The 57,139-nt window shown below is 72.1% G+C and carries 49 protein-coding genes; 27 read left to right on the top strand and 22 right to left on the bottom strand.

What is annotated here, in order from left to right; all coding sequences use genetic code 11:
- Positions 1-669: DMT family transporter (locus ABD296_RS14255; protein WP_344266296.1), on the top strand; the 669-nt coding region annotated here is incomplete at its 5' end.
- Positions 644-1,669 (top strand): hypothetical protein, encoded by a 1,026-nt coding sequence (locus ABD296_RS14260; RefSeq protein ID WP_344266299.1) that lies wholly within the window; start codon positions 644-646, stop codon positions 1,667-1,669. The genes ABD296_RS14255 and ABD296_RS14260, both read left to right, overlap by 26 nt.
- A 71-nt stretch (positions 1,670-1,740) precedes the next feature.
- On the opposite strand, the gene ABD296_RS14265 is transcribed toward ABD296_RS14260, so the two are convergent.
- Positions 1,741-1,917 carry a hypothetical protein gene (locus tag ABD296_RS14265; RefSeq protein ID WP_344266302.1) on the bottom strand — a complete coding sequence of 59 codons (177 nt, stop codon included), beginning with the start codon at positions 1,915-1,917 and terminating at the stop codon, positions 1,741-1,743.
- Positions 1,918-2,261: 344 nt separating this feature from the next.
- Between ABD296_RS14265 and ABD296_RS14270 the strand changes: the two genes are divergently transcribed.
- The 8 genes from ABD296_RS14270 (at position 2,262) to ABD296_RS14305 (ending at position 12,313) form a co-directional block, all read left to right on the top strand.
- On the top strand, positions 2,262-3,341 hold the full coding sequence (locus tag ABD296_RS14270) for a glycoside hydrolase family 18 protein (protein ID WP_344266305.1): 1,080 nt from the start codon (positions 2,262-2,264) through the stop codon (positions 3,339-3,341).
- A 114-nt stretch (positions 3,342-3,455) separates the two neighbouring features.
- Complete coding sequence (locus tag ABD296_RS14275; protein ID WP_344266308.1) at positions 3,456-3,677, top strand: hypothetical protein; 222 nt, start codon at positions 3,456-3,458, stop codon at positions 3,675-3,677.
- Positions 3,678-3,842: 165 nt separating this feature from the next.
- Positions 3,843-4,781 carry a 4-hydroxy-tetrahydrodipicolinate synthase gene (gene dapA, locus ABD296_RS14280; RefSeq protein ID WP_344266311.1) on the top strand — a complete coding sequence of 313 codons (939 nt, stop codon included), beginning with the start codon at positions 3,843-3,845 and terminating at the stop codon, positions 4,779-4,781.
- Complete coding sequence (locus ABD296_RS14285; RefSeq protein WP_344266314.1) at positions 4,778-6,463, top strand: ribonuclease J; 1,686 nt, start codon at positions 4,778-4,780, stop codon at positions 6,461-6,463. Before dapA ends, ABD296_RS14285 begins: the two co-directional genes overlap by 4 nt.
- A gap of 108 nt (positions 6,464-6,571) precedes the next feature.
- Positions 6,572-9,244, top strand: a complete 2,673-nt coding sequence (locus ABD296_RS14290) for an FtsK/SpoIIIE family DNA translocase (protein ID WP_344266317.1) — start codon at positions 6,572-6,574, stop codon at positions 9,242-9,244.
- A gap of 218 nt (positions 9,245-9,462) precedes the next feature.
- The gene (locus tag ABD296_RS14295) at positions 9,463-10,218 is read left to right on the top strand and encodes a helix-turn-helix domain-containing protein (RefSeq protein ID WP_344266320.1); all 756 of its coding nucleotides are present in this window, start codon (positions 9,463-9,465) and stop codon (positions 10,216-10,218) included.
- Between the two features lie 95 nt (positions 10,219-10,313).
- Positions 10,314-11,729: a 30S ribosomal protein S12 methylthiotransferase RimO gene (gene rimO / locus ABD296_RS14300; RefSeq protein ID WP_344266323.1), complete on the top strand. Its 1,416-nt coding sequence runs from the start codon at positions 10,314-10,316 to the stop codon at positions 11,727-11,729.
- 8 nt (positions 11,730-11,737) lie between these two features.
- The gene (locus ABD296_RS14305) at positions 11,738-12,313 is read left to right on the top strand and encodes a CDP-alcohol phosphatidyltransferase family protein (RefSeq protein ID WP_344266326.1); all 576 of its coding nucleotides are present in this window, start codon (positions 11,738-11,740) and stop codon (positions 12,311-12,313) included.
- A 13-nt stretch (positions 12,314-12,326) separates the two neighbouring features.
- Here the strand turns inward: ABD296_RS14305 and ABD296_RS14310 are convergent, their stop codons facing one another.
- Positions 12,327-13,109 (bottom strand): MOSC domain-containing protein, encoded by a 783-nt coding sequence (locus ABD296_RS14310; protein ID WP_344266329.1) that lies wholly within the window; start codon positions 13,107-13,109, stop codon positions 12,327-12,329.
- A gap of 87 nt (positions 13,110-13,196) precedes the next feature.
- Here ABD296_RS14310 and ABD296_RS14315 point away from each other — a divergent pair, with 87 nt between their 5' ends.
- From ABD296_RS14315 to ABD296_RS14330, 4 genes are all read left to right on the top strand, one after another.
- Positions 13,197-13,709, top strand: coding sequence for a DUF1990 family protein (locus ABD296_RS14315; RefSeq protein ID WP_344266332.1), 513 nt, complete (start codon positions 13,197-13,199; stop codon positions 13,707-13,709).
- A 557-nt stretch (positions 13,710-14,266) separates the two neighbouring features.
- On the top strand, positions 14,267-15,562 hold the full coding sequence (locus ABD296_RS14320) for a CinA family nicotinamide mononucleotide deamidase-related protein (protein WP_344266335.1): 1,296 nt from the start codon (positions 14,267-14,269) through the stop codon (positions 15,560-15,562).
- 111 nt (positions 15,563-15,673) lie between these two features.
- Entirely contained in the window at positions 15,674-16,027 is a 354-nt protein-coding gene (locus ABD296_RS14325; RefSeq protein ID WP_151538353.1) for a helix-turn-helix domain-containing protein, read from the top strand.
- Between the two features lie 167 nt (positions 16,028-16,194).
- Positions 16,195-16,662: a Dps family protein gene (locus ABD296_RS14330; protein ID WP_344266342.1), complete on the top strand. Its 468-nt coding sequence runs from the start codon at positions 16,195-16,197 to the stop codon at positions 16,660-16,662.
- A gap of 126 nt (positions 16,663-16,788) precedes the next feature.
- On the opposite strand, the gene ABD296_RS14335 is transcribed toward ABD296_RS14330, so the two are convergent.
- From ABD296_RS14335 to ABD296_RS14365, 7 genes are all read right to left on the bottom strand, one after another.
- The gene (locus ABD296_RS14335) at positions 16,789-17,673 is read right to left on the bottom strand and encodes a LysR family transcriptional regulator (RefSeq protein WP_344266345.1); all 885 of its coding nucleotides are present in this window, start codon (positions 17,671-17,673) and stop codon (positions 16,789-16,791) included.
- Between the two features lie 164 nt (positions 17,674-17,837).
- Positions 17,838-18,626, bottom strand: a complete 789-nt coding sequence (locus ABD296_RS14340) for a DNA-formamidopyrimidine glycosylase family protein (protein WP_344266348.1) — start codon at positions 18,624-18,626, stop codon at positions 17,838-17,840.
- A 16-nt stretch (positions 18,627-18,642) separates the two neighbouring features.
- The gene (locus ABD296_RS14345) at positions 18,643-19,107 is read right to left on the bottom strand and encodes an RrF2 family transcriptional regulator (protein ID WP_344266351.1); all 465 of its coding nucleotides are present in this window, start codon (positions 19,105-19,107) and stop codon (positions 18,643-18,645) included.
- A gap of 339 nt (positions 19,108-19,446) precedes the next feature.
- Entirely contained in the window at positions 19,447-20,913 is a 1,467-nt protein-coding gene (locus ABD296_RS14350) for a glycoside hydrolase family 3 protein (RefSeq protein WP_344266354.1), read from the bottom strand.
- On the bottom strand, positions 20,910-21,800 hold the full coding sequence (locus tag ABD296_RS14355; protein ID WP_344266357.1) for a carbohydrate ABC transporter permease: 891 nt from the start codon (positions 21,798-21,800) through the stop codon (positions 20,910-20,912). Before ABD296_RS14355 ends, ABD296_RS14350 begins: the two co-directional genes overlap by 4 nt.
- A complete protein-coding gene (locus ABD296_RS14360) occupies positions 21,797-22,768 on the bottom strand; it encodes a carbohydrate ABC transporter permease (RefSeq protein ID WP_344266360.1) in 972 nt (323 codons plus the stop codon). Before ABD296_RS14360 ends, ABD296_RS14355 begins: the two co-directional genes overlap by 4 nt.
- Positions 22,769-22,856: 88 nt before the next feature.
- Complete coding sequence (locus ABD296_RS14365) at positions 22,857-24,131, bottom strand: extracellular solute-binding protein (RefSeq protein ID WP_344266363.1); 1,275 nt, start codon at positions 24,129-24,131, stop codon at positions 22,857-22,859.
- A gap of 252 nt (positions 24,132-24,383) precedes the next feature.
- On the opposite strand from ABD296_RS14365, the gene ABD296_RS14370 reads away from it, so the two are divergent.
- The gene (locus ABD296_RS14370; RefSeq protein ID WP_344266366.1) at positions 24,384-25,607 is read left to right on the top strand and encodes an ROK family transcriptional regulator; all 1,224 of its coding nucleotides are present in this window, start codon (positions 24,384-24,386) and stop codon (positions 25,605-25,607) included.
- Between the two features lie 119 nt (positions 25,608-25,726).
- On the opposite strand, the gene ABD296_RS14375 is transcribed toward ABD296_RS14370, so the two are convergent.
- Positions 25,727-25,861, bottom strand: a complete 135-nt coding sequence (locus tag ABD296_RS14375; RefSeq protein WP_344266369.1) for a hypothetical protein — start codon at positions 25,859-25,861, stop codon at positions 25,727-25,729.
- Between the two features lie 232 nt (positions 25,862-26,093).
- Between ABD296_RS14375 and secA2 the strand changes: the two genes are divergently transcribed.
- Complete coding sequence (gene secA2 / locus ABD296_RS14380) at positions 26,094-28,424, top strand: accessory Sec system translocase SecA2 (protein ID WP_344266372.1); 2,331 nt, start codon at positions 26,094-26,096, stop codon at positions 28,422-28,424.
- Between the two features lies 1 nt (position 28,425).
- Here the strand turns inward: secA2 and ABD296_RS14385 are convergent, their stop codons facing one another.
- Positions 28,426-29,046, bottom strand: coding sequence for a TetR/AcrR family transcriptional regulator (locus ABD296_RS14385; RefSeq protein WP_344266375.1), 621 nt, complete (start codon positions 29,044-29,046; stop codon positions 28,426-28,428).
- Between the two features lie 96 nt (positions 29,047-29,142).
- On the opposite strand from ABD296_RS14385, the gene ABD296_RS14390 reads away from it, so the two are divergent.
- Positions 29,143-30,150 (top strand): DMT family transporter, encoded by a 1,008-nt coding sequence (locus ABD296_RS14390; protein ID WP_344266378.1) that lies wholly within the window; start codon positions 29,143-29,145, stop codon positions 30,148-30,150.
- Here the strand turns inward: ABD296_RS14390 and ABD296_RS14395 are convergent.
- Positions 30,071-34,708: an ATP-dependent helicase gene (locus ABD296_RS14395; RefSeq protein ID WP_344266381.1), complete on the bottom strand. Its 4,638-nt coding sequence runs from the start codon at positions 34,706-34,708 to the stop codon at positions 30,071-30,073. The genes ABD296_RS14390 and ABD296_RS14395 overlap by 80 nt on opposite strands.
- 119 nt (positions 34,709-34,827) lie before the next feature.
- Between ABD296_RS14395 and ABD296_RS14400 the strand changes: the two genes are divergently transcribed.
- A complete protein-coding gene (locus ABD296_RS14400) occupies positions 34,828-36,105 on the top strand; it encodes an alpha/beta hydrolase (protein ID WP_344266384.1) in 1,278 nt (425 codons plus the stop codon).
- Between the two features lie 9 nt (positions 36,106-36,114).
- The gene (locus ABD296_RS14405) at positions 36,115-36,309 is read left to right on the top strand and encodes a DUF3046 domain-containing protein (RefSeq protein ID WP_344266387.1); all 195 of its coding nucleotides are present in this window, start codon (positions 36,115-36,117) and stop codon (positions 36,307-36,309) included.
- Between the two features lie 30 nt (positions 36,310-36,339).
- On the opposite strand, the gene ABD296_RS14410 is transcribed toward ABD296_RS14405, so the two are convergent.
- From ABD296_RS14410 to ABD296_RS14420, 3 genes are all read right to left on the bottom strand, one after another.
- Entirely contained in the window at positions 36,340-37,497 is a 1,158-nt protein-coding gene (locus ABD296_RS14410) for a glutathionylspermidine synthase family protein (RefSeq protein ID WP_344266390.1), read from the bottom strand.
- Between the two features lie 3 nt (positions 37,498-37,500).
- Entirely contained in the window at positions 37,501-37,818 is a 318-nt protein-coding gene (locus ABD296_RS14415; RefSeq protein WP_344266392.1) for a hypothetical protein, read from the bottom strand.
- A gap of 193 nt (positions 37,819-38,011) precedes the next feature.
- Positions 38,012-38,881 carry an ATP-grasp domain-containing protein gene (locus ABD296_RS14420; RefSeq protein WP_344266395.1) on the bottom strand — a complete coding sequence of 290 codons (870 nt, stop codon included), beginning with the start codon at positions 38,879-38,881 and terminating at the stop codon, positions 38,012-38,014.
- A 253-nt stretch (positions 38,882-39,134) separates the two neighbouring features.
- Here ABD296_RS14420 and recA point away from each other — a divergent pair, with 253 nt between their 5' ends.
- The 4 genes from recA to ABD296_RS14440 all read left to right on the top strand — a co-directional run bounded on the left by recA (position 39,135) and on the right by ABD296_RS14440 (position 44,476).
- Positions 39,135-40,304 (top strand): recombinase RecA, encoded by a 1,170-nt coding sequence (gene recA / locus ABD296_RS14425; RefSeq protein ID WP_344266398.1) that lies wholly within the window; start codon positions 39,135-39,137, stop codon positions 40,302-40,304.
- A 684-nt stretch (positions 40,305-40,988) separates the two neighbouring features.
- A complete protein-coding gene (locus ABD296_RS14430; RefSeq protein WP_407061476.1) occupies positions 40,989-41,471 on the top strand; it encodes a regulatory protein RecX in 483 nt (160 codons plus the stop codon).
- A 439-nt stretch (positions 41,472-41,910) separates the two neighbouring features.
- A complete protein-coding gene (gene rny, locus ABD296_RS14435) occupies positions 41,911-43,482 on the top strand; it encodes a ribonuclease Y (RefSeq protein ID WP_344266404.1) in 1,572 nt (523 codons plus the stop codon).
- A gap of 55 nt (positions 43,483-43,537) precedes the next feature.
- Positions 43,538-44,476, top strand: a complete 939-nt coding sequence (locus tag ABD296_RS14440) for a trypsin-like serine peptidase (protein WP_344266407.1) — start codon at positions 43,538-43,540, stop codon at positions 44,474-44,476.
- Between the two features lie 113 nt (positions 44,477-44,589).
- On the opposite strand, the gene ABD296_RS14445 is transcribed toward ABD296_RS14440, so the two are convergent.
- The 5 genes from ABD296_RS14445 to ABD296_RS14465 form a co-directional block, all read right to left on the bottom strand.
- A complete protein-coding gene (locus tag ABD296_RS14445) occupies positions 44,590-46,581 on the bottom strand; it encodes a S9 family peptidase (RefSeq protein ID WP_344266410.1) in 1,992 nt (663 codons plus the stop codon).
- Positions 46,582-46,757: 176 nt separating this feature from the next.
- The gene (locus ABD296_RS14450) at positions 46,758-47,768 is read right to left on the bottom strand and encodes an amino acid ABC transporter permease (protein WP_344266413.1); all 1,011 of its coding nucleotides are present in this window, start codon (positions 47,766-47,768) and stop codon (positions 46,758-46,760) included.
- A complete protein-coding gene (locus ABD296_RS14455) occupies positions 47,765-48,448 on the bottom strand; it encodes an amino acid ABC transporter permease (protein ID WP_344266416.1) in 684 nt (227 codons plus the stop codon). The genes ABD296_RS14450 and ABD296_RS14455 overlap by 4 nt, the downstream gene beginning before the upstream one ends.
- Positions 48,449-48,553: 105 nt before the next feature.
- Entirely contained in the window at positions 48,554-49,423 is an 870-nt protein-coding gene (locus ABD296_RS14460) for a glutamate ABC transporter substrate-binding protein (RefSeq protein ID WP_344266419.1), read from the bottom strand.
- A 40-nt stretch (positions 49,424-49,463) separates the two neighbouring features.
- Positions 49,464-50,282 carry an amino acid ABC transporter ATP-binding protein gene (locus ABD296_RS14465; protein ID WP_344266422.1) on the bottom strand — a complete coding sequence of 273 codons (819 nt, stop codon included), beginning with the start codon at positions 50,280-50,282 and terminating at the stop codon, positions 49,464-49,466.
- 153 nt (positions 50,283-50,435) lie between these two features.
- Here ABD296_RS14465 and miaB point away from each other — a divergent pair, with 153 nt between their 5' ends.
- Positions 50,436-51,983: a tRNA (N6-isopentenyl adenosine(37)-C2)-methylthiotransferase MiaB gene (gene miaB, locus ABD296_RS14470; protein WP_344266425.1), complete on the top strand. Its 1,548-nt coding sequence runs from the start codon at positions 50,436-50,438 to the stop codon at positions 51,981-51,983.
- Between the two features lie 43 nt (positions 51,984-52,026).
- Positions 52,027-52,770: a class III extradiol ring-cleavage dioxygenase family protein gene (locus tag ABD296_RS14475; RefSeq protein WP_344266428.1), complete on the top strand. Its 744-nt coding sequence runs from the start codon at positions 52,027-52,029 to the stop codon at positions 52,768-52,770.
- On the opposite strand, the gene ABD296_RS14480 is transcribed toward ABD296_RS14475, so the two are convergent.
- Positions 52,767-52,994 carry an antitoxin gene (locus tag ABD296_RS14480; RefSeq protein ID WP_344266431.1) on the bottom strand — a complete coding sequence of 76 codons (228 nt, stop codon included), beginning with the start codon at positions 52,992-52,994 and terminating at the stop codon, positions 52,767-52,769. The genes ABD296_RS14475 and ABD296_RS14480 overlap by 4 nt on opposite strands.
- Before the next feature lie 123 nt (positions 52,995-53,117).
- Between ABD296_RS14480 and miaA the strand changes: the two genes are divergently transcribed.
- Positions 53,118-54,008 (top strand): tRNA (adenosine(37)-N6)-dimethylallyltransferase MiaA, encoded by an 891-nt coding sequence (gene miaA / locus ABD296_RS14485; RefSeq protein WP_344266548.1) that lies wholly within the window; start codon positions 53,118-53,120, stop codon positions 54,006-54,008.
- Between the two features lie 30 nt (positions 54,009-54,038).
- On the top strand, positions 54,039-54,872 hold the full coding sequence (dapF, locus tag ABD296_RS14490) for a diaminopimelate epimerase (RefSeq protein ID WP_344266434.1): 834 nt from the start codon (positions 54,039-54,041) through the stop codon (positions 54,870-54,872).
- 273 nt (positions 54,873-55,145) lie between these two features.
- Here the strand turns inward: dapF and ABD296_RS14495 are convergent, their stop codons facing one another.
- Positions 55,146-57,110: a sensor histidine kinase gene (locus ABD296_RS14495; RefSeq protein ID WP_344266437.1), complete on the bottom strand. Its 1,965-nt coding sequence runs from the start codon at positions 57,108-57,110 to the stop codon at positions 55,146-55,148.
- Positions 57,111-57,139 lie beyond the last annotated feature (29 nt).

Below are 57,139 nucleotides of genomic sequence, written 5' to 3' on the forward strand. Positions count from 1 at the left end.
CGCGCGCCCCCCGCCTCCCCGGGCGTGCTGCGGGGGGGCGAGCGGCCGTCCCGCGTCGTCTGGCTCGCCGGCGCCGCCGGGGCCGCCTGCGTCACCGGCTTCGCGCTGGTCCGCGGCGCCGGCCGGTTCAGCGCCGCCGACCTGCTGCTGTTCGGCGCGCTGCTGGCCGCCGCCGCGGGCTACGCCGAGGGCGGCCGGCTCGCCCGCGACATGCCCGGCTGGCGGGTGATCTCGTGGGCGCTCGTGCTCGCCGCGCCCATCACCGTCCCGGTCACCGGTTGGCTGCTCGCCACGACGCACCCGCACTGGACGGGCCACACCGTGCTCGGCTTCGGGTACGTGACGGTGTTCTCCGCCTACCTCGGCTTCTTCGCCTGGTACGAGGGTCTGGCGCGCGCCGGGATCGCCCGCGCCAGCCAGGTGCAGCTCGCCCAGCCGGTGCTGACGCTGGCCTGGTCGTGGCTCCTGCTCGACGAGTCGGTCGACGCGGTGACCGTGCTCGCCGCCGTTGGGGTTCTCGTCTGCGTGGCCCTGACCCAGCGGACGCGGGTCCGCCGCACCCCCGGCGCCTTCCGGGCCGTGACGGGGTCGCCCACAATGGACGGTAGGGCGTCACAGAACGGTGACCATCGAGGAGCCTTCCATGGCCGACAAGCCGATCGTTCCTGAGGGCGGGTTCTGGCCCGCCCCGGAGATCCCGCAGCCGAACATCTACCCGATGGAGTGGCGCGTCGAGACCGACAAGCTCGCCGCCATCTACGAAAAGTCGAAGCGGACGGTGTGGAACCCCGCCGACCTGCCCTGGGACGAGCTGCGCCCGGAGGGGTTCACGCCGGAGCAGCGGCTCGGGATCATGTACTGGTTCGCGGTGCTGGCCAACTTCGACGCCTCCGGTCCCGCGGTGTTCGCCCGCGCCACCATCCACGCGTTTGAGCAGCACGAGGAGGACCCGGTCCGCAAGTGCTTCTTCTCGATCACGCGCGACGAGATGAACCACGAGGAGTGCTGCCAGCGGTCGATCGCGCGGATCTGGCCGGGCGGCCCGCTCGGCTGGCGGCCGGAGACGGACCTGGAGAAGGCCGCGCACAACAACATCGGCTGGCTCTACCACAATGGCGGCCGCTATTGGCACGGCTACAGCAGCGCCGTCCGCAAGTACTCGCTCGCCGTGCTGTTCACCAGCTTCATGATGGGGGAGATGGCCGCGTCGACCCTGTTCCGCGGTATGGCGTCGGGGACCCGCCATCCGCTGTTCGGTGAAATGTTCAAGCGGATCGGTAGGGACGAGTCGCGGCATCTGCAGATCTGCATGACGATCCTCGAGAACGAATGGCCCGGACTCACCGAGGACGTCAAGGGCCAGATCACCAAGCAGCTGCGGGCCGGGTTCGTGTTCCTGTCGATGATCCTCTGGGAGCCGCCGGACGGCTTCTGGGACCTGCCGCCCTACTTCCTGGCCAACCACCGCGTCCTGATGGACCACGCCCGCGACGCCGGGCTCGGCGTCCTGTCGTTCGGCGAGCAGGCGGAGAACTGGCGGGTCGCCATCGCCCGCGTCCGCGCGATCGTGGAGCGCTGGGGCATCGAGTTCCCGGCCATTCCCGAGCTGGACATCTCCGGCGTCGACGTCACCGGCATCGAGGCTGAGGACATCATTCCCGTCTTCTGACCCTTCGTTGAGTTGCGGCGAGTCGTCGTTACGGATCGGTCCGTAACGACGACTCGCCGCAACTCAAGGGCTCAGTCTTTGACGATCTGGGCCAGCAGGGTGACGACGCCGACGCCGACGCCGATGGGGATCGCGGCCTGCGGGGCCAGCGCGGTCAGCGCGGCGGCTCCGGCCGCCACGAGGACGATCAGGAGAGCGCGGGTGCTGATCAGGGGTTTCGGTTCGGCCTGGTTCGGTCGTGCTCGCATGTCGGTTCGACCTCCATCCCGGTACTTCGGAACAGGATCGGGGCGGCCCCCCATCGCGACCTCCGATTCGAACCAATGTTCGAATCGGAGGTCGCGGCGCCGCTGAACCGCCTCGTCACCACAGGCTTCCCCCGGTGCGGGCGCTCGGCGCACGCGCCACGCGGGCCCGGCGCAATCATGATCGACTGATGGCCGTCGCATGCCCTCGGCCATGCCCGGCGCCGACCCGGCCGGCCCGGGTGCGCCCGATGTGGCACGGCACTCCCGATATGCCCGATGCGTCGAGCTATACCCGGTCAGCGCTGGATGTCCGATGCGCTGGCCCTGTAGGCGATCATTGCCGGATGGCGGGGACGAGGCGGTCGGGCGGGGTCCGGCGCGGGGTACTGCGGTGGGCGGGCTGGACGGCGGCGTACGCCCTCGGCCTGGTGGCGATCGCCTTCGCCGGGGCATGGGTGTGGTGGCAGCCCGAGCCCAAGGCGCGCGGCACCGAGGTGAACGCGCTGTGGGCGCGCCACCAGTGGGTGGGGGAGCCGCACACGGACGCCGAATACCGGGCCCTTGCCGCGCTCCTCCAGGAGAACCGGATCACCGACGTGTTCTTCCACGCCGGGCCGTTCGAGGCGGACGGGACGGTGCCCGCGTCCAAGTACCGGTACGCGAAGCGCCTGGTCGCCGCCGTCCACAAGTACGCGCCGGGCGTGCACGCCCAGGCGTACCTGGGGCAGATCCGCACGGTGGAAGGCAAGGGCGTCATCGACCTGGACGTCCCGGCGGTCCGGGAGCAGGTGCTCAAGACCGACGCGGCCTTCCTCGACCTCGGCTTCGACGGCATCCACTACGACTTCGAGCCGATCTATCCCGACGACCGGGCGTTCCTGGCGCTGCTGGACGGCACCCGCGAGCTGACCCGCTCGCGCGGTCGCCTGCTGTCGGTCGCACTGGAACAGCCGACGCTCTTTGACGCGGCCCAATCCGTCTACAAGGCCCTGCTCCCGCGCACCGGGCCGTGGCACTACCCGCCCCGTCCGACCGACGACTTCCTGCGAAAGGTCGCCCGCCGGGTCGACCAGGTGGCGATCATGACCTATGACGTGTCGCTGCCGACGCGGTCGCTCGCGGGCTGGCACTTCGCCCGGCACACCCGGCACACCCTCGAACTCATCGGCGATCAGGTGACGGTATTCGTCGGCGTCCCCACTTACCGACCCAAGATGGACTGGGCTGAGAATCTCACCGTCGCACTCCGTGGTGTAAGGCGCGGAATCGACGAGCTGAAACGGCCGCCGAAGCGCCCGTACGGCGTCGGCGTGTACGCCGACTGGACCACCGGACCGGCCGAATGGGCCCGTTATCGCGCGACATGGCTGCCTCCCGCGACAGAAAAAGTTGGCCCCCGGGAAACCCGGCCGACTACGTACTGATTTCTTCGTATGCCCAGGTAGAAAGGGGTGTATAGCGACGCCCCGGTGGGGTAGGGACGGGTGCGGAAGACCGGGCCGTACCAGCGGATGGCAAAGGGAAGTGGGGACGAGGCCGTGCGCATTCAGCAGACGGTGTGGCATGACGCCGACCGGCTCAGCGAGCTGTCAGCCGAGTTCACCGGCTGGCGGATCGGGCGGGGCGGGTCAGGGCAGTGGTGGGCCGTCCGGGGCAATGATCTCGTGCGCACGCCGGACGTCGAGGAACTGCGCGGCCGGCTGCGCGAACTGACCGGAGGGTCATGTTATCCAACCGAGTCCGGGAAGTGGCCGGACTGACCCCGTAACGAGGCATTTGCGTGCCACGATGTCGGGTGTGGGAGCCGCCGCCACGCGTACCCCCGAGCGTGTGGCGGCGGCTTCTTCCATGCCCGTCCGGGCCCGGCCGCGAAACCCCTCCACCTGCGGGTCCAAGCCGGCGGCCGGAACGGTACCGTTCGATGCATGGCACCCAGCACATCGACCGACGCCCCGTTCGGGCGGATGCTGACCGCGATGGTCACGCCGTTCCTGCCGGACGGCGGAGTCGACTACGACGGCGCCGCGCGCCTCGCGACCCACCTGGTCGACGAGCGGCGCCACGACGGCCTGGTCGTCAACGGGACGACCGGCGAGTCGCCGACGACGAGCGACGACGAGAAGAGCACGCTTCTGCGCGCGGTCATCGAGGCGGTCGGCGACCGCGCCGTGATCGTCGCCGGTGCCGGAACCAACCACACCGAGCACACCCTGAAACTCGCGCGGCAGGCCGAGGCCGCCGGCGCGCACGGTCTGCTCGTGGTCACCCCGTACTACAACAAGCCCCCGCAGGAGGGCCTGCTCCGCCACTTCACGGCGGTGGCCGACGCGACGGGCCTGCCGAACATGCTCTACGACATCCCGGGGCGCGCCGGGGTGCCGATCCAGAACGACACGCTGATGAAACTCGCCGAGCACCCGCGGATCATCGCGGTCAAGGACGCCAAGGGCGACCTGTTCGGGGCGTCCCGGGTGATGGCGGAGACCGACCTGGTCTGGTACTCCGGCGACGACGTGCTGAACCTGCCGTGGCTGTCGGTCGGCGCCGCCGGGTTCGTCAGTGTGGTCGGCCATGTCGTGGGCACCGAGCTCCATGAGATGATCGACGCATACCGCGCCGGTGAGCATGGGCGGGCGCTGGAGATCCACCGGCGCCTGCTGCCCGTGGTCACCGCGATCATGACCCGCACGCAGGGCGCCATCGCCGTGAAGGCAGCGCTGAACCTGCTGGGCCTTCCCGGGGGCGGCCCGCTGCGCGCCCCGCTGGTGGAGGCCACGGCCGAGTTCGCGGTGCACCTGCGCGAAGACCTCACGATAGGGGGAGTGAAAGTGCCGGAGGCAACCATTCCGGAGGTCGCCCGGTGAGCCATCCTCACCCGGAGCTCTCGGACCCGCCCGCCCCGCCCGAGGGCGGGCTGCGCATCGTCGCGCTCGGCGGGCTCGGGGAGATCGGCCGCAACATGACGGTCTACGAGCTCGGCGGACGCCTGCTCGTCGTCGACTGCGGCGTGCTCTTCCCCGAGACCGAGCAGCCCGGCGTCGACCTGATCCTGCCGGATTTCGAGTACATCAGGGAACGCCTCGACGACATCGAGGCCGTCGTCCTCACGCACGGGCACGAAGACCACATCGGCGCGGTCCCGTACCTGCTGCGCGAGCGCCGCGACATCCCGCTGATCGGCTCGAGGCTCACCCTGGCCCTGCTGGAGGCCAAGCTCACCGAGCACCGCATCAAACCGGTCACCGACGTGGTGGCCGAGGGCGACCGGCGCACGTTCGGGCCGTTCGACTGCGAGTTCTTCGCCGTCAACCACTCGATCCCGGACGCCCTCGCCCTCGCCGTCCGCACGACCGCCGGGCTCGTCCTGCACACCGGCGACTTCAAGATGGACCAACTGCCGCTGGACGGCCGGCTCACCGACCTGCCCGGGTTCGCCCGGCTCGGCGCCGAGGGCATCGACCTGCTGCTCTCGGACTCCACCAACGCCGAGGTCCCCGGCTTCGTCACCAGCGAGCGCAACATCGGGCCGGTCGTCGACGAGGTGTTCCGCACCGCGCAGGAGCGGCTCATCGTCGCGTGCTTCGCCTCGCACATCCACCGCGTCCAGCAGGTCCTGGACGCCGCGGTCGCCAACGGCCGCAAGGTGTGCTTCGTGGGCCGCTCGATGGTCCGCAACATGGGCGTCGCCCGCGAGCTGGGCTACCTGAACGTCCCCGAGGACATCATGGTCGACCAGAAGGAGCTGGACGACATCCCCGGCGACCGGCTGGTGCTGGTGTGCACCGGCTCGCAGGGCGAGCCGATGTCGGCGCTGTCGCGGATGGCCAACCGGGACCACTCGATCCGCATCACCGACCGCGACACGGTGATGCTGGCGTCCTCGCTCATCCCCGGCAACGAGAACGCGGTGAACCGCGTCATCAACGGCCTCACCCGGTGGGGCGCGCGGATCGTGCACAAGGGCAACGCGCTCGTGCACGTGTCGGGGCACGCGTCGGCGGGCGAGCTGCTGTACGTGCTGAACGTGACCAAGCCCGGCAACTTCATGCCGATCCACGGCGAGTGGCGGCACCTGCGGGCGCACGCCAAGCTCGCCGCGCTCACCGGCGTCCCCGACGACAACATCGTCATCGCCGAGGACGGCGTGGTCGTCGACCTGGTGGACGGCCACGCCAAGATCGTCGGTGCCGTCCCGGCCGGGTACGTGTACGTGGACGGCCTGTCGGTCGGCGAGGTCACCGAGACCTCGCTGAAGGACCGGCGGATCCTCGGCGAGGAGGGCTTCGTCTCCATCGTCGTCGGGATCGACTCCACCTCCGGCAAGCTGGTGGCCGGGCCCGAGGTGCACGCCCGCGGCGCCGGCATCGTCAACGAGGACTTCAACGAGATCATCGAGCGGATCGAGGGGGTCCTCGCCGGCGCGGCCGGCGACGCCGTCAACGACCAGCACCAGATCAACCAGCTGATCCGCCGCACGGTCGGCAAGTGGGTGAGCGACAACTACCGCCGCCGCCCGATGATCATCCCGGTGGTCGTCGAGGTCTAGCCGCCGTCCGGGACGGCCGCGGCGCACGGTCGCGGCCGTCCCGGTATGGGGCAACACGCCCGTTCGCCGTCCCGGGAACCCCGAGCGTCCTTGGCTACTCTCATAACCATGGCCACACGTGCGTCCGGGGGAGCGAAGACCACCTCCTCGCGTACCGGGGGCAGCGCGGCTCGCAAACCCGCAGGGCCGTCCCCCCGGAAGCGAACGAGCGGCAGTGCGAAGGGCGGTGGCGCGAAGGGCGGCGGAGCCAGGAGCGGCGCGGCCAAGGGCGGCGCCGGCCGGGGCTCCGGCTGCGGGCGCCCGCAGCAGCAGAAGCCCGACCCGATCTCGCAGGCCGTCCTCGGGTTCTTCAAGCTGCTGTTCAAGCTGTACCTGCTCGCGGCGGTCGCCGTCGGCTCCATCTTCCGCGCCTACGGCGACGGCGCCCGCAACCTCGACCCCGAGCACCGGCGCGACGGGCTCGGGCTCGCGCTGCTCGGCTCGTCGATCGTGCTGGCGTCGGTCACCTGGTTCCGGCCCGACGGCGTCGTCACGATCGCGCTGGAGAAGGTCGTGCGCGGCGGCATCGGCATCGTCGCGATGGCGCTGCCGGTGGTGCTGGCGCTGCTGGCGTGGCGGACGCTGCGCCACCCCGAGCAGAACGAGGAGACCGGGCGCGTCGTCATCGGGCTGACCGCGCTCACCGTCGGCGTGCTCGGCGTCCTGCACATCGCCGCGGGCATCCCGTCCCCGTCGAAGGACATGCCCGGGGTGCGCGACGCGGGGGGCGTCGTCGGCTGGCTGGTGTCGGCGCCGCTCGACGCCGCGCTCAGCGGCTGGGTGGCGGTGCCGCTGCTGCTCCTGCTGTCGGGGTTCGGGCTGCTGGTCATCACCGCGACCCCGATCGCGAAGGTGCCCGAGCGCGTCGGCGACCTGTGGGCCGTCGCGACGCTGCAGGGCCGCCCGGAGCGCCCGTCCGACACGGTGGAGGGCGAGCCGGAGGCGCCGAAGAAGCGCCGCCGCAAGAAGAAGGCGGACGAGGCCGGCGACGAGCTGGAGGTCGGCGAGCACTCCAAGCCGTACGACACGCCGCTGCTGGAGGACGAGCCGAAGCGTCCCGACCGGCCGGCGCGCGACCTCGCCGACGAGCTGTTCGAGCCGGACCCGTTCGGCGGCGACGTCCCGCCGCCGGCGCCGCCCGCCGACGACGGGCCGCCGATGGACGACGCGCCGCCGGAGGAGTTCGCCCCGGCCGAGCAGCCCGAGCGCGCCGAGGTCCGCGACCCGACGCCGGCGCCGCGCAGCTCCGAGCAGCTGCCGCTGTCGTCGTCCGGCGAGGTCTACGTCTTGCCCGACACCTCGTCGCTGCGGCCGGGCACCGTGACCAAGGCGCGCACGAAGGCCAACGACACGGTGGTGAACGCCCTCACCGGGGTGCTGGAGCAGTTCGACATCGACGCGCAGGTCACCGGGTTCACCCGGGGGCCGACGATCACCCGGTACGAGATCGAACTGGGCCCGGCGGTCAAGGTCGAGAAGGTCATCGCGCTGACCAAGAACATCGCTTACGCGGTGAAGAGCGCGGACGTGCGGATCATCTCGCCGATCCCCGGCAAGTCGGCGATCGGCGTGGAGATTCCGAACACCGACAAGGACATCGTCAGCCTCGGCGACGTGCTGCGCTCACCCGCGGCGACCAACGAGCACCACCCGATGATCGTGGGCCTCGGCAAGGACGTCGAGGGCCGCACGGTGGTGGCGAACCTGGCGAAGATGCCGCACATCCTCATCGCGGGCGCGACCGGCGCCGGCAAGTCGACGTGCATCAACGGGCTCATCACCTCGATCCTGATGCGCGCGACGCCGGACGAGGTGCGGATGATCCTCGTCGACCCGAAACGGGTCGAGTTGACCATGTATCAGGGCATTCCCCACCTGATCACCCCGATCATCACAAATCCCAAAAAAGCGGCCGAAGCGCTCGAATGGGTCGTCGGCGAAATGGACCGCCGTTACGACGACCTGGCCGCGTCCGGCTTCCGGCACATCGACGACTTCAACAAGGCGGTGAAGGCGGGCAGGCTCACCGCGCCGCCCGGCAGCGAGCGCGTCTACACCCCCTACCCGTACATGCTGGTGATCGTGGACGAGCTCGCCGACCTGATGATGGTCGCACCGCGCGACGTCGAGGACTCCGTCGTCCGCATCACCCAGCTCGCCCGCGCCGCCGGCATCCACCTGGTGCTGGCGACGCAGCGCCCGTCGGTGGACGTCGTCACCGGGCTCATCAAGGCCAACGTGCCGTCCCGGCTGGCGTTCGCGACGTCGTCGCTGTCGGACAGCCGCGTCATCCTCGACCAGCCGGGCGCGGAGAAGCTGGTCGGGCAGGGCGACGCCCTGTTCCTGCCGATGGGCGCGAGCAAGCCCATGCGGCTCCAGAACGCCTACGTGGCGGAGAAGGAGATCACCGGGATCGTCGACCACTGCAAGGGGCAGATGGAGGCGAAATACCGGGAGGACGTCGCCGAGTCGTCCGCGCCGAAGAAGGAGATCGACGAGGACATCGGCGACGACATGGACCTGCTCGTCCAGGCGATCGAGCTGGTGGTGTCGACGCAGTTCGGGTCGACCTCGATGCTGCAGCGCAAGCTGCGCGTCGGGTTCGCCAAGGCGGGCCGGCTGATGGACCTGATGGAGAGCCGCGACATCGTCGGGCCGAGCGAGGGCTCCAAGGCCCGCGACGTGCTCGCCAAGCCCGACGACCTGCCCGGGGTGCTCGCGGAACTGCGCGGCGGAGGCTGACGGGCCGTTCCCCCGCGGCCCTTACCGCGGGGGAACAATGGAATGTCCGCTCGGTTGCCGTCATATGGCCGCCCGATCCAGGGACGGGCATGGCGGAATGATGCGAAATCTTGCCCTGTTTCGAACGTGTTGGCGCTCGCCGAGCGGGCATTCCCGTTTCTAGACTGGTGTCGCATCAGCGTGGAACCAGCCGCGGACGCGCTCGAAGGAGGCCTGGCGTGAGCATCGGTGAGACCTTGGCCCAGGAGCGACGGCAGGCGGGTCTCTCGGTGACGCAGGTCAGTCTCCACACGCGGATCCGCGAGACGGTGATCCGCGGCATGGAGTCCGACGACTTCTCCGCCTGCGGCGGCAACTTCTACGCCCGCGGCCACATCCGCAGCATCGCGCGGGTCATCGGCATCGACCCCGAACCGCTCGTCACCGAGTTCGACGCCGCGCACGGCGGCGCGCCGCAGCCGGTGTCGGCGACGGCGGCGTTCGAGCCGGAGCGCCCGATCCCCTTCCGCGAGCGCCGCTCGGCGAACTGGAGCGCGGCGATGGCCCTTGCCCTCGCCGTCGTGGTCATCGGCGGGGTGTTCCAGGCCATCCGGCACGACGGCGGGCACGAGCGGCACACCGCGCGGCAGGTCGCCGGGACGCCCGCGGCGCGCACGCCGAAGCCGAGCCCGTCGCCGCCCGTCAAGACGACCGACCCGGTCGCGGCGGCCCCGCGCACCAAGGTCGAGGTCCAGGTCATCGCCAAGCGCACGGTCTGGGTCAACGTCCGCGGCGACAAGGGCAAGGCGCTGTACTCCGGCGTACTGCGCAGCGGCGACCAGAAGAAGTGGACCGCGAAGAAGAAGATCAGCATGGTGATCGGCGTCGGCGGCGGCGTCCGGCTCACCGTGAACGGCAAGGACATCGGCACGCCCGGCAAGGGCAAGGGCGTGCAGCGGCTCAGCTTCGACCGCAACGACCCGGCGGCCGCCTGACGTCCCGAAGCGGCCCCGCCGAGGGCGTGACCGCCCGGTCGCCGCACCGGCGGGGCGAGGGCCCGCCAGGTCCCGGCGCCCATTACCTTAGGGGCATGTCGACTCGCCGCAAGGTCTCGCTGATCACGCTGGGCTGCGCCCGCAACGAGGTGGACTCCGAAGAGCTCGCCGCGCGCATGGAGAACGCCGGCTGGGACCTGGCCGACGGCGCGGACGGCGCCGACGTCGTGGTCGTCAACACCTGCGGCTTCATCGAGGCGGCGAAGAAGGACTCGATCGACACGCTGCTGGCCGCGCACGACTCCGGCGCCAAGGTCGTCGCCGCCGGCTGCATGGCCGAGCGGTACGGCAGGGAGCTGGCGGAGGCGCTGCCGGAGGCCGACGCGGTGATCGGCTTCGACGACTACCTGTCGATCGGGGAGCGGCTCGACGAGGTGGTGGAGGGCCGCGCGCGCGAGGCCCACACCCCGCGCGACCGCCGCACGCTGCTGCCGATCAGCCCCGCCGAGCGCTCCGCGTCCGCGCCGGACGTGGCGATCCCCGGGCACGGTGGCCCGGGCGACCTGCCGGACGGCCTGGCCCCCGCGTCGGGGCCGCGGGTGCTGCGGCGGCGCCTCGGCGGCGGCCCGGTCGCCCCGCTGAAGCTGGCGTCCGGCTGCGACCGGCGCTGCACGTTCTGCGCCATCCCGGCGTTCCGCGGCGCGTACGTGTCGCGTCCGCCGGCGGAGGTGCTGGAGGAGGCGCGCTGGCTCGCCGGCCACGGCGTCCGCGAGCTGGTGCTGGTCAGTGAGAACTCCACGTCCTACGGCAAGGACCTCGGCGACCTGCGGGCGCTGGAGAAGCTGCTGCCGGGCCTCGCCGCCGTGGACGGCATCGAGCGCGTCCGGGCCAGCTACCTGCAGCCCGCCGAGACCCGGCCGGGGCTGATCGAGGCGATCTGCGGCACGCCCGGCGTCGCGCCCTACTTCGACCTGTCCTTCCAGCACGCCAGCGGACCGGTGCTGCGCTCGATGCGGCGGTTCGGCGACCGCGTCCGGTTCCTGGAGCTGCTCGACCAGATCCGCGCGCTGGCCCCGGAGGCGGGCGTGCGGTCCAACTTCATCGTCGGGTTCCCCGGCGAGACCGAGGACGACTACGAGGAACTGGCGGAGTTCCTGTCCGCCGCGCGGCTCGACGCGATCGGCGTGTTCGGCTACTCCGACGAGGACGGCACCGAGGCCGCGAACCTGCCCGGCAAGGTCGACCCGGACGAGATCGCCCGCCGCGTCGAGGACCTGACGGAGCTCGCCGAGGAGCTGACCTCGCAGCGCGCCGAGGACCGCGTCGGCACCGAGATCCACGTCCTGCTGGAGGACAAGGCGGACGGCGGGTTCGAGGGCCGCGCGGCCCACCAGGCGCCCGAGGTGGACGGGACGGTGCTGGTCCGCGGCGAGGGGCTGGCCCTCGGGGAGATCGTCGCCGCCCGCGTGACCGGTGCCGACGGAGTGGACCTCGTCGCGGACGTGTCATGATCGCCGGCATGCCCGAACCGGTCGCCGGGGCGCCCGATCCGCCGCCCGCGAGCGTCTACAACATCGCCAACGCGCTGACGCTGCTGCGCATCGCGCTGGTCCCGCTGTTCGTGTGGCTGCTGTTCCTGGACGGCACCGGCTGGCGGATCGGCGCGTTCGCGGTGTTCGCCGCCGCGTCCGTCACCGACAAGATCGACGGGGACCTGGCCCGCGCCCGCGGCCTCGTCACCGACTTCGGCAAGATCGCCGACCCGATCGCCGACAAGGCGCTCATCGGGGCGGCCCTGGTCAGCCTGTCGGTGCTGGGCGAGCTGTGGTGGTGGGTGACGGTCGTCATCATGGTCCGCGAGATCGGCATCACGCTGATGCGGTTCGTCGTCATCAGGTACGGGGTGATCCCGGCCAGCAAGGGCGGCAAGCTGAAGACGATGCTGCAGGTCTTCGCGATCGGCTTCTATATCCTGCCGGGTCCGCTGGACTACCTGCGCTGGGTCACAATGGGCGCCGCCCTGATCGTCACCGTCGTCACGGGCGCCGACTACGTCGCGCAGGCCTGGCGGCTGCGCCGCGCCCCGCGCTCCTGACCGTCCGCCGGGCTCAGGTCGCGGACAGCTCGCCGCCCACGCGCAGGACGCCGGTGACGCGCGGGACGCCGAGCCGCCCGAACACGATCTCGCGGGAGCCGTTGAAGTGGCCGGTGCGGTACCCGGCGAGCGTGCGCAGGGCCACGGGGGAGCGCCGGGCCGTCTCCTGGTCGGTGTTGATGATGACGCAGCGCGCGCACGGCTTGATCAGCTCGATCTCGGCGCCGCCGCGCAGCCGGGTGACCCCGTCCTCGCCGTAGGGGCCGAGGCCGCGCAGGACGATGTTGGGGCGGAACCGGTCCATCGGGAGCGGCGCGTCCACCCGGTCGTTCAGGTCGTCGAGCGACTCGCCGGACAGCACCGAGACCGGGTACCCGTCCGCGAACGTCAGCGTGCCGCCGCCGCGCTTGGTCGGGCGCGTCCCGGTGAAGCGGACGAGGCGGCAGCCGATCCCGAGGGCGTCGGAGAACCATTCCGCGGCGTCGTCGCCTTGGTCGATGCCCTGGCAGGGAAGGCGGTGCACGGTGACGTCGCGGGCCGGGCCGTCGGCGGCCTCGCAGATCAGGGGCGAGTCGGCGAGCGGCGTGTGGACGGTGAGCTTCACGCCGTCGTAGGCGGGCCGGAGCAGGGCGAGTTCGGGCACCTCCCGCTGCGACAGGTGCCGTCCGTCCGGGCGGACGAGCATGAACGCGCGGTCGTGCCGGAACCCCTGCGGTGTCAGTTCGGCCTCGGCGAGCGCGACACCTCCCGCGCTCTTGATGGGGAAGACGTTCAGTCCGGCGATGACGGCGAGCATGAGGCGACGTTAGATCGGCGTCCGGCGGGTGAACAGGAGAACGAGCGATACTTGACACCGATTGGTCAGTTTGGGGGCCGGAGGTCGATGAGCGGGCAAGGCTTCACTTATCGCGAGGTCGGCGCGACGCGGGACGCGGAGCGGCCGCCGGGGTACCGGCATCTGCGGGTGCGCACGCTCGTCGGCGCGGGGCCGGCCGCGTTCCGGAACGCCTCGGACGCGCTGATGGAGTTCTGGATGCACCGGGCGCTTCCGGCGCGCGTGCGGGCGTCGGCTCCGCGCGCGGCGCCCGGCGTGACCGTCGAGATGGGCGCCGGGATCGGACCGCTGCGGCTGTCGGCGCCGTGCCGGGTCGTCTGGACGCAGGAGGAGGACCGCCGCGCCGGATGGGCCTACGGGACGCTGGAGGGCCATCCGATGGCGGGGGAGGAGGCGTTCGTCGTGCACCTGGACGACGAGGGCGAGGTGTGGCTGACGATCACCTCGTTCAGCCGTCCGGCCACGGCTCCGGCGAAACTGGCAGGGCCGTTCGGGCCGCTGTTCCAGCGCGCGTACGCGCGGCGCTGCGGGGCCGTCCTGCGCCGGCTGGCGCGCCCTTGACCGCCGGAGACGGCCCGGGCCGCGAACGGGTACGGCCGCCATGCGGGCTGCGGGAGCACGCCCACCCCGGTCGTGCCCCGCAGCCCCGTTCATGGCGGCCGCACTGGCAATTATCCCTGTGAATGGGGAGTGGTCGCGACATGGCAAATGAGTTCTGACTCACAAAATGACGGCACGTGTGGCCGATGGTGGACCGCGGAACGCAATGGCGCAGGTCGGGGCGGTGCGACGATGCGCGCCCCGGTCGCGTTCCCATCCGCGCGCAGTGTGCGGGGCCGCGCGGGTGTGTGACACAATGCACGGCTCGCGTTTTTCCCGGCCAACGAAATGAGATATACGGCGAACGATCAGGCAAGTGGTGTTTGCCGGGAAAGAGTCCTTCGTCCTGATTCGGCCGTCCGGTGCCGTCAACCGGGCGCGCCCCGCCGCCGTCGGCGCCCTCCGCCCGCCCTCCGCCTGTTCCGCCGCCCGCTCCGGCCGACCGCGTGCGCGCCCCGCTCCGGACCGTCGTCCCCGGCCGGTAGATTCGGCTGGTCGGCGAACGGGACGGGGAAGCGATGCGGGTCGAACTGCTCACCGTCGGGGACGAGCTGCTCCTCGGCGACACCATCAACGGGAACGCGGCCTGGCTCGGCCGGCGGCTCGCCGAGCACGACGTCGAGGTGACCCGCAGCGTGGTCGTCGGCGACGAGATGGACGTCATCGTCGCCGCGGTGCGGTCCGCGCTGGAGCGCGCCGACGCGGTGATCACCACCGGCGGCCTCGGCCCCACCTACGACGACCTGACCCGCGACGCGCTCGCGCGGGCCGCGGGCGTCCCGCTGGTCCGCGACCCGGCGCTGGAGCGGCGCCTGCGCGAGCGGGCCGAGGCGGCCGGGCGGGAACTGCAGCAGATGGCGTTCCGCATGGCGGAGGTGCCTGAAGGGGCCGGGCAGCTGCGCAACTCGGCCGGCACCGCTCCCGGCCTGCGCGTCGAGCTGGAGGGCGGCGTCGTCTACGCGCTGCCCGGCGTCCCGTTCGAGATGCGCACGATCATGGACGAGGTGGTGCTGCCGGAGCTGGCCGCGACCGCCGGGCTGCCCGCGGTCGCCCGCCGCACGCTGCGCACCGCCGGGATCTGGGAGTCGGTCGTCGCGACGCGGCTCGCCGAGGTCGAGGCCATGGACGGGGTGAAGCTGGCCTACCTGCCCGACCCCGCCGAGGTGAAGATCCGCATCACCACGATCGGCGCGGATCCGAAGGGCCGGCTCGACGGCGTCGAGGTGCGCGTCCGCGAACTGCTCGGCCCCGTCGTCTACGGAGTGGACGACGAGACGCTCGACCGCGTCGTGCACCGGCTGCTCGCCGAGCGCTCCGCCACCGTCGCGGTGGCCGAGTCGCTCACCGGCGGCCTCATCGGCGCCGAGCTGACCGCGATGCCCGGCTCGTCGGAGACGTACGCGGGCGGGATGGTGACGTACGCCACGGAGCTGAAGCACCGCCTGCTCGGCGTCCCGGAGGACCTGCTCGCCGAGCACGGGGCCGTCCACCCCGACGTGGCCGCCGCGATGGCCGCGGGCGTCCGCGACCGGCTCGGCGCGACCTACGGGCTCGCGGTGACCGGCGTCGCCGGCCCGTTGCCGCAGGACGGGCAGCCGGTGGGAACGGTCTATATCGGCGTGACCGGACCCGGGGATACGCGCACCGTGGTCAGGCCGAAACTCCCCGTGCCCGGCACCGGGCCGGAGATCCGCGCGGTGCTCCGCCGGATGACCGTGGTGCACGCGCTTGAGCTGCTCAGACGCGTCCTGTTGGGGCTTGACGCCGAGGTCGCGACCGGGGACGCTCGGGAAGATCGGGAAGTTAGGGGCTGATTACAGCGTTACGTTCCGAGCGAACACGAAATCAACGGTCTGCCATCGCCACCGCCAAGCCGGGTACGGTGGAACCGGCAGATGGTCCGAACTGAGGGAGGGAGCGAGACGATGGTCCTGCTTCGCCAGCTGCTCGGTGACGTACTGCGGCAGCTGCGGCTGCGCCAGGGACGCACCCTCCGTGAGGTTTCCGCGGCCGCGCGGGTTTCCCTCGGCTACCTGTCCGAGGTCGAACGAGGGCAGAAGGAGGCCTCTTCCGAACTGCTCTCCTCGATCTGCAAGGCGCTGGGCGTTCCGCTGTCGCACGTGCTCAGGGAGGTGGCCGACTCGCTGGCCCTCGCCGAGCTGCAGCACGAGCCGGTCATGGCCGGCGCGCCCGAGCACGAGCGGATCCCCGCCGAGCGCATTCCGGAGACCCCCGAGGAGATCACCGGCGAGTTCCGCGGCGACATGGTCGCGGCCTAGCCCCCGCGGATCGCCGTACCGGCCGGTGCCCGCCGGTCGGCGGGCGGCGCGGGGCTCATGCCCCACCGGGGCCGCGGGTGTGCGCGGTCTCACGCATGGGCTCGGCATATGGGGGGACGCTTCCCCGTTGTAGCGGATGACCGTAACGACGCGGAAGGAGCCCGACAATGGCGGCCGTCAAGAGCCCGCTCTCCGACGAGGCACTGAAGGTCACCGGGCAGGCCCTGCAGGGCGCCCTCGTGGACCTCATCGATCTTTCGCTCGTGGCCAAGCAGGCGCACTGGAACCTGACCGGTCGCAATTTCAAGGTCGTGCACGAGCACCTGGACGAGGTCGTCGACCTCGCCCGCGGCGGCCAGGACGACGTGGCCGAGCGCGCCGTGGCGATCGGCGTGAACCCCGACGGTCGTGCCCGCACGGTCGCCGACCGCACCGAGCTCCCGCAGCTCGAGGCCGGATACCTGGCCGACGACAAGGTCGTCGCGGCGGTCACCGACGTGCTGGCGCAGATCATCGCGCGGTTCCGCGAGCGGATCGCGGCGACCGACGAGCCCGACCCCGTGACCCAGGACCTGCTCATCGGCATCACCCAGGAGCTGGAGAAGCAGCACTGGATGTTCCAGGCGCAGACCTGATCGCCTAGAGCGCGGATCCCCGCGCCGCGCCGCCGCGATCCTCGGCGCGGCCCCGGATCCGGACGGAAAAGGCCCGGCCCCTCGTGTGGGGCCGGGCCTTTCCGCGTGTTCGTGGCCTGGCGCGGTTCAGCGGCGCAGGTGCTCCAGGACGGTCTCGGCGAACTCGACGGCCAGCGGGCTCAGCGCGTCCCAGCGGCGCGCCGCCCAGCCGGCCGTGAGCGGCGGCAGGCCGGGGATCGGGATCAGCCGCACCTCGCCCCTCCCGCCGCCCCAGCCGGGCAGCGCGGGCAGGATCGCGTGGCCGAGGCCGAGTTCGGCCAGCAGCAGCGCGGTGTCCCAGTCGGCGACGCTGGTGCTGGACGTCAGCCGCACCCCGTGCCGCTCGAGGTGCATCTCCAGGTGGACGCGGGACGTCGAGTGCGCGGGCAGCTCGATGTGCCGGATGCCCGCCAGATCGTCCAGCGCGATCGCCTCGCGGCCGGCCAGCGGGTCGCCGGTGTGGACGGCCAGCACCCAGGGCAGCTCGCAGGACGCGCGCTGCTCGACGCCGTCCAGCGGCGGGCCGATCGTCACCCAGGCCAGGTCCGCGGTGTGCGTGCGCACCGCCTCCAGGCAGCGGCGGCTGGACCCGGCGGTCTCGAACTGCAGCGCCGCGTCGGGGTGGCGGGTCCGGAACGCGGCCACGCCCGCGGCCATGAAGTGCCGGACGGTGGTGGCGCCCGTTGCGATGCGGACCGTCCCGCCGACGCCGCGGCGCAGGTCATCCAGCTGCCGGAGGGCCGCGTCCAGCCCGGCGATGCCCTCGGTCGCGGCCTGGTGCAGGATCCGGCCGGCGCGGGTGGGCAGCACCCCGCGCGGCCGCCGCTCCAGCAGCACCAGCCCGGTCTCCCGTTCGAGCCGCTTGACGTGCTGGCTCACCGCGGACTGGCTGCACGACAGATCGCGGGCGACGGCGCTCAGGTTGCCGGCCGCGCAGACGGCCACGAACACGCGCAGGTCGTCGAGGGTCATCCGCCCAAGCTAGACCTGGGAGATCGATAAGGAAACCCGAGAATTGACTTGGAACGATCGCAATCGGAGGATGGTCGCGCGGGCGCAGGATCCGGCGACCCGCTCCCGGCGGCGACCCGTCCGCGACCTCGAGGCGCCGGACGGGCGCCGACCGCCCCGACGCCCTAGCGGGACGGTTGGCAGCGCGGGCACCAGAAGGCCGTGCGGTCGCCCACATCGGATGCCTGGGGAGTGCGTTCGATCCGGGTCCCGCAGCGGCGGCAGGGGCGTCCGGCGCGCCCGTACACCCAGTGCTCCTGCCCGCGCGCCAGGTTCCCCGTGGTGACGTGGCCGTGGCGCTCCTTGTTGGCGTCCAGCAGCCGGTGAGCGAGCTCGACCAGGCCGGGCAGGTCGGGGACGTCCGAGACCGGCGTCCACGGGTGCACGCCGCGCAGGAACAGGATCTCGGCCTTGTAGACGTTGCCGATCCCGGCGAGCCGGGTCTGGTCGAGCAGCGCCTCGCCGATCGCGCGGCCGGGCCGCTCCTCCAGCCGGGCGACGGCCCGCGCGGCGAGCCCGGCGTCCCAGCCGGGATCGAGCAGGTCGGGGCCGAGGTGGCCGACGGCCGCGTCCTCCTCGGCGGTGCGCAGCAGCTCGACCAGGCCCAGCGAGGAGCCGACCGCCTGCCGCTCGGCGTTCCCCAGCACCAGCCGGACCCGGTGGTCGCGCGGCGGCGGCCCGGCGGGCCGGATCTGCCAGCGGCCCTCCATGAGCAGATGGGTGTGGATCGTCAGGCCGCCCTCGACGCGGATGAGCAGATGCTTGCCCCGCGACACCACGTCGAGCACCGTCCGCCCGCGCAGGTCGGCGGTCGCCAGGCGGGGCACCCGGAACTGGGCATGCGTCAACGGCCGCCCGGCCAGCGCCTCGCGCAGGCGCCGGGCGGTCAGCCAGACGACATCGCCTTCGGGCACCGTGCCGACCCCGCCGCTAGATCAGCGAGGGGCTCTCCCAGGCCGACGGGTCCTCGGTGAGCTTCTGGACGCCCTCCGGCAGCTTGCCGGCGGCGATGTGCCCGAGGCTCACCCGCTCGAGGATCGCCCGCTCGCTGGCGCGCAGCGCGATCCACACCTCCTGCAGCGACCGCGCCGGTCCCTCATAGCCGACGTGCTCCGGACGCTCGCCGCGGACGCCGAGCAACGGCCCGTCGATCGCGCGGATGATGTCGGCCAGGGATATCTGCTCGGCGGGCCGCGCCAGCCAGTAGCCGCCCTCCGGGCCGCGCTGGCTGCGGATGAGCCCGGAACGGCGCAGCTGGCCGAGGATGTTCTCGAGGAATTTGGGCGGGATCTGCTGGGCCTCCGCGAGCTGGACCGCGGTCACCGGGTGACTCCCGGCCACCGCCAGCTCCGCGGCGGCACGCAACGCGTAGTCGACCCGAGCGGACAATCGCATGTACGTATTATCCCTTGCCGATCGGACTGGTCTGACTCTGCCCATGGCATTGCCCTCGGCGTCAGGCGCTGGAGCGCCTTCCTTCAACGGGCAATGCGTGCGATCGCTGCATCGCTCCGGCTCGCCCAGGGGCTCGCTGCGCGATCGGATTCTTGCTTCGCTCGAATCCGGCTTCGCTCGCGACCGCGACGGCTCAGGTCGTCGCATGGCTGGGCAGGACCAGCGGGTGGACACGATCGGCGCAGGCCTTGGTGGTGGGCGGCGCGGGCGCATGGATGTGGCGCGCCCGCCGGTACCGGGCCTTTGACCGGCGGGCGCGCCACGGCTCGCAGGCCGCGATCAGGCGGTGGAGACCAGCCCCAGGATCTCGGCGGCGGCTTGGGCGTTGGCGGCGGCGGCGCCGTAGGTGGCCAGGTAGACGGCGGCTTCGGGGTGCCAGACCGGCAGCCCCATCTCCACGACCACGGTGTCGGGACGGGCCGTCAGGAGCGCGCCGGCGAGCGCCCGCTGGGCCGCGTGCCGGTGGGCGTCCCGCAGCACGACCACCAGCCCGCGTCCCCTGGCACGTTCCAGGACGCCTTCCGCCTCTCCGGGCGCCCCCGCGGCCCGGACGGCGTCGGGCGCCCAGGGGTGCAGGCCCCAGGGCGTCGGTCCCACCGCGATGTTGCCGCTCGCCTCCGCCTCGACCACCAGCGGCGCCCCGTTCCAGCCGGGCAGCGAGCCCGTCACCCGCAGGGCCCGGCGGGCGGCCTCCAGGCCGGCGGCGCGGTCGACCGCGGCCGGGCTGCTGCCGGCGAGCCACTCGCGCAGCCGCCGGGTCCGCTCCGCCGCGTCGAACAGCCGCGCGGCCGGCAGCCGCCCGGTGCGCACCGCCTCCTCGATGGCCGCCAGCGTCGCGTGGAGTGTCTCGGCGTGCTCGTTCGGGCCGAGGCACAGCAGGTCCGCGCCCGCCAGCAGGGCGCGCACCGACGCCTCCGGGATGCCGATCGCGCCGCTCGCGCCCTGCATGTCCAGCGCGTCGGTGACGATCACGCCCTCGTAGCCGAGGTGCTCGCGCAGCAGGCCGGTGATCGCGGCGGGGGACAGGGTCGCCGGCACTCCGCCGGTGATCGCGGGCAGGTTGAGGTGCCCGGTCATCACCGCGCGGGTGCCGGCCGCGATCGCCGCCCGGAACGGGACCAGCTCGCGGCGGTCCAGCAGTTCCAGGTCGGCGTCGACGATCGGGACGCCGAGGTGGGAGTCGTCCACGGTCGCGCCGTGGCCGGGGAAGTGCTTGCAGCAGGCGGCGACGCCCGCCTCCTGGGTGCCGGTCACGGCCGCCGCCGCGTGCCGGGCGACGAGGGCCGGGTCGGACCCGAACGAGCGGGTCCCGATCACCGGGTTGTCGTCGGCGGTGTTGACGTCCACCGACGGCGCGAAGTTGAGGTTGACGCCGACCTCGGACAGCTCGGCGCCCAGCGAGCGGTAGATCCGCCGGGTCAGCTCCGGGTCGTCGACCGCGCCGAGCGCGGCGTTGCCCGGGTAGGGGCTGCCGGTGGCGTGCCCGCCGAGCCGGGTGACGTCGCCGCCCTCCTCGTCGATGGTGACGAAGGGGTCGCCCGCCTTGCGCATGCGCGCGGTGAGCGCGGCCAGCGACTCCGGGCTCGGCACGTTGCCGGTCAGCGCGAACAGCGTCACGCCGCCGAGGCCCGCCTCCAGCTCGTCCAGCACCCAGCGGGGCGCGGACGCGCCCGGGAAGGACGGCAGCAGCGTGCCCCGCGCCAGCCGGGCGATCTCGCCGGTGGTCGCGATGTCGTCGGTGGTCACCCCTTCACCGCCCCGGCGGTCAGACCGGACACCATGCGGCGCTGGACGACCAGGAAGAACGCGATGACGGGAATGGTGAGCAGCGTGGACGCTGCCATGATGGGCCCCCAGGCGGTGCTGCTGCGACCGAAGAAGAACTGCAGCATGATCGGCAGGGTGTACTTGTCCTGGTCGTCCAGGAACGTGAAGGCGAAGATGAACTCGTTCCACGCGGTGATGAACGAGAAGATGCTGGTCGCGACCAGGCCGGGCGCGACGAGCGGGAGCATGACGGTGAAGAACGTGCGGATCGGGCCGGCGCCGTCGATCGCGGCGGCCTCCTCCAGCTCCTTCGGGACGGCCGCGACGAAGCCGCGCAGCATCCAGATCGCGAACGGCACCGCGAACCCGATGTAGACGACCGCGAGCCCCGGCAGCGTGTTCAGCATGTCGAGCTTCTTGAGGTCCAGGAACAGCGGGATGACCAGCGACTCGCACGGCACCATCTGCACGACCAGCAGCATGATCAGGAAGGTGGTGCGGAACCGGAAGCGGAACCGGGCCACCGCCGTCGCGGCCAGCAGCGCCAGCAGGCTCGACACCACGACGGTGATGAGGGCCAGCACGATGCTGTTGCGGAAGTACGTCCAGAACGACACCTGCGCGATGCCGCCGTTGAGGACGAAGTCGAAGTGCGTCAGCGTCGGATGGGTCGGCAGCGGCTTCGGCGTGGTGCTGAAGATCTCGCTGTTCGGCTTGAACGCGGTGGACGCCATCCAGAAGACGGGGAACACCGCCAGCACGAACACCAGCAAGCCGAGCGCGTTGAGGCCGATCTTGCGGGCTCGTTTGCGCGCGGTCGGCCGCCTGCGTCCGGGCCGTCCCGCCTTGAGGGTTGCCTGGGTCATCGGGTCTCCCCCTGACGCACCATGACCCGCACGTACAGCGCGGTGACGACGAGCAGGATCAGCGTGAGCACCGCCGCGATCGCCGAGCCCATCCCGAGCTTGGGGTTGAGCGCGCCGAACGCCTCGGAGTAGCCGTACAGCGACAGGTTGAACGCGTCGCGGTTGGCCATCCCGGACATGATGAACAGCTGGGTGAACACCTTGAAGTCCCAGATGATCGACATCACCAGGACGACGAGGAAGATCGGTTTGAGCATCGGGTAGGTGAGGCTCCAGAACGTCCGCCACGGGCCCGAGCCGTCCACCCGCGCCGCCTCGTACAGCTCGCGCGGGACGCTCTTCAGGCCGGCCAGCACCGACACCGCCACGAACGGGCACGCCTGCCACACCACGCAGACCGTCAGGACGGTGTAGGTGGACAGCGGCGTGGCGAACCAGTTGTAGTCGTTCCAGCCGCCGCCGACGAGGGCGTCCGGCAGCTTGTCCAGGGTCCAGTTGACCAGCCCGCCGGTCGAGCCGAACAGCCAGCTGAAGATGATCGCGGCGGTCACCGGCGGGGTCGCCCAGGCGACCATCACGCCGCCGGAGACGAAGCTCGACATCCGCTTGCCGAGCTTGTTGAGCAGCAGCCCGACCAGCGTCCCGATCACCATGGTCAGGCTGACCGCGACGACGGCGAACAGCACCGTGTGCCGGAAGGCCGCCCAGAAGAGCGGGTCCTTGAGGATGGTGTCGAAGTTCTCGGTGCCGACCGACTCGGCCGGCTCGCCGCGCAGCTGGCGGTTGCCGACCTTCTGGAACGACATGATCCCGATCTGGATCATGGGCCAGAACATCAGCACGGCGATCACGACGACGGTGGGCGCGATCAGCAGGTAGGGCCCGAAGCGGGGCCGGCGGCGCGGGCGCGCACGGCCGGACGATCTCCGGCCCGGTGGCCTGCGCACCGCGGGAGCGGTGTCGAGCATGGACGCTTCCGATCAGCGGGGACGGGTGGCCTGCGGGGGTCCGGCGGGCCCGCGGGGATGAGCGCGCGGGCCCGCCGGATGCTCGGTGCTACTGGTTGAGCAGCTCGTTGGCCTGCTCGTTGGCCTTCTTCATCTCGTCGTCGGCCGACTTGCCCTGCATGATCGCCTTCACCGCGTTCGGCAGCACCTTCTTGGACTGCTCGAAGTCGCCCCAGCCGGCGCTGATCGGGGTGAACTTGGTGTTGGCCGCGATCTGCGTGAAGGGCGCCAGCGCCGGGTCGGAGAACTGGACGTCCGACCGCATCGAGGAGAAGCCGCTGATGTCGGCCCACTTCTTGGCGTTGGCGGCGTTGTTGAGGATCGTGACGTAGTCGAACGCGGCCTTCTTGGCCTTGCTGTCCTTCCACACCGCGAGGTCGGAGCCGCCCGCCATGACCGGCGCGTTGCCGCCGCTCTTGGCCGGGATCGGGAAGACCGCCCACTTGTCGGCGTTCTTCGGGGAGATCTTCTTCATCTGCGCCAGCGCCCAGCTGCCGTCGATGTACATGCCGAGCTTGCCGAGCGCGAAGTCGCGCTGCGGGCCGTCCAGCTCGTTCTTGCCGACGTACTTCTCCGGCGCGACCTTCTCCTTGCCGACCAGGCCGGCGTAGAAGTTCACGGCCTCGACCGCCTGCGGCTGGTCGAGCTTGCCGGTCCACTTGCCGCCGTCCTTGACGGCGACCTCGCCGCCGTTGCCCCAGATGAAGCTGACCAGCGCGTTGGTCTGGTCGCTCGGCGCGCCGATGCCCGGGACCTTCTTGGCGTCCTGGACCTTCTTGGCGGCGGCGACCAGGTCGGCCCAGTTCGCCGGCGGCTGGATCTTGAGCTCGTCGAACCAGTCCTTGCGGTACCAGATGGCGCGGACGCCGCCGTACCACGGCACGGCGTAGGTCTTGCCGTCCGCCTGGTCGTTCTGCAGCGCGGTCTTGTTGAGCGTCTTGTTGTCCGCCCAGCCCGACATCTCGCCGGTGACGTCGGCGAGGTTGCCCTGCTCGATGTGCGACTGGACGTCGGTGTTGCCGAGCTCGGTCACGTCCGGGCCCTCGCCGCCGGCGGCGGCCTTCTGGAACGTGGTGGCGACCTGCGGCCAGGGCACGTACTTGATCTGCACGGCCGTGTTCGGGTGCTTCTGCTTGAACTCGGTCTCGACGCCCTTGAGGAAGGTCGTCTGCTCGGTGGTCCCGTCGCCCATCATCCAGACCTTGAGCTGCGCCGGGTCCTTGCCCGCGCCGGAGTCGTCCTTCTTGTCGTCTCCGCCGCCGCCGCAGGCCGTGGCGGCCAGGGCGATCGCGGCCGCCGTGGCCGCAACCTTGATGTACTTCACTGGGGGTTCCTTTCCGGCATCGCCTCGCGCGGCCGTGTGGCCGGCGATGCGAGTGGAGCACGCCCGGACCCTTTAGGGTCCGGGACATGCCCCGCTCGTCGTCGCGTCGCTCGCGGGCGCCCTGCTCGCCAGTCCGCGCTCTGCACGCCCCTCCCCGGATGAGGGGACGGTCGGCGCTTGCGGGTAAACTAACAAGAAACTTTCCTAAACAAAACCGCCCGTTAGCGGATTGAGACATCGAGGGGTACCAGCATGGCCAGACGCCCGGGAACACCGCGGCTGCTGCGTGAGCTGAACGACCGCGCCGCGCTGGACCTGCTCGTCGAGCACGGCCCGCTGACGCGCGCGCAGATCGGCGAGCACACCGGGCTCTCCAAGGTCACCGCCTCCCAGCTGCTGTCCAGGCTCGAGGAGCGCGGGCTCGTGGCGGTGGTCGGGGAGCAGGCCGGTGGCCGCGGTCCGAACGCCGCCCTGTACGCCGTGGTGCCGTCGAGCGCCTACGTCGCGGGCCTGGAGGTGGGGCCGGACGGCGTCACCGCCGGCGTCGCCGACATCACCGGACGCATGGTCGCCCAGGTTACCGTCGATCCGAACGGTGCTGACGAGCCCGTCAAGATGGTCCACAACGCCGTGGTCAAGGCGTGCCGATCGGCCAAGGTCGCGGTGAACAGGCTGAGCGCCTTCGTCATCGGCACCCCCGGCGTCGTCGACCCGCGCTCCGGCGACGTCCAGTTCTCCTTCGACCTGCCCGCCTGGCACGAGGGCGTGCTCGCCGCGCTCCGCACCGACCTGCGCCGCCCGGTGACGATCGAGAACGACGTGAACCTCGCCGCCGTCGCCGAGCGCGCCTACGGGGCGGCGCGCGACGCCGACGACTTCGCGCTGATGTGGTTCGACCGCGGCATGGGCCTGTCGGTGATGCTCGGCGGCCGGCTGCACCGCGGCCGGTCCGGCGGCGCGGGCGAGATCGGGTACCTGCCGGTCCCCGGGGCGCCGCTGCCGCTGAGCACCGCCCGGCGCGTCCCCGAGGAGGAGGGCGGCGTCACCGAGTCGACGTCATGGGGCATCCCGACCCTCGCCGGCGGCTACGGGGCCCTCGTCGGCGCGGACGGGGTGCGCGCCCTCGCCCACGAGCACGGCATCACCGAGCCGACCGCGGTCGAGTGCGTCCGGGCGGCGGCCGCGGACGAGTCCCGGGGTGGCGCGTTCCTGGACGAGCTGGCCAACCGGTTCTCCTACGGCGTTACCTCGGTCAACATCGTGCTGGACCCGGGCTTGGTGGTGCTGTCGGGCAGCCTCGGGCGGGCCGGCGGGGCGCCCCTCGCCGACCGCATCGAGCGGGCCGTCGGGCGGATCAGCCCGACCCGCCCGACCGTCGCGGTGACCGAGGTGGAGGGCAACCCGGTGCTGCGCGGCGCCCTGCACGCCGCCCTGGAGAAGGCCCGCGACGAGGTCTTCTCGGCCGGCGCCAACTGAGCGGGACGGGCGCGCGCGGGCGGCTGGGCGGGCGCGGACGGTTGGGCGGGCGCGCGCGGGCACGATTGAGCGCCCCTGCCGATGGCGGGGGCGCTCACTCGTGCCGTACGTTCTCGCGCTTACTTGTCCTCCGCGGCCGAGGCCGCGGGCTGGTCATGGCGCCGCGGGTCGTTGAGCGCGCGGTCGATGACCGTCTGGCTGATGATCTGGCGCTTGCGCCGCTGCGCGGCTGCCCACCGTGCCGTAGGTGTCATGGCGAAACCCCGTTCCGCGGTGACGCTCTCCCCGTGGTCACCGCAACCCCGTAATGCCTTCATGTTCTCAAACGAGGGGCTCGCGGGGATCCATCTTGGGGATGAATTCGAGGTCAGACCTCGTGCGGAGACCTCCCGGAGATCTTCCGGAGACCTTCCGCGGTGATCATGTGGAACGAGGGACCGGAACCGGCCGTTGGGGGAACCGTGGTGGAGGCATCGAGGGGGCGACATGGCGCTTCGTGACCGTTTCCGGCGCCTCGTCCAGAAGCCCGGCAGCGTCGATCTCGCGCCCTTCCGCGCCGTCGTCGAGGAGGCCGGGCGGCGCGAGGACCGGATCCGGAGGCTGACCGACGCGGAGCTCACCGCCGCGTCCACCCCGGACCTGATCGCCGACCTCGCGGAGTTCTGCGCGGTCGGCCGCGAGGCCGCCCGCCGGGCCCTCGGCGAGCGGCCCTTCGACGTCCAGCTCACCGGCACCCTGGCGCTGCTGGCCGGGCACGTCGCCGAGATGGCCACCGGCGAGGGCAAGACCCTGGCAGGTGCCCTGGCCGCCGCCGGGTACGCGCTGCGCGGCGAATCCGTGCACGTCATGTCGGTCAACGACTACCTCGCCCGCCGCGACGCCGAATGGATGGGACCGCTGTACGCCATGCTCGAGGTGTCGGTCGCCTCGGTGGGGCAGGCGTCCACGCCGGACGAGCGGCGCGAGGCGTACCGGGCCGGCGTGCTGTACGCGCCCGTCAGCGAGATCGGCTTCGACCTGCTGCGCGACCGGCTCGTCACCGACCCCGCCGACGCCGTCCAGCGGGAGGCGCGCGTCGCGCTGATCGACGAGGCCGACTCGGTACTGGTGGACGAGGCGATGGTGCCGCTGGTGCTGGCCGGCGCCGCCGACCTCGACCCCGCCGACCCCCGGTACGCCGACCTCGTCCGGCGGCTGCGGCCCGGCCTGCACTACGCCACCGACGAGGAGGGCCGCAACGTCCAGCTGACCGCGGCCGGCGCCCGCGAGGTCGAACGCGTCCTCGGCCTCGACCTGTACGCGCCCGAGAACCTCGCGACGCTGACCGCCGTGAACGTGGCGCTGCACGCGGAGGTGCTGCTGCACCGCGACGTCGACTACATCGTCCGCGACGGCGCCGTGAAGCTGATCAGCGAGTCGCGCGGCCGGGTCGCGCTGCTGCAGCGCTGGCCGGACGGCCTGCAGGCCGCCGTCGAGGCCAAGGAGGAACTGGAGGCGTCCCCGTCCGGGGAGATCCTCGACTCCATCACCGTGCAGGAGCTGATCGGCCGCTACCCGGTCCGCTGCGGGATGACCGGCACCGCGATGGCGGTCGCCGGGCAGCTCACCGAGTTCTACTCCCTGCAGATCGCCGTCGTCCCGCCGAACCGGCCGTGCGTCCGGGAGGACGAGCCCGACCGCCTCTACGCCACCACCGCCGACAAGGAGGTGGCGGTCGTCGAGGAGATCGTCGCGGCGCACGCCACCGGACGTCCCGTCCTGGTGGGCACCGGCGACGTCGCCGAGTCCGAGCGCCTCGCCCGGCGCCTCGTCCGCGCGGGCGTCGAGCCCGTGGTGCTCAACGCCAAGAACGACGCCGAGGAGGCCGCGATCATCGCCGAGGCGGGCGCACCCGGCGCGGTCACCGTCTCCACCCAGATGGCCGGACGCGGCACCGACATCCGGCTCGGCGGCGGTCCGGCCGCGTCCGCCCCCGGCACCGCGCCCGCGGGGCGCGACGGCTCGGGCCGCGACGAGGTCGCCGCCGCGGGCGGCCTGCTGGTGGTCGGCACCGGCCGCTACCACAGCAGCCGGCTGGACGACCAGCTGCGCGGGCGCGCCGGCCGGCAGGGCGACCCGGGCGGATCGGTGTTCTTCACCAGCCTCCAGGACGACCTGGTCACCCGCTTCGCGCCCGACGAGACCCACAAGGGGCCCCTCGGGGACGATGGCCGCGTCGACGACAAGGGCGCGCACTGGATCGTCGGCCACGCCCAGCGGGTCGCCGAGGGCGTCGATCTCGAGCTGCACCGCAACACCTGGCGGTACAACCAGCTGATCGGCCTGCAGCGCCGCGAGGTCCTCGCCGAGCGCGACGCGGTCATGACCGGCGACGCCGCCGACCGGGCCACGGCCGCCGACGCCCCCGCCGGGCACGCCGAGCTCACCAAGATCGCCGGTGCGGACGCCGTCGCGGCGGCGGCCCGGCAGATCGTCCTCTTCCAGCTCGACCGGTGCTGGGCCGAGCACCTGGCCTTCCTCGCCGACCTGCGCGAGGGCATCCACCTGCGCTCCCTCGGCCGCGGCCTCGACCCGCTGGTCGAGTTCAACCGGGAGGCCGTCCCGGCGGGCAAGCGCCTCCTCGGCGACGCCCGCCGCCGGTCGGTGGCCGCGTTCGAGGACCTCACAGCGACCGAGGACGGCATCGACCTCGACGCGGCCGGCCTCAAGCGGCCGTCCGCGACCTGGACCTACCTCGTCCACGACAACCCGTTCGGCTCCCTGGACGAGCGCGCCCTGCGCGGCCTGATCTCCATGTTCAAGGGCCGCCGCCGCTGACCTACCGGAGAAGCGCGTCGGCGGCGGCGCGGGCCTTGGCGGGGGGGGGGGCGGGGCCGCCCAGCCTGAGGGGGGCGGCCGGGCCGGCGCCGGCCCGGGCCTTGGCGGCGGCGTCGGGGACGCCGCCGACGCTGAAGGCGACGACCGCGCCCTCGTGCAGGATGAGGAGCTGGTCGGCGAGCGTGCCGTCGGCGACCAGGCCGGCGTACAGCTCCCTGACCCATGCCTTCTGCTCCGCGGCCGCCCCGTGGACGGGGTGCCGGGGGTCGGGCAGCTCGGCGCAGGCGTTCACCATCGAGCAGCCGCGCCCGCATTCGGTGGACAGCCATTCGTCGAGGGCGTCGAACGTCGCGAGGACGCGGTCGCGCGGGGCGGGGACCGCGTCGATCCGGCGGGTCATGAATTCCCGCCAGTGCGCGTCGCGGGCGCGCAGGTAGGCGAGGACGAGCGCCTCCTTGGAGCCGAACCGGTCGTAGACGGTCTTCTTGGTGACCCCGGCCTCGGCCGCGACCAGTTCCATGCCGACCGAGCCGATGCCGCGCTCGTAGAACAGCTCGCTCGCGACCTGGAGCACCCGCCGCGCGGCGGGGGTGAGCGGGCGCTCCCCGGTGGTGGCCGGCATCGGCGGCTCCTTCGACCTGGCTCTTCGATCTGACGCGGCCAAGTTTACATACCGGTATGGATATGGGGTAACTATACCGGTATGTATACCTCAGCCATGGCCGCTCCGCGCCGCGACGCCCTGATCGGGGCCGCGATCGGCACCGTGTTCGTCGTCACCTGGAGCTCCGGCTTCATCGGTGCACAGCTCGGCGCCGGCGCCGCCCCGGCGAGCACCCTGCTGGCCTGGCGGTTCATCGTCGCCGGAGGCCTGCTCCTGGCCTGGGCCTGCTGGCGCCGCCCCCGCATCCCGCCCCGCGACCTCGCCCTGCACGCCCTCATCGGGGCACTGGGCCAGGGCGGTTACCTCTACGGCGTCTTCCTGGCCGCCGAGCACGGCGTCAGCGCCGGCGTCGACAACCTGATCACCGCTCTGCAGCCGCTGGTCGCCGCCGTCCTCGCCGTGCCCGTGCTCGGCGAGCGGGTCACCCGGCGGCAGCTGGCCGGATTCGCCGCGGGACTCGGCGGCGTCGCGCTCGTGGTCGGCGGCGACCTGCACGGAGGAGCGCCGGCCTGGGCCTACGCGCTTCCGCTCGCCGCGACGCTCTGCCTCGTCGGCGCCACCCTCATCGAGCGCCGCACCCGGCCGTCCATCGGCCTCATCGACGCCCTCACCGTCCAGGCCGGGATCAGCGCCCTGCTCTTCACCGTCCTCGCCGGCGCCGGCGGCGACCTCGCCCCGCCGGCGGACCCCGCCTTCTGGACCGCCATCGCCGTGCTCGTGGTGCTGGCGATGTTCGGCGGCTACGGCCTGTACTGGGTGAACGTCCGGCGCAGCGGCGTCGGCCGTGCCTCCGCCCTGCTCTACCTCACCCCGCCCGCCACCATGCTCGGGGCGTGGGCGATGTTCGGCACCACACTCACGCCGCTCTCGCTGGTGGGCGTCCTGGCGTGCGCCGCCGCCGTGGCCGTCGTCCTGCGCGCACCCGCCGCGCACGGACGCGACCGCCGATCTCCCGCACAGGGATCTCCCGCGCAGGCCCCGGTCAGGCGCGCAGGCGCAGGCCGCGAGGAGTCGGATGGAAGCCCGCGGACTCCAGAGCGGCGGCGAGCGGCGAGTCGTTGATCGCGGTGCCGTCGGCGCGCTCGACGGTCAGCTTGCCGAGCGCCCCCTCCCGGACCGCCAGGGCGAGCGCGTCGACCGCCGGACGCAGCATCTCCGGGTCATCGTCCCAGGTCAGCAGCGTCTTGCCGCCGCGCTCCACGTAGAGCGCGAGGCGCCCGTCGACCAGCACGACCAGCGCGCCCGCCTTGCGTCCCGGCTTGTGGCCGCTGGCGACCTCGTCGTCGCGGTCGGGCCAGGGCAGGGCGGCACCGTACGGGTTGGCGGGATCGGCGGAGGCCAGGACCAGCGCGCGGACGTCGGGTTTGCGGGGCGTCTCCCACAGGGCGGAGATGTCGTCCGGCGCGGCGGCGGCCGGGCGCAGCGCGCGGAGCCGGTCGACCGCGCCGGGCAGCGCGAACTGCGCGGCGCCCAGGCCTTCGACGAAGTACCCGCGCCGGCACCGGCCGCTCTCCTCGAACGCCCGCAATACCGGGTACACCGCGGAGAACCCGCCGGGCGTGCGCTCGGCCGCCACCGCGCCGCGGATGACGATGCCGTACCGCTCCAGCAGCGCCTCCGCCAGCGCGTGCGAGCGCAGCGTCGCCGTGGTCTCGCGCGCCGGCAGCGGCCACCAGCGGCCCGCGACCGTGGGCGGGCCCGTCCTGGACGGCAGGACGGGACGGCCCCGCCGGCCCGTCCGCGACCGGTGCGTGGGACGCCCCGAGCCGAGCGCCGCGCGCAGCGGGGCGAGGGTGTCGTTGGTCAGGTGGCCTGCCCAGACCAGATCCCACACGGCGGCGACGAGGTCGGCGTCGGCGGTGGTGACCTGCGCGTTCACCCGGTCCGACAGGGTGCGGAAGAACAGCGCGCCCCCGCCGTCGAGGGCGTCCAGGACGGCCTGGTGCGCGGGCGTGAGGGTGATCTCGGCGGGCTGCGGCATGAGCAGCGGCGCGGTGTCGGCCAGGTACAGCGCCACCCAGCCGTCGCCGCCGGGCAGCCCGCCCTGGCCCGCCCATACGACCTCGCCGGCGGAGGTCAACTCGTCCAGCATGGCGGGGGAGTAGCCCGGCACCCGCGACGGCAGCACCAGCGACTCCAGCGCCGACGCGGGCACCGCCGCGCCCTGCAACTGCTCGATCGCCTGGACGAGCGCGTCGATGCCGCGCAGTCGCGACCCGCCCACGATGCCGTGCCAGACCGGCAGGAACCGGCCGAGCGACTCCGGCGGGGACGGCTCCACCTCGGCGCGCAGCCGGGCCAGCGACCGGCGGCGCAGCGTCCGCAGCACCCCGGCGTCGCACCACTCGCCGGTCAGCGGGCCCGTCACGGCCTCGACGGGCAGGAACTCGCCCTCGACGACCCGTCCCGCGCCCGCCAGCCGCCGGAGCGTGTCGGTGACCACGGCGGTGCCGAGGCCGAACCGGGCGGCGGTCTCCCCGGTGCGGAAGGGGCCGTGTGTACGCGCGTAGCGCGACACCAGGTCGCCGAGCGGGTCGTCCACCGGCTCGAGGAACGCCTCGGGAACGCCCACGGGCAGCGGTGCGCCGAGCGCGTCGCGGAGCCGTCCCGCGTCCTCGATCGCGGCCCACCGCTCCTCGCCGGCGACGCGGACGCGGATCGCCCGCCGCGTCGCCTCCAGCTCCTCCAGCCACCGCGACGCCCACACCAGCACCTCTCGCGCCAGTCGGGGGGCATCGTCCGGCTCGCCGCCTCGCGCCGCATCGGTCGTAGCGGCGTCGGGCGTCAGGGTCGTTCTCAGCGCGACCTCGGCGGTCGTCAGCGGGCCGAGCGTGCGCAGGAGGTCGGCGACGCCCTCCATGTCGCGGGCGCGGCGGTCGGGGGCGAGGCGCTGGAGCTCCCGCTCGATGTCGGCGACGGCGTCCGGATCGAGCAGCTCCCGCAGGTCGGCCTGGCCGAGCAGTTCGGCGAGCAGGGCGGAGTCGAGGGCCAGCGCCTGGGCGCGGCGCTCCGCCAGCGGCGAGTCGCCCTCGTACATGAACGCGCCGACGTAGTGGAACAGCAGGGAGCGCGCGTAGGGCGACGGCTCGGGCGTCTCCACCTCGACCATCCGGACCTTGCGGCCCGACATGTCGCGCATCAGCTGGACGAGGCCCGGCACGTCGAAGACGTCCTGCAGGCACTCGCGCATCGTCTCCAGGGTGATCGGGAACGACGGGTACTTGCTCGCGACCGCGAGCAGCTGCGCGGCGCGCTGGCGCTGCTGCCACAGCGGCATCCGCTTGTCGGGACGGCGGCGGGGCAGCAGCAGGGACCGCGCCGCGCACTCGCGGAACCGCGCCGCGAACAGGGCCGAGCCGCCCAGCTCGTCCACCACGATGCGCTCGATGTCGTCGGCGTCGAACACGGCGAGGTCGAGGCTCGGCGGATCGTCCATGTCGGGGATGCGGATCACGATGCCGTCGTCGGCGTGCATGGCCTGCGCGTCGACGCCGTACCGCTCGCGCAGCCGGCCCGCCATCGCGAGCGCCCACGGCGCGTGCACGCGCGCGCCCAGCGGCGAGTGGACGACCATCCGCCAGTCGCCGAGCTCGTCGCGGAACCGCTCGACGACCATCGTCCGGTCGTCGGGGACGTGCCCGGTGGCCTCCCGCTGCTCGCCCAGGTACGAGACGAGGTTGCCGGCGGCCCAGGCGTCGAGCCCGGCGGAGGAGACGCGCTCGCGGGCCTCCTCGGCGGGCAGCGCGGCCAGCTCGCGGGTGAAGGCGCCGAGCGCGCGCCCCAGCTCGGCCGGGCGTCCGAGCGTGTCGCCGTGCCAGAAGGGGAGCTTGCCGGGCTGCCCCGGCGCGGGCGAGACGAGGACGCGGTCGGGGGTGATGTCCTCGATCCGCCACGAGCTGGCGCCCAGCACGAACACGTCGCCCACCCGCGACTCGTAGACCATCTCCTCGTCGAGCTCGCCGACCCGGGAGGACTTCTCGCCGACGAGGAACACCCCGAACAGGCCCCGGTCGGGGATGGTCCCGCCGCTGGTCACGGCGAGGCGCTGCGCGCCGGGACGGTCGTGCAGGACGCCGGTGACGCGGTCCCAGACCAGCCGCGGCCGCAGCTCGCCGAACTCGTCGCTCGGATAGCGCCCGGCGAGCATGTCGAGGGTCGCCTCCAGGGCCGACCGCGGCAGCGTCGCGTAGGGGGCCGCGCGCTTGACGAGGGTCTCCAGATCGTCGACGGTCCACTCGTCCATGGAGACCATCGCGACGATCTGCTGCGCCAGCACGTCCAGCGGGTTGCGGGGGTAGTGCAGCTCCTCGATCGCGCCGCCGCGCATCCGCTCGGCCACCACCGCCGTCTGGACGAGGTCGCCGCGGTACTTGGGGAAGATGACGCCCTTGGACACCGCCCCCACCTGGTGCCCGGCCCGGCCGACCCGCTGCAGGCCGCTCGCGACCGACGGCGGCGACTCCACCTGGACGACCAGGTCGACCGCGCCCATGTCGATGCCCAACTCCAGGCTGGACGTCGCGACGACCGCGGGGAGGCGGCCCTCCTTGAGGGCGTTCTCGATCCCGGCCCGCTCCTCCTTGGAGACGGACCCGTGGTGCGCGCGGGCGATCTCCGCCACGGCGCCCTTGGCCGCGCCCGCCTGCGCCATCGTCGCCGCGGGGGAGTGGTCTTCCGGCAGCGGCTCCCGGGTGGCGCGCTCGTACGCGAGTTCGTTCAGGCGCCCGCACAGCCGCTCGGCCAGCCGGCGGGAGTTGGCGAACACCAGCGTCGAGCGGTGCGCCTGGATGAGGTCGAGGAGGCGGTCCTCCACGTGGGGCCAGATGCTGCGCTGGCGCGGATCGGCGGTGCCGGACTCGCCGGCGAACTGCCCCACCTCGCCCATGTCCTCGACGGGGACGACGATGTCGAGGTCGAACACCTTGTCCGAGCCCGGCTGCACGACCGACGCGGGCCGCGTCCCGCCGAGGAACGCCGCCACCTCCTCCGCCGGCCGGACGGTCGCCGACAGGCCGATCCGCTGCGCGGGCCGCTCCAGCAGGGCGTCGAGGCGCTCCAGCGACAGCGCCAGATGCGCGCCGCGCTTGGTGCCCGCCACCGCGTGCACCTCGTCCACGATCACCGTCTCGACGCCGCGCAGCGACTCGCGGGCGCGCGAGGTGAGGATCAGGAACAGCGACTCGGGCGTGGTGATCAGGATGTCGGGCGGCCTGACGGCCAGCCGGCGGCGCTCGTCGGCCGGGGTGTCGCCCGACCGCGTCCCGACCCGGACGTCCGGTTCGGGCAGGCCGAGCCGCCGGGCGGCGTGCCGGATGCCGGTGAGCGGCGCGCGCAGGTTGCGCTCGACGTCCACCGCCAGGGCCTTCAGCGGCGAGACGTACAGCACGCGGCAGCGGCGCAGCGGGTCGGCGTCGGGCGCGGGGCCGGCGGCGAGCCGGTCGAGCGACCACAGGAACGCGGCGAGGGTCTTGCCGGACCCGGTCGGCGCCACGACCAGGGTGTCGTCGCCGCCGGCGATCGACTCCCACGCCCCCGCCTGGGCGGGGGTGGGCGCGGCGAACGCCCCCGCGAACCACTCGCGGGTCGCCGGGGAGAAGCGTTCGAGCACGTCACCGCCCATGGCGCCCATACTGCCTCGCGGGTCGGACAGAATGCGACGGCGTGGCGCGCGTCACATTGTAAGCAAGCGCTTGTATGGGCATGGTCTACCGGTAGGACGCCAGCCGCCTAGGAGTCGCGATGCCCTACCTTCTGCTCGCCTTCGGGATCCTCTTCGCCCTTCTCGCGGCCAACGCGCAGGCGCCGCCGCGCAACGCCGCCCTGCTGGTGCCCGGCTTCTTCTCCGGCTGGCTCACCATCGAGCTGGCCCCGCACCTGCTCGTCACCGAGATCGTCGCGCTCGCCCTCACCGCCCTGTACGGAGGGCTGGACGGCTGGGCCGGCTGGCTAGGGCTGGTCCTCGGCGTCATGGGCGCGGCCGGCACCGTCGCCATCATCCTGGCGTCCCGCCGTACCGTCGTCACCCTGCGCGAGAGCGGAGCCCCCCTCGACCTCGATCCGGACGGCGCACCCCGTTTCCCGCTGGCGCCGCTGTTCGTCCCGCCGCTGTGCCTGATCCCGCGCAAGGGCGTGAAGGTGCAGCGCAACATCGTCTACCGCGAGGACGGCCGGCTCCGCCTGAAACTGGACGTCTACAGCCCGACGGGGGAGCGCCCCGACGATGAGCTGAGGCCCGGGCTCATGCAGATCCACGGCGGGGCGTGGGTCATCGGCGACAAGCGCGAACAAGGGCTGTCCCTGCTCAACCACATGGCCGTCCAGGGATGGGTCGGATTCAACGTCAACTACCGGCTCAGCCCGCGCGCCACCTGGCCGGAGCACCTGATCGACCTCAAGCACTTCCTGGCCTGGTACCGCGAGCACGCGCGGGAGTACGGCGCCGACCCCGACTTCCTCTGCGTGACGGGCGGCTCCGCGGGCGGCCACCTCACCGCGATGGTGGCGCTCACCGCGAACGTGCCCGAGTTCCAGCCCGGCTTCGAGGACGTGGACACCTCCGTGCAGGGCGCGGTCCCCTTCTACGGCGTCTACAACTTCGTGGACGCCGGGCCATGGCCGGTGCCCATGGGATCCACCCGGCTCCTGGAGAAGATGGTCGTCAAGCTGCCGTTCGAGGAGAACCGCGAGGCCTACGCCAAGGCGTCGCCCGTCACCTACCTCCGCAAGGACGCGCCGCCCTTCTTCGTCATCCACGGAAGCCACGACTCGCTCATCCCCGTGCTGGAGGCTCGCCGCTTCGTCGAACGGCTGCGCGACATGTCCGAGGCGCCGGTCATCTACGCGGAGATGAAGGGCGGCCAGCACGCCTTCGACGTCTTCCCCTCCTACCGGACGGCCCGCGTCGTCGAAGGCGTCGAACGCTATCTGACCGGCCTGCACCGCCAGTACCGCCAGGGAACCGGCCCTGCCGTCCCGGGCGAGGTCAAGGAGTCCTTGGACGGCCCGCCCGTCGGATAGCGTGGACAGGTGCGTCTAACAGTCTTCTGGGACCGGATGAACCAGCAGTTCGGCGAGGCCTACGCCCAGAGCGTGGCCAAGGACTACGTCATCGCCGAGCTGGGCGGGCGCACCATCGAGCAGGCGTTCGCGGACGGGGAGCCGGTCAAGAAGGTCTGGCAGGCCGTCGTCGCCACCTTCGACGTCCCCTCCAGGCTCCAGTAGCGCCCGCCCTACAGAGCGGTAGGGCCCGCCCTACAGGCCGATGCGGTGCGGGACGAAGGACGACGTGTCATCGGTGATGAGCCCCGACGTCTCGCGGATCCCCACTCCCGCCGACTCGTCCTCGATCACCCACGCGCCGAGCACCGGATGCTCACCGTCGAACTCCGGCAGCGCGCAGAACTCCTGGAAGACGAAGCCCTCCGCGCCGTAGTCGCCCTGGGTGCGCTGCTCGCTGCCGTCCGGCGCGACGATCCGCATGCTGGCGCCCTCACGGCCCAGAAGCGGCTTCTGGACGTAGGAGGTCAGGCCGGAGGGCGTGTTCAGGTACGTCGGCAGAAGGTTGGGGTGCCCGGGGAACAGCTCCCACAGCAACACCAGCAGCGCCTTGTTCGACAGGACCATCTTCCAGATCGGCTCTATCCACGACGTCGGTGTGCCCGGGATCTCCCGCCCGAACTGCTCCGCGACGATCCACTCCCACGGGTAGAGCTTGCAGAGGGTGCGGATCTCCTGCTCGTCCATGTCGACGAACCGCCGCCGCACCGGATCCCAGCCGATGTCCTCCATGGCGATCGCCACGCCGGGCAGGCCCGCCTCTTCGGCGGTCTCCTGCATGTAGGCGATCGTCATGACCTCCTCACCGGTCTCGTCGGCCGTCGTCCAGGCGAAATGCGCGGGCCCGCCGTCGAGCCGCGGCACGAGGTCCTTCCACCGGGCCACCATCTTCTCGTGGATGGAGTTCCACTGGTCGTCGCCCGGATGCACCTCCTGCAGCCAGTACCACTGCACCACGGAACTCTCGACGAGCGCGGTCGGCGTATCGGCGTTGTACTCCAGCAGCTTGGCGGGCCCGTGGCCGTCGTAGCGGAGGTCGAACCGTCCGTACAGATGCGGGTCGCGCCGCCGCCACGAGTCCTCGATGAGGGGCGCCACCCAGTCGGGTATGCCGAGCACGTGGTAGCGGCCCGTGCTGACGACGTGCTCCACCACCTGCAGGCACATGCCGTGCAGTTCCTCGACGGTGGCCTCGAGCGCCAGCACCTCGTCCATGTCGAAGACGTAGTGCACGGACTCGTCCCAGTAGGGGCGGGTCAGATGCTCGGGATGCGCTGTTCGGTGGAACGCCAGCCCGTGCGCCTCGACCCTTTCCGCCCAGCCGTCCCTCGGCGTCGAACGCATGCGGCGCACGGATCAGCTCCCGCTCTTGCCGCTGCCGCCGAAACCTCCGCGGCTCAGCGTCTTCCCGCTGCCGGACTTGATCTTCCCGTCGCTCGGCCGGGACCGGCTGCCGCCCGACACAAAGCCGTTGGAACCGCGCTTGCCGCCGTAGTACCAGAAGTACCGGTTGTATGAACCGGTGCTCCCGTGGTCGATGTCGTCGACGTCGCAGTACCTGTCGGAGACCACCTTGTAGCCGCCCTTGCCGGACGGCGCGTTGCGGTCGACGCACCGCGCGGTGGTGGAACTGGAGCCGCAGGCGACCAGGGTCAGCGACAGCGCGCTCACCATTCCGACTTTGACGGTGCGTGAACTGAGCCGGCGACCGGCCTCCTGTGGGGGCAAGGGAGAACACGTCCTTCGCAAGCGAGCTGAACAGCGGCCACAGCCTAAGGGCGGCTCAACTTGGGACGGAAGAGGGCATATCCCGGTTCCGTCACATCCCGGACACGCGCCGTGCCGCGTCAGTCTGCGTCGGTCCGCGTCAGTCCGGGACGGGCAGGTGCGCGTACAGGTCCATCGCGTCCACCGACGCGGGGAGATCGCTGACCTGGCCGTCGCCGACCTCCACCACGCGCCACTCGCCGTCCGTGCGGCGCGCCAGGTCGGTCGTGATGAAACGGCAGCCGAGGGCGCGCACCGCGTGCGCGACCGCGTCCAGTTCCGGATCGGGCTCCAGGCCCGGCGTGTCCGGATGCGGCCCCACCAGGGCGGGCTCCCCGTCCACCCACCACACGCGCGCTTCTCCCTCGCCGTCGTAGGACTCGAACTCGCGCACCACCAGGCCGCCGGACAGGTACTCGTCCTGCAAGGCGACCATCTTGGCGGCGACGTCGTGCAACTGCGCGGGATTCTTCACGTCCGGGACGAAGCACGCCTCGTCCCACTCGTGCTTGCACGACTTCACGTAGTCCTTGACCACGCCGGGGCCTCCGGGCAGCGGCCGGACGAGTTCAGCGAGCGCGTTAAGGTCGCCCGGGTCCTGCCCGGGGGAGAGCGGGCGCCACACGCTGTGCGGTGTCAGCCCGGCGAACGTGTCGTGCCATCCGGGGAGCTCGTGCGCGCGCGTGTAGTCGTCCGGATGCGTCAACAGGACCGTCCCGCGCCGCTTCAGCGCATTGGCCATCGCGGCGTACTCCGCGCCGGTGACCATCCAGCCGCGGTACCAGACCGGGCCCAGGTCCGCGGGCACCGCGCGCACGGCTTCCTCGACGTCCCCGCGCCGCAGCGCGTCATGGTCCAGCAGGACGGTCTCGCCGTAGTGGTCCCGCACGGCCGCGGCCTCGCGGGCGTAATGCGGGTCAACGCGCCGGGGGTGGATCGGATCGACGCAGAAGAGGACGGTGAGCGTCATGATGGGACCCTCCGTGGACGGCTCGCCGGCGCCAGCGTACGGGGTCCGGACCGCGACGCGCACGGTGATTCCCGCCCGAATCGGCATACCGGGCGATGATCGAACGAGTGTTCGGTAAGCTGGCCCCGGCACGCGTCGTCGTCCACAACCGCGCCCGCGTCTCGAAAAGTGTCGGTGGCCCGCCGTAACGTCGCCTTCGACATCGCAAACAGCGGCCGAGAGCCGACAAGTCACAACGAGAAGGACATCTCACATGGCAGCGAACGACCGGGAGAAGGCTCTCGAGACCGCACTCGCCCAGATCGAGCGGCAGTTCGGCAAGGGCTCGGTCATGCGGATGGGCGAGGAGGCGCGCGCACCGGTCGAGGTGATCCCGACCGGCGCCATCGCCCTCGACATCGCGCTCGGCATCGGCGGCCTGCCCCGCGGCCGCGTCGTCGAGGTCTACGGCCCCGAGGGCTCCGGCAAGACCACCGTCGCCCTGCACGCGGTCGCCAGCGTGCAGAAGAAGGGCGGCATCGCCGCGTTCGTCGACGCCGAGCACGCCCTCGACCCCGAGTACGCCTCCAAGCTCGGCGTCGACATCGACGCCCTGCTGGTCTCCCAGCCCGACACCGGCGAGCAGGCGCTGGAGATCACCGACATGCTGATCCGCTCCGGCGCGATCGACGTCGTCGTCATCGACTCCGTCGCCGCGCTCGTCCCGCGCGCCGAGATCGAGGGCGAGATGGGCGACAGCCACGTCGGCCTGCAGGCCCGCCTCATGTCGCAGGCGCTGCGCAAGCTCACCGGCGCGATCAACCAGACCAAGACCACCGCCATCTTCATCAACCAGCTGCGCGAGAAGGTCGGCGTCATGTTCGGCTCGCCGGAGACCACCACCGGCGGCCGCGCGCTGAAGTTCTACGCCTCCGTCCGGCTGGACGTGCGCCGCATCGAGACCCTCAAGGACGGCACCGAGGCCGTCGGCAACCGGGTCCGCGTCAAGGTCGTCAAGAACAAGATGGCCCCGCCGTTCCGGGTCGCCGACTTCGACCTGCTCTACGGGCACGGCATCAGCCGCGAGGGCGGCCTGATCGACCTCGGCGTGGAGCACGGCTTCGTCCGCAAGTCCGGCGCCTGGTACACCTACGACGGCGACCAGCTCGGCCAGGGCAAGGAGAACGCCCGCAACTTCCTCAAGGCCAACCCGGACATGGCCGACGGGATCGAGAAGAAGATCAAGGAGAAGCTCGGCATCGGGCCGAAGGTCGACAAGGAGGCCGAGCCGGCCGCCGCGGCGCCCGTGGACGGCCCCTCCGCCCCGCCGGCCCTGGCCGCCGTCCCCAGCCCAGCCGCCCCCGCCCCCGCCCCCGCCGCCGCCGGCCGGGCCGCCGCCGGGAAGAAGAGCGCCAAGACGGCCAAGACCACGGGTGATTCCTGACGGCGAATCCCCCGTTCCGGGTGACTCTTGACGAAGAGTGAGCGATGATCTCGTATGCAGGGCGGCGGCGCCCACCCCGCACCGGCACGCCGGTGCGCGGACCTTCCCCAACGGCGCCGCCGTCTTGAATTGCATTGCCCTTGGCGGTCGGGCGCTGGGGCGCCCTCCCTTCGGCGGGCAATGCGTGCGATCGCTGCATCGCTTCGACTCGCCCTGGGGGCTCGCTGCGCGATCGGATTCTCGCAGGCTCGAATCCGGCTTCGCTCGCGATCGCGACGGTTCAGGTCGCCACGTGGTCTGGCACAAACTCTGAGGTTGGTGCGGCAGTGGGGTCTCGCTTCGCTCGAACCTGGGTCGGGTCTCGGTCGTCACGGTCGGGGGCGCCATATGGGTTGGGCGCGAGCCTTGATGTGGTGCGGAGGTGGGGTCTCGCTTCGCTTGGGCTCGGGGTCGGTCGCGATCGCACGGGTCGGGCACGAATCTTGAGGTTGGTGCGGCGGTGGGGTCTCGCTTCGGTCGGGCTTGCAGTGGTTCGGGTTGCGGTTAGTGGGTGGGGATCGGTTGTTCGGTGTGGGGGTGAGTGATGTGGATGACGGTGTGGGGGCTTCGGGGGGTCGGCGTCGGGGTGGTGCTCGGAGGCGTGGTGAGGAGGTGCCGGACAATCCTGAGGGGGCGGCTCGGGAGGTGTGCCTACGGTTGCTGGCGTCCTCGCCGCGCACTCGCGCGCAGCTGGCGGACGCCCTGCGGCGCAAGAACATTCCCGACGACGTGGCCGAGAGCGTCCTCGGCCGGTTCACCGACGTCGGCCTGATCGACGACGAGGCGTTCGCCCAGGCCTGGGTGCAGTCCCGGCACGCCGGCCGCGGGCTGGCCAGGCGCGCGCTCGCCGCCGAGCTGCGACGCCGCGGCGTCGAGAACGAGACCGTCAACAGCGCGGTGGACGCCCTCGACGCGGGCCAGGAGGAGCGCACCGCGCGGGCCCTGGTCGACCGCAGGCTCCGCGCCACCAGGGGCGTCGACCCCGCCAAGCGCATGCGCCGCCTCGTCGGCATGCTCGCCCGCAAGGGCTACTCGCCCGGCGTTTCCTACCGGGTCGTCAAGGAGGCCCTCGCCGACGAGGGCACCGACCCGGACGACTTCCCCGCCGAGCCGGACGAGTTCGACTGACGGTTTCCGGTCGGGCGGCGACACGCCGGGGGAAGCGGGCGGGGCCGAGGTTCCGCCGGGCGCTCCCGGCTCCGGGGGGCCGGTCACGGGGCAGGTGGCGCGGGGTGCGGGCGGTCAGGGCGGCCGGTAAGGAAGGACTCACGCGGACGTTCGGTTAGTCCGGAATGCCCGGCGTTTGCTTGCTCATTACCTCCATGCCGCTTACCGTTACGGCAGTGAGGAGTTACTCCGCGTCTCGCGGATTGCCATACGACCGAGCACGTTCCAGCAGCTGAGAGGCATACAGGACAGGTTCGTCGACCGGAACCGGCCGGAACGCCCGGGGCGCGCGGTGCGGCCCGGCGGTGCCGTGTACCCGGCCGTCCGCCGGCGCGAGTAAATCCTCGCTAGTCAGGGTCCCGATTTCGGGCGAGCCCGTCGGCGAGGAAGGATCTGCCTCATGGAGAGCGTCCTGCTGGGTGCAGCGCTGCTGGTGACCCTGGTCGCTCTCGTCATCGTCATGCTGTGGCGTCCCGGCGTGCCCGGGAAGGCGGCGGCGGAGATGGCCCGCGCGCGGAGCGAGGCCGACGAGATCCGGTCGCGGGTCGAGCAGGAGGCCCGGGAGGCGCGCGAGAAGGCCGAGGCGCAGGCGGAGCGGATCGCCGCGTCGGCGCGCGCGGAGGCCGAGGAGGAGGCCCGCACCCTCCGCGCGGACCTGCGGACGGCCAGGGAGGACCTGGAGCGCCGGGAGGCCCGGCTCGCGGAGCGGGAGCAGCGCCTGGACGGCGAGATGCGCCGGCTGCAGGAGTGGGCGGACAGGCTCGCGGAGGCCAAGCGGTCGCTGGAGGCGCGCAAGAAGGAGCTCGCCGGGGCCGAGGAGGAGCGCCGCAAGGTCCTGGAGCGGGCGGCCGGGCTCACCGCGGAGCAGGCCAAGGGCGAGCTGGTCGCGGCGATCGAGAACCAGGCCAAGCGGGAGGCCGTCCCGATCACCCGGGAGATCGAGAACGCGGCGCGGGCGGAGGGCGACAAGCGCGCCCGCAAGATCGTGACGCTGGCGATCCAGCGGGTGGCCAGCGAGCAGACCGCCGAGTCGGTCGTGTCGGTCCTGCACCTGCCGAGCGACGAGATGAAGGGCCGGATCATCGGCCGCGAGGGCCGCAACATCCGGGCGTTCGAGACCACGACCGGCGTGAACCTCATCATCGACGACACGCCGGAGGCGGTGCTGCTGAGCTGCTTCGACCCGGTGCGCCGGGAGGTCGGCCGGCTGACCCTGGAGAAGCTCGTGCTGGACGGGCGGATCCACCCGCAGCGGATCGAGGAGATCTACGAGCGCAGCCGGACCGACGTCGAGCAGCTGTGCGTGCGGGCCGGCGAGGACGCGCTCGTCGACGTCGGCATCGCGGACATGCATCCGGAGCTGATCGCCCTGCTGGGCCAGCTCCGGTACCGGACGTCCTACGGGCAGAACGTGCTGAAGCACCTCATCGAGTCGGCGCACATCGCCGGGATCATGGCGAGCGAGCTGAAGCTGCCGGCGGAGGTCGCCAAGCGGTGCACGCTGCTGCACGACATCGGCAAGGCGCTCACGCACGAGGTGGAGGGCAGCCACGCGCTCATCGGGGCCGAGATCGCGCGCCGGTACGGCGAGGACGAGGACGTGGTGCACGCGATCGAGGCGCACCACAACGAGGTCGAGGTCCGGACGGTGGAGGCGGTGCTCACCCAGGCGGCGGACGCGGTGAGCGGCAGCCGCCCCGGAGCGCGCAGGGAGTCGCTGGAGGCCTACGTCAAGCGGCTCGAGCGGCTGGAGCAGATCGCCCGCGAGAAGCACGAGGGCGTGGAGAAGGTCTTCGCGATGCAGGCCGGCCGCGAGATCCGCGTGATGGTGAAGCCGGACTCCGTGGACGACATCCAGGCGCAGGTCATCGCGCGCGACATCGCCAAGCAGGTCGAGGACGAGCTGACCTATCCCGGGCAGATCCGGGTCACCGTCGTCCGCGAGTCCAGGGCCATCGAGTTCGCGCGCTGACCGGTGTGTGATCGTTCCCGTTGTGCGGGGACGTCGAGATCGGTACTTTTGCGCGATGCGCAATCGGTGGATGCGGTGGACGGCCGCGGGCGGCGCCTGCGCCGGCATCGTCGCGGCGGGCGCCGGGACGGTCTGGTACACGGCGGGCGACGCCCGGGGACGCACGGTGGTCGACACGTCCGCCAGCGTGCGGATAAGCGCGGCGGACGCGGGCGACGCGTCCCGCTACTGGACGCCCGCGCGGATGGCCGCGGCGACGCCCGTCGGCCCCAAGAGCGCGACTGCGACCGGGCGGACGTTCTCCTCGCAGTCGATCGTGCAGTCGAAGGCGTTCGCCGGGGTGCCGACGATCGGCGCGCTGTTCTTCAACAACGGCCAGGGCGACCACTTCTGCACCGCGAGCGTCGTGCAGAGCTCGTCGCAGCGGCTGCTGATCACCGCCGCGCACTGCCTCCACGGCGGCAAGGGCAAGAAGTACGCGACGAAGGTGGCGTTCGTCCCGAAGTACGACCGGGGGAAGCGCCCCTACGGCACCTGGACGGCCGAGATGCTGCTGGTCGACCAGCGGTGGGTGAACAGCACCGACCCCGACCTGGACTTCGGGTTCATCGCGCTGAACGACCGGAGCGGCAAGACGATCCAGAAGGCGGTCGGCTACAACAAGCTGGCGATCAACCAGGGCACCGGCAAGACGGTGAACGTGGCCGGCTACCCGAAGATCGCGTTCGACCCGCGCGACCGTCCGATCTACTGCCGCACCAAGACGGCGAAGCAGGCCCAGTTCCAGATCCGGATGGACTGCACGGGCTTCTACGGCGGGACGAGCGGCAGCCCGTGGCTGCTGAACTACAGCTACACGACGCAGAAGGGCGACATCAACGGCGTCATCGGCGGCTACCAGGGCGGCGGCAACACGGCCAGCCGCTCGTACTCGGCGTACTTCGACAAGGACGTCTACAACCTGCGCGCCGCCGCCGACAAGCGCGCCGTCTGACCTGGGCGGCGTCTGACCTCGGCGCCGCCGCCGGCGAGCGCGCCGTCTGAACGCCGCGCCGGCCGGTGCCGTCCGCCGGTGGCCCGGGCGCCGCCGGCGGACGAGCGGACGGCTCAGGCGACCGTCAGGTCGATGGGGTCGACCCCGCGCGGCTGGAAGCCGAGCGTCTGGCCGTAGAACGCCAGCTCCGCCTCCAGGCACGCGATGACGGTGTCGGCGCGGCGGAAGCCGTGCGACTCGCCCTCGAAGGTCAGGTACGCGTACGGCATCTTCTTGGCGGCCAGCGCGACCGCGAACCGCTCGGACTGGTCCGGCGGCACCACCGGGTCGTTGAGGCCCTGCAGGAGCAGCACGGGGCAGGCGGTCCGGTCGGCCCGGTTGAGGGGCGAGCGCTCCTCGTAGGCCCGCTCGAAGCCCGGCAGCGGCCCGATCAGCCCGAACAGGTAGTGCGACTCGAAGTCGTGGGTGGCCTCGGCGAAGCTCTGCAGGTCGCTGATCCCGTAGTAGGACGTGGCGGCCTTGAACAGGTCGGTCTGGGTGGCGGCGGCGAGCGTCGTCCAGCCGCCCGCGGAACCGCCGCGGATGGCCAGCCGGGCCGGGTCCGCTATGCCGCCGTCGACGAGCGCCTGGGCGGCGGCGATGGCGTCCTCCACGTCCACCACGCCCCATTGGCGGCGCAGGCGTTCGCGGTAGGCGCGCCCGTAGCCGGTCGACCCGCCGTAGTTGACGTCGATGACGCCGATACCGCGGCTGGTGAAATAGCACCGTTCCAGGTCGAGGTCCTTGGAGACGCGGCCGGTCGGGCCGCCGTGCACGAACACCACGTAGGGCGGCAGCTCCCCTTCCGGGGCGGCGGCCTCCGGGTTGGTGGGCGGGAAAACGTAGGCGTGGACGGGACGCCCGAACGGACCTTCCAGGCGCTCGGTGCGCGGCTTCGACAGGTACGCCACGTCGGGCAGTTCGGCGAGCTCGCGGCGGAGCCCCTCGACGCGGCCCGTGGTGGTGTCCACGCGCACCACCGAGGTCGGCAGGTCGGGACCGCCCGCGATGCCGACGATCGTCGCGCCGTCGGCCGACAGCTGCGGGTGCCAGTCCTCGTAGGGCACCTCCACGTCGACCAGGTCGAGCGTGTCGGGGTCGTAGATGCCGAGCCGCATGTCGCCCTCGCCGTGCAGGACGGCGAGGCGCCCGTCGCCCAGCAGCGCGTACGGCATGCCGCCGAGCTGCCACAGCGCCCCGGTGAACTCCTCCTCGGCCGGGAACTGCGCCTGCGGCGACTCGCCGTGCAGGCCGACCTGGTAGATGTTCCACCAGCCGGGCCAGTCGGAGATGACGTAGAGGGACTCGTCGTCGCGCCACAGCGGCGCGACGACGGACTCGGTGAGGCCGCCCTTGACGGTGCGCGGCGCGACCGTGGTGCCGTCCTCGAGGGCCGCCACGCGCAGCTCCGTCCCGTCCCACGGCATGCGCGGGTGGTTCCACTGCACCCAGGCGAGGTGCCCGCCGCTCGGGGACGGCACGGGGGAGGCGTAGAAGTGCGCGCCGGTGACGAGCTCGCGGATGGCCCCGGCGTCGTCGGCGGCGCTGCCGTCCAGCGGGACGGCGACGATGGCGCGGCGGATCCCGGCGGCGCCGTCCCCGCCCTCGGGCGGCTCGGCGATGTGCCCCTCGCACACGCACCAGATCTCGGTGCCGTCGGGGGACAGCACGTAGTCGGCGTAGCGCAGCCCCGCCTGGACGGCCGGTTCCGGCGTCAGCGGGTAGGGCTTGGGGTCGCCCGCGTCCAGCCGGTGGAGCCGCTGGTCCTCGTAGTTGGAGAACACGAGGGAGACGCCGTCGGCGGTGCGGACCGGCAGGTACGAGCGCCCGCCGTACTCGTGCACGCGCGTACGGGCGTCCCAGGGCGCCTGGAGCAGCTCGGTACGGTGACCGCCCTTGAGATGGATGACCGTCGTACGCCCGCCCTCCTCGGGACGGGTCTCCTGCCACCACACGTCATCGCCCACGACGGTGGGAAAACTGAGGCGCAGCCGGGCGCGGGCCACGTCGGCGGCGGAGATGGGGGAAGGCCAGGAGCCGTAGGGGAGGGTCGCACGAGCGGTCATACCAGGAATCGTCCCGCATACGGGGATCGGTTGGGGCCATGACGGGTGCTTTGACTTCGGAAAGATATATGCCGGTCACAGGTGATCGCCGCGCTCCTCGCCCCCCGCGGCGAGGCCCGGCAAAGCGGAGGGCGCCGCCGGGAACCGGCGGCGCCCCACAAGTCGGGCGAAAGCGGTCAGGCCGGAGCGACTCCGGACCCGCCCGCGGTCTGCTGCGTGACCGACATCCCGGGCGCCGGCGGGGCGCCGGTCCCGGTGCCGAGCGTCGTCCCGGAGGTCTTGCGGTTGCGGCGGCTGCGGCCCTCCAGCCACGTCGCGAACCGGCTCACCGACATGTTGATCGCGATGTAGACGACCGCGATGACGATCCCGGCCTGGATCTTGTTGTTGTGGTAGTTCGCCGGGATCAGGTTGAAGCCCGCGTTGAGCAGCTCGCTGTAGGCGATGATGAAGCCGAGCGCGGTGTCCTTGAGCAGGACGACGAGCTGGCTCACGATCGCCGGCATCATCACCCGGATGGCCTGCGGCAGCAGCACCAGCCGCATGACGCCGTTCTTGCGCAGGCCGATGGAGTAGGCGGCCTCCGACTGCCCCTTCGGGATGGACAGCACGCCCGCCCGCACGACCTCCGCCAGCACCGAGCCGTTGTACAGCACCAGGCCGAACACGACCGCGGCGAAGGCCGGCACGATGACGGTCCCGGCGTTGATCTTCACGCCGAACAGCGCGAAGAAGTCGTCCACCAGGACGCGCTGGAGGGTGCCGAACTGCGAGCCGGCGATCGACGGGCTGATCTTGTTCGGGACGAAGAACATCAGGAAGATCAGGATCAGCAGCGGGATCGCGCGGAAGAACTCGACCACCGCGCCGGCCGGGATCCGGACCCACCAGTGGTCCGACAGCCGGCCGAGGCCGAACACGATCCCGAACAGCATGGCCAGCACGGCCGCGACCGCCGCCGCCTTCAGCGTGCTGCCGAGGCCCGGAAGGATCATCTCCCGCCAGACCGTCCACTTCAGGAACGGGTTCCACAGCTCGCCCGCGAACTGGCCCTTGTCGTTGAACCGCCAGACGAGGGCGCCGAAGATCGCCAGCAGCACGACCGCCGAGACGGCGGTCAGCAGCCGGTTGCGCGCCCGCGCCCGCGGTCCGGGGGCGTCGAAGAGGACCGTCGCTTCCTTGGTCACCGCGCCACCGCCATCCGCTTGGCCAGCCAGCCGAAGAAGAACCCGGTCGGCAGAATCAGGATCATGAAGCCGACGGCCACCCCGATGAACAGCGGGATCGCGCCGCCGGTGAAGGTCGGCGCGTCCAGCAGCGTCTTGCTGACCAGCGCCACCTCGGCGTAGCTCGCCGCCGCCGCCACCGTCGTGTTCTTGATCATCGCGATGAGGATGCTCCCCATCGGCGCGATCACCGAGCGGAACGCCTGCGGCAGGATGATCATCCGCAGCGACTGGGTGAAGGTCAGCCCGATCGACCGCGCCGCCTCGGCCTGCCCGAGCGGCACCGTGTTGATGCCCGAGCGCAGGGTCTCGCAGACGAACGCGCCGGTGTAGCCCGACAGCCCGAGGACCGCCCACCAGTAGTAGGTCGTCGAGGAGTTCTCCGAGAACGTCAGGTGCAGCGTGTCGTTGAGCCCCTGGGCGCACAGCAGCAGCACCAGGGTCAGCGGCGTGTTGCGGACGACGTTGACGTAGCCCGTGCCGAACGACCGCAGCACCGGCACCGGGGAGACCCGGAAGCTCGCGAGGAGCGTGCCGATGATGAGCGACAGGACCGCCGACGCCGCGGCCAGGCGGATCGTCGCCCAGAACCCGTCGAGGATCTCGTCGAAATGGTCGAAGAAGGCGGTGAAGTCAAACATTGCTTAGCTGTTCCATAGCGTTCCAGCCGGTCGATTCCACGCCGGCGCCTCCCCGGGAGCGCGTCTCCGGGGAGGCACCGGCCGAGGGGGAGCCTCAGCCCGGGATCAGGCGCAGCCCTCCATCTGAGGGGCGGTCGTGGCGAGCTTCAGACCCGTGCCCGTGAAGTTCTTCTCCAGGTAGGTCTTGGCGCTTCCGTCGGTGTACATCTTCTGGATGGCGGAGTTGACCGCCTCGCAGGTCTCCTTGTCGCCCTTCTTGATCCCGACGCCGTACTTCTCGTCGGTGAAGGGGTCGTTGATGACCTTGAACTGGCCGGGCTGCTGCGCGGCGAAGCCGGCGAGGATCAGGTCGTCGGTGCTCACCGCGTCCAGGGCGCCGCTCTTCAGCTTGCTCACGCAGTCGGAGTAGCTGTTGGCGTCGACCAGCGTGACGCCCTTGATGTTGAGCTTGCCGTCCGGCGGGCCCTCGGTGACGCGGCGGAAGGAGTTGGACCCGGCCGCCCGGCACAGCTTCTTGCCCTTGAGGTCCTGGGCCTTCTTGATGCTGCTGTTCTTGGCCTGCACCATCGTGTCCTGGTGCGCGACGTAGTACGGGCCGCCGAAGGTGACCTGCGACTTGCGCGCGTCGGTGATGGAGTAGGTGGCGATCACCAGGTCGACCTGGCCGCCGCCGAGGAACGACTCGCGGTTGGCGGAGGTCGTCTCCTTGAAGGTGATGCCGCTCTCGGGGACGCCGAGCTGCTTGGCGATGTACCGGGCGACGTCGACGTCGAAGCCGGCGAACGTCCCGTCCGGCTTCTTCAGCCCCAGCGAGGGCTGGTCGAACTTGATGCCGATCGTCAGCTTCTTGTCTTCCTTGGCCTTCTGGACGACCGTCTTCGCCTCGGTCTTCTCCTTGTCGCTGCCGCAGGCCGTCGCGGCCAGTGACAGTGCCAGGCCCGCGCCGATGAGTGCGCCGAAACGCCGTAGTCGCATTGCTCGCTACACCTCTGCTTCTCTGCCGGAGCCCCGCGGCTCAGTGCGTGAGGATCTTGGAAAGGAAGTCCTTCGCGCGGTCCGTGCGCGCGTTGGTGAAGAACTCGTCGGGGGTGTTCTCCTCGACGATCTGCCCGTCCGCCATGAACACGACCTTCTGCGCGGCCCGGCGGGCGAAGCCCATCTCGTGGGTCACCACGATCATCGTCATGCCCTCCCGGGCCAGGCCGGTCATGACGTCGAGCACCTCGTTGACCATCTCGGGGTCGAGCGCCGAGGTGGGCTCGTCGAAGAGCATCACCTTCGGCCGCATCGCGAGGGAGCGGGCGATCGCGGCGCGCTGCTGCTGCCCGCCGGAGAGCTGGGCGGGGTACTTGGCCGCCTGGTCGGCGATGCCGACGCGCTCGAGAAGCTCCATCGCGTGCTTCTCCGACTCCTGCCTGCCCTGCTTGCGGACCTTGACCGGGCCGAGCGTGACGTTCTCCAGGATCGTCTTGTGGGCGAAGAGGTTGAACGACTGGAACACCATGCCCACGTCCGCGCGGAGGCGCGCCAGGTCCTTGCCCTCTTTGGGCAGCTCTTTGCCGTCGACGAGGATCCGGCCGCCGTCGATGGGCTCCAGCCGGTTGATCGACCTGCACAGGGTCGACTTCCCGCCGCCCGAAGGGCCGATGACGACGACGACCTCACCGCGGTCGACGGTGAGGTTGATGTCCTTGAGCACGTGCAGCTCGCCGAAGTGCTTGTGGACGTGCTCGACGACGACGAGCGGTCCCGTGCCGGTTGCGGCGGCCTGCGTGATGGCGTCATCCGGCCCTTGCCCCTTGGTCAGGTCGGGCCCGCCTTCGCTGTCCGTCATGCGGTCGGACTTTACGTCATCCCGCAGGACGCGTTGGTTCCGCCGCGGTACCGATCCGATCACGACTGCGCAGTTCGGCGGGTGGATCGGGCGCCGCGGCGTGATCGCCGGTGCCCGGCGCGCACCCTCCGGCGCGTACGCTTGGGGACTGTCATGAGTGCGCCTTTGGAGACGAGCCCCCGCACGTACGAGATCCGTACCTACGGGTGCCAGATGAACGTCCACGACTCCGAGCGGCTGTCCGGGCTGCTGGAGGCGGCCGGCTACGTGCGCGCGGCCGACGTGGAGCCCGACGTGGTGGTGTTCAACACCTGCGCGGTGCGGGAGAACGCCGACAACCGGCTCTACGGCAACCTCGGCCATCTGCGGCCCGTCAAGGACGGTCATCCGGGCATGCAGATCGCCGTGGGCGGCTGCCTGGCGCAGAAGGACCGCGACACCATCGTCAAGCGCGCCCCCTGGGTGGACGTGGTGTTCGGCACCCACAACATCGGGGCGCTGCCCGCGCTGCTGGAGCGGTCGCGGGTGCAGAGCGAGGCGCAGGTCGAGATCGAAGAGTCGCTGGTGACCTTCCCCTCGACACTGCCGACGCGCCGCGAGTCGCCTTACGCGGCCTGGGTGTCGATCTCCGTGGGCTGCAACAACACGTGCACGTTCTGCATCGTCCCGTCGCTGCGCGGCAAGGAGAAGGACCGCCGCCCCGGGGAGATCCTCGCCGAGATCGAGGCGCTGGTGGGCGAGGGCGTCCTGGAGATCACGCTGCTGGGGCAGAACGTCAACGCCTACGGCTCGGGCTTCGGCGCGCTGTCCGCCGCACCGGACGAGGTGCGCGCGATGACCGCCGACGGTTCCTCCGCTTTCGCGGGCCTGCTGCGCGCGTGCGGGAACGTGGACGGCCTGGAGCGGGTCCGGTTCACCTCACCGCACCCCAAGGACTTCACCGACGACGTGATCGCGGCGATGGCCGAGACCCCGAACGTCATGCCGTCCCTGCACATGCCGCTGCAGTCCGGCTCGGACGCGGTGCTGCGGGCGATGCGCCGCTCGTACCGGCAGGAGCGCTATCTCGGCATCATCGAGAAGGTGCGGGCCGCCATCCCGGACGCGGCGATCACCACCGACATCATCGTGGGCTTCCCGGGCGAGACCGAGGCGGACTTCGAGCAGACCTTGCACGTGGTGCGCGAGGCGCGGTTCTCCTCGGCGTTCACGTTCCAGTACTCCAAGCGCCCGGGGACGCCCGCCGCCACCATGGACGGGCAGCTGCCCAAGGCGGTCGTGCAGGAGCGGTACGAGCGGCTCGTCGCCCTCCAGGAGGAGATCTCCTGGTCGGAGAACAAGAAGCAGCTCGGCCGCACCCTGGAGGTCCTCGTGGCCGAGGGCGAGGGCCGCAAGGACGAGGAGACCCGCCGCCTGTCGGGCCGCGCGTCCGACAACCGCCTGGTCCACTTCCGGGCGCCGGACGAGCCCGTCCGCCCCGGCGACATGGTCACCGTCGAGGTGACCTATGCGGCGCCCCATCACCTGGTGGCCGACAAGCCGGTCCAGTACGTCCGCCGTACGCGGGCGGGCGACGCGTGGGAGGCGCGCCAGGCCGAGGGGCCGAAGGGCGTCACGCTGGGCATGCCGACGATCGGCCGCCCGGCACAGGGCCAGGCCGCCGCACCGGGCTGCGCCGTCCAGGCCTCGACGCCGGCATGATCGCTCGGGACGCGGAGCGCTGGGCCGAAGTTGTGGGAACGCAATGCTGATCTCGGCGGCGGTCTGCCCGCATCCGCCCATCCTGGTACCCGCCCTGGCGGTGGGAGCCGCGGCGGAGCTGGACGGTCTGCGCGCCGCATGCGACGAGGCCGTCCGCCGGCTCGACGCGGGCGGCGGGGACGGCACAGCGGACGCCCTGATCGTCGTGGGCGGGGCCTCGGAGACGCGCGCCTACGGCGCCGGCGCCTACGCGACCCTGCGCCCGTACGGCCTCGACTGGACGAGCCCCGCCGATCCGGCGGACGGGTACGGCGGCGAGGCGCTGCCGCTGTCCCTCACCATCGGGTCCTGGCTGCTCGAACAGCACGGCCTGGCCGCGGACGCGCGCTACCGGTCCATCGCGTTCGACGCGGATCCAGGCGACTGCCTGCGCTTGGGCGCCGAGCTGGCCGGATCGGCGGAGCGCGTCGCGCTGCTGGTGATGGGCGACGGGTCCGCGTGCCGGACGGAGAAGGCGCCCGGCTATCTCGACGAGCGGGCGCAGCCCTACGACGAGCGTGTCGCCTGTGCGCTCGGCAAAGGCGACGCCGCCGCCCTCGCCGCGCTGGATCCCGGCGTGTCGCGGGAACTCCAGGCGGCCGGGCGCGCGGCGTGGCAGGTGCTCGCGGGCGCTGCCACGGCCGCGGCACCGGCCGGTTTCACGGCCTCGCTACTGGCCGACGACGCGCCGTACGGGGTCGGTTACTTCGTTGCGAGCTGGTCGAGGAGTGACCGTACGGCGGTCTAGTGGGGCTTGTTGGCGCCCGGCATACCGCCGCCGGTGCCGCCCTCGTTGCCGCGGTCGTTGCCGCGGTCGATGTAGTCGCCCGCCTTGTCCTGGGCCTTGTCGACCTTGTCGGCGTACTTGCCGCCGGTCTTCTGGTCGAACATGTCCCCGGCCTTCTCCACGCCCGACCTGGCCTGGTCGGGGTGCTGGCCCAGCATTTCCTTGACCTTGTCGATGAAGGACATTCGTGTGCCCCCGGATCCCTCGGTTCGGCGGCTCCCGCGGGCCGGTGCGGCCCGGTGGGGAGCCCGTACGCGCAGGGCCATACCCACTCTGTTGCCACAATTGCATTCGTGACCTCTCCAGATGTGATCGCGGTCGTGGGGGCGACGGCCGCCGGCAAGTCCGACCTCGCCGTGGAACTGGCGCTCCGCCTCGGCGGGGAGGCCGTCAACGCCGATTCGATGCAGCTCTACCGCGGCATGGACATCGGCACGGCGAAGCTGGCGCCGGCCGAGATGCGCGGGATCCCGCACCACCTGCTGGACGTCTGGGACGTCACGGAGACGGCGAGCGTCGCCGAGTACCAGCGGCTCAGCGCGGACGCGGTCGCGGCGGTCCGCGCGCGCGGACATGTCCCCGTCCTGGTCGGGGGATCCGGGCTCTACGTGCGCGCCGCCTTGGACCGGCTGGAGTTCCCCGGGACGGACCCGGCCGTCCGGGCGCGCCTGGAGGACGAACTGGAGCGGGAGGGGCCGGCTGTCCTGCACGCCCGCCTCCGCGACCTGGACCCGGCGGCGGCCGACGCGATCCTGCCGAGCAACGGGCGCCGCATCGTCCGCGCTCTGGAGGTCATCGAGATCTCCGGCCGTCCGTTCACCGCCACCTTGCCGGAGCACACCTACCGCTACGACGCGGTGGTGCAGATCGGGTTGAGCGTGCCGCGCGAGAAGCTGGACGAGCGGATCGCCCTGCGCGTGCAACGGATGTGGGACGCCGGGCTGGTGGACGAGGTCCGCGCCCTGGAGAAGCAGGGGCTGCGGAACGGCCTGACGGCAGGCCGCGCCCTCGGCTACGCCCAGGTGCTCCGGTACCTGGCCGGGGAGTGGACGGAGGAGCACGCCAAGGAGGAGACGATCCGGACGACGCGGCGTTTCGCGCGCCGCCAGGAGTCGTGGTTCCGCCGGGACCCCCGCGTCCACTGGCTTCCCCACGACGCCCCCGACCTGGTGGAGCGGGCCCTCGCACTGGTCGGATGAGGTGTCCGCCCCAGGCCATACGATCGAGGTATGCGGTTTGTTAAGGGGCATGGCACCGAGAACGACTTCGTGATCCTGCCCGACCCGGACGGCGTGCTGGATCTCACGGCGGACGCGGTGGTGCGGCTGTGCGACCGCCGCGCCGGCATCGGCGCGGACGGGATCCTCCGGGTCGTCCGCACGAAGGCGATGGACCTCGGCGACATCGATGGGTCCGGCGGCACCGAGGCTCTTGATGGCGCGGAGTGGTTCATGGACTACCGCAACGCCGACGGCAGCATCGCCGAGATGTGCGGCAACGGCGTCCGCGTGTTCGCCCGCTACCTCGTCGACTCCGGTCTCGCCGCCCCAGGGGAGTGGGACATCGCCACGCGGGGCGGTCTCAAGCACGTGACGCTCGGGCCGTCCGGTGACGTGAGCGTCGACATGGGCACGCCCGTACCGCTCGGTCCCGGTGAGGCGTCGCTCGCGGGTGCCGTGTTCCGCGGCGAACGGGTCTCCATGGGGAACCCGCACCTCGCGTGCCCTGTGTACCTTCCCGTCGCCGCCCTCGACCTGTCGCGCGCCCCGGAATTCGATCCCCAGGCGTTCCCGGACGGGGTGAACGTCGAGTTCTACCGGCCCGTGGGGGAGCGGCACCTGGAGATGCGCGTGTACGAGCGCGGTTCCGGCGAGACGCGCTCCTGCGGCACGGGCACCGTGGCCGCCGCCGTGGCGGCGGCCGCAGGCACGACCGGGCCCGGCGAGTGGACCGTGGACGTCCTCGGCGGGCGGCTGACCGTCACGCTCGACGGCGGGACCAGCCACCTGCGGGGCCCGGCGGTCCTGGTCGCCGAGGGCGAGACCCGGCCGGGCTGGATCTAGTCGAGTCCGCCCCGACCAGGGCAGACGGCGCGTCCGGCGCGGTCCCGGATCGATCGGGACAAGTGTCCCTCTGCAACGGGACCGCGGGCCGCATAACTTCTCTCTTGCACACCCTCTGGTGAATGGCCCGTATGGAACCGGGATGGGAGCCCCGGCGCCGTACGGAGCCCGAGGGCCGGTGGCGACCTTCTTGGCGGGGGGCGGTCACCGGCCCTCCCACCCGGGAGGCCCGCGGAGAGCCGCAGCCGGCCGCCGGATCCCACGAAGGTCCTCTCAGTTCCGAGCGCCGTTGACGGGCAGCCGGGCACGGACCAGCGTCCCTCCCTTGGGCCCCGGCCCCACCGTGCAGGAACCGCCGAGTTCGGCCGCGCGCTCGCGCATGGACGACATGCCGATGCCGGAACGCAGCTGCGGGGGAAGCCCCACACCGTCGTCGTCGACGGTCACGTGCAGATCGCCGTTCAGGTAGAGCCGCACCACCGCCGACTCCGCCCTGGCGTGCCGGTGCACGTTCGTCAGGGCCTCCTGGACGATCCGGTACGCGGCCACCTCGGCGGCGGCGGGGAGCCGCTCCAGGTCGCCTTCGACATGGACGTCCACACGGGGCCCGTCGCCGGTCGCCACGACGCCGCCGAGGGCCTGGATCGCGCCGGCGAGCCCCAGGTCGTCCAGGGCGGGGGGACGCAGCCCGTACACCAACTCGCGGATGTCGCCGATGGTGCGGCCCATCATCGTCCGCAGGTTCTCCAGCAGCGCGTCGGCGGCCTCCGGGTCGGTCTTCATGGTGATGCGCGCGGCGTCCACCGTCATGGCGAGGCTGGCGAGCGTCGGCCCGAGCCCGTCGTGCAGGTCGCGGCGGAGGCGGCGCCGCTCCTCCTCCCGGGTCCGCAGGATGCGCTCGCGGGAGCGCTGCACGTCGGCGGTCAGCCGGGCCGCGTTCGCCAGCTCGGCGAGGTTGCGGGCGAGGATGCCCGACATCCGGGCGTCCGGCGGCCGGGAGACGCCGAACAGCAGCCGGCCCACCGGCTCGCCGTGCCACACCAGCGGGATGAGCTGCGGGCGGTTCCCGAGCACGCCGTCCTCCGCCGAGACCGTCCGGCCCTCGCGGTCCAGGACCTCGATCACGACGCCGGTGGCGTGCAGCGCGGTGCGGGCCACCTCGGCGGCGGCCGCCAGCGCGGCGGCCGGGTCGGCGGCGGTCTGCAGTCGCCGGTTCAGCCGGTCGGCGATCCGGTAGGGGTCGCGCTCGCCGTGGATCAGGCTGTCCACCGCGCGCTGCAGCCGCCGCCGGACCGGCTCGAACACCGCGCCCGCCGCGACGGCGCCGGCGAGGCCCGCCAGCGTCCCGTAGCCGTGCGCGAGCAGGCTCGCGGCGCCGACCAGCGCGAAGTACACGCCGGTGATCACCACGACCAGCCCGGCGTAGACCAGCGTCCGGCTCACCACGAGGTCGATGTCGTACAGCCGGTAGCGGCGGATGGCGATCGCGATGCAGATCGGCACGGCGGCGATGCTGAGATCGCGCAGCGGGTCGCCGATCGCGCTGTTCTCCCCGACGTAGATGACGGCCTGGGCGAGGACGCCGGGGTAGACGACCCAGGCGATCTGCCGCCGCACGTCCGGCGACGACCGGACGAACCGGACCACCAGCGACAGCAGCCCCCCGGCCAGCGTCCCGAGGATCAGCACGCTGATCGCGACCGGGATGTCCTCGAACGGGTAGACCGACACCCCGTTGTGGAACCGCCGGACGCCCGGATCGATCGTCAGGTGCACGCACACGACCACCGGCACGAGGCAGGCCAGCCACAGCACGGGCCGGAACCAGCGCGACACGACCCGCCCGTCCGGGAAGATCAGCGGCAGGACGAGCGTGAGCGCGTAGGTGTCGACGGCCCACAGCCACGTGCCGAGCCACTTGAGGAAGCCGGCCCCGGACCAGTCGTGCTGCGCGAACCAGGGCCCGAGGTTCAGCACCAGGACGTACACCGCCGCGGTGAACCCGGAGCCGAGCATCAGCCAGCCGACCCGCAGCCCGGCCCGCTGGCGCAGCAGCAAGGCGGCCACCGGCGTCCAGAACAGGGCGATGACGATCTCCGGATGCCACCAGACCAGCCGCACACCGGCGGGGAGGGAAGCGCCGAGGAGCAGTGACGCGGCGACGGCGAGCACGGCCGCCAGGGCGAGCGGGACCGCCGCGCGTGCCGCGGGCCCGCGGCCGTGCTCGACGGTCTCCATGTGAGCTCCCCCGATTCAAAAGTAATGGA

Source organism: Actinomadura napierensis (assembly GCF_039529375.1).
GTDB classification, from domain to species: domain Bacteria; phylum Actinomycetota; class Actinomycetes; order Streptosporangiales; family Streptosporangiaceae; genus Spirillospora; species Spirillospora napierensis.

Coding starts and splice junctions, on each gene's coding strand:
- ABD296_RS14445 (WP_344266410.1), bottom strand. CDS start 46,581: ATGACCGCTCGTGCGACCCTCCCCTACGGCTCCTGGCCTTCCCCCATC.
- ABD296_RS14375 (WP_344266369.1), bottom strand. CDS start 25,861: ATGACACCTACGGCACGGTGGGCAGCCGCGCAGCGGCGCAAGCGCCAG.
- ABD296_RS14420 (WP_344266395.1), bottom strand. CDS start 38,881: ATGACGCTCACCGTCCTCTTCTGCGTCGATCCGATCCACCCCCGGCGC.
- ABD296_RS14475 (WP_344266428.1), top strand. CDS start 52,027: ATGCTGATCTCGGCGGCGGTCTGCCCGCATCCGCCCATCCTGGTACCC.
- ABD296_RS14315 (WP_344266332.1), top strand. CDS start 13,197: ATGAGCGGGCAAGGCTTCACTTATCGCGAGGTCGGCGCGACGCGGGAC.
- ABD296_RS14330 (WP_344266342.1), top strand. CDS start 16,195: ATGGCGGCCGTCAAGAGCCCGCTCTCCGACGAGGCACTGAAGGTCACC.
- secA2 (WP_344266372.1), top strand. CDS start 26,094: ATGGCGCTTCGTGACCGTTTCCGGCGCCTCGTCCAGAAGCCCGGCAGC.
- ABD296_RS14460 (WP_344266419.1), bottom strand. CDS start 49,423: ATGCGACTACGGCGTTTCGGCGCACTCATCGGCGCGGGCCTGGCACTG.
- ABD296_RS14415 (WP_344266392.1), bottom strand. CDS start 37,818: ATGGTGAGCGCGCTGTCGCTGACCCTGGTCGCCTGCGGCTCCAGTTCC.
- ABD296_RS14360 (WP_344266360.1), bottom strand. CDS start 22,768: ATGCTCGACACCGCTCCCGCGGTGCGCAGGCCACCGGGCCGGAGATCG.
- ABD296_RS14320 (WP_344266335.1), top strand. CDS start 14,267: ATGCGGGTCGAACTGCTCACCGTCGGGGACGAGCTGCTCCTCGGCGAC.
- ABD296_RS14310 (WP_344266329.1), bottom strand. CDS start 13,109: ATGCTCGCCGTCATCGCCGGACTGAACGTCTTCCCCATCAAGAGCGCG.
- ABD296_RS14390 (WP_344266378.1), top strand. CDS start 29,143: ATGGCCGCTCCGCGCCGCGACGCCCTGATCGGGGCCGCGATCGGCACC.
- ABD296_RS14395 (WP_344266381.1), bottom strand. CDS start 34,708: ATGGGCGGTGACGTGCTCGAACGCTTCTCCCCGGCGACCCGCGAGTGG.
- ABD296_RS14265 (WP_344266302.1), bottom strand. CDS start 1,917: ATGCGAGCACGACCGAACCAGGCCGAACCGAAACCCCTGATCAGCACC.
- miaB (WP_344266425.1), top strand. CDS start 50,436: ATGAGTGCGCCTTTGGAGACGAGCCCCCGCACGTACGAGATCCGTACC.
- ABD296_RS14465 (WP_344266422.1), bottom strand. CDS start 50,282: ATGACGGACAGCGAAGGCGGGCCCGACCTGACCAAGGGGCAAGGGCCG.
- ABD296_RS14400 (WP_344266384.1), top strand. CDS start 34,828: ATGCCCTACCTTCTGCTCGCCTTCGGGATCCTCTTCGCCCTTCTCGCG.
- recA (WP_344266398.1), top strand. CDS start 39,135: ATGGCAGCGAACGACCGGGAGAAGGCTCTCGAGACCGCACTCGCCCAG.
- ABD296_RS14270 (WP_344266305.1), top strand. CDS start 2,262: ATGGCGGGGACGAGGCGGTCGGGCGGGGTCCGGCGCGGGGTACTGCGG.
- rny (WP_344266404.1), top strand. CDS start 41,911: ATGGAGAGCGTCCTGCTGGGTGCAGCGCTGCTGGTGACCCTGGTCGCT.
- ABD296_RS14355 (WP_344266357.1), bottom strand. CDS start 21,800: ATGACCCAGGCAACCCTCAAGGCGGGACGGCCCGGACGCAGGCGGCCG.
- ABD296_RS14305 (WP_344266326.1), top strand. CDS start 11,738: ATGCCCGAACCGGTCGCCGGGGCGCCCGATCCGCCGCCCGCGAGCGTC.
- ABD296_RS14325 (WP_151538353.1), top strand. CDS start 15,674: ATGGTCCTGCTTCGCCAGCTGCTCGGTGACGTACTGCGGCAGCTGCGG.
- ABD296_RS14290 (WP_344266317.1), top strand. CDS start 6,572: ATGGCCACACGTGCGTCCGGGGGAGCGAAGACCACCTCCTCGCGTACC.
- ABD296_RS14370 (WP_344266366.1), top strand. CDS start 24,384: ATGGCCAGACGCCCGGGAACACCGCGGCTGCTGCGTGAGCTGAACGAC.
- ABD296_RS14385 (WP_344266375.1), bottom strand. CDS start 29,046: ATGCCGGCCACCACCGGGGAGCGCCCGCTCACCCCCGCCGCGCGGCGG.
- ABD296_RS14335 (WP_344266345.1), bottom strand. CDS start 17,673: ATGACCCTCGACGACCTGCGCGTGTTCGTGGCCGTCTGCGCGGCCGGC.
- rimO (WP_344266323.1), top strand. CDS start 10,314: ATGTCGACTCGCCGCAAGGTCTCGCTGATCACGCTGGGCTGCGCCCGC.
- ABD296_RS14440 (WP_344266407.1), top strand. CDS start 43,538: ATGCGCAATCGGTGGATGCGGTGGACGGCCGCGGGCGGCGCCTGCGCC.
- ABD296_RS14260 (WP_344266299.1), top strand. CDS start 644: ATGGCCGACAAGCCGATCGTTCCTGAGGGCGGGTTCTGGCCCGCCCCG.
- dapF (WP_344266434.1), top strand. CDS start 54,039: ATGCGGTTTGTTAAGGGGCATGGCACCGAGAACGACTTCGTGATCCTG.
- ABD296_RS14495 (WP_344266437.1), bottom strand. CDS start 57,110: ATGGAGACCGTCGAGCACGGCCGCGGGCCCGCGGCACGCGCGGCGGTC.
- dapA (WP_344266311.1), top strand. CDS start 3,843: ATGGCACCCAGCACATCGACCGACGCCCCGTTCGGGCGGATGCTGACC.
- ABD296_RS14455 (WP_344266416.1), bottom strand. CDS start 48,448: ATGTTTGACTTCACCGCCTTCTTCGACCATTTCGACGAGATCCTCGAC.
- ABD296_RS14480 (WP_344266431.1), bottom strand. CDS start 52,994: ATGTCCTTCATCGACAAGGTCAAGGAAATGCTGGGCCAGCACCCCGAC.
- ABD296_RS14345 (WP_344266351.1), bottom strand. CDS start 19,107: ATGCGATTGTCCGCTCGGGTCGACTACGCGTTGCGTGCCGCCGCGGAG.